This is a genomic window from Kribbella pratensis, assembly GCF_004365355.1.
Lineage (GTDB): Bacteria > Actinomycetota > Actinomycetes > Propionibacteriales > Kribbellaceae > Kribbella.
The window spans coordinates 1,555,236-1,611,424 of sequence record NZ_SODP01000001.1 but is presented as its reverse complement, the minus strand read 5'-3'; the positions used below and the strand labels follow the sequence as shown (position 1 = coordinate 1,611,424).

56 protein-coding genes (2 of these 56 cut by a window edge) are annotated in these 56,189 nt (G+C 68.8%); 21 read left to right on the top strand and 35 right to left on the bottom strand.

Annotated features, from left to right (window positions below):
- A protein-coding gene (gene solA, locus EV653_RS07550; protein ID WP_134099282.1) for an N-methyl-L-tryptophan oxidase crosses the window boundary here: on the bottom strand, positions 1-200 show its beginning. 901 nt of this gene lie to the left of the window's left edge; 200 of the gene's 1,101 nt are visible here — the first part of the coding sequence; it begins with the start codon at positions 198-200; its stop codon lies beyond the left edge, outside the window.
- Positions 201-251: 51 nt separating this feature from the next.
- On the opposite strand from solA, the gene EV653_RS07545 reads away from it, so the two are divergent.
- Positions 252-479 (top strand): ribbon-helix-helix protein, CopG family, encoded by a 228-nt coding sequence (locus tag EV653_RS07545; RefSeq protein ID WP_134099279.1) that lies wholly within the window; start codon positions 252-254, stop codon positions 477-479.
- Positions 479-1,570 (top strand): Clp protease N-terminal domain-containing protein, encoded by a 1,092-nt coding sequence (locus EV653_RS07540; RefSeq protein WP_134099276.1) that lies wholly within the window; start codon positions 479-481, stop codon positions 1,568-1,570. The genes EV653_RS07545 and EV653_RS07540 overlap by 1 nt, the downstream gene beginning before the upstream one ends.
- Positions 1,571-1,606: 36 nt before the next feature.
- Here the strand turns inward: EV653_RS07540 and EV653_RS07535 are convergent, their stop codons facing one another.
- From EV653_RS07535 to zapE, 3 genes are read right to left on the bottom strand one after another with little or no spacing between them, the layout of a single operon-like run.
- Positions 1,607-2,476, bottom strand: coding sequence for a polyphosphate kinase 2 family protein (locus EV653_RS07535; protein WP_134099273.1), 870 nt, complete (start codon positions 2,474-2,476; stop codon positions 1,607-1,609).
- A gap of 14 nt (positions 2,477-2,490) precedes the next feature.
- Entirely contained in the window at positions 2,491-3,147 is a 657-nt protein-coding gene (locus tag EV653_RS07530) for a hypothetical protein (protein WP_134099271.1), read from the bottom strand.
- A 25-nt stretch (positions 3,148-3,172) separates the two neighbouring features.
- Positions 3,173-4,183 (bottom strand): cell division protein ZapE, encoded by a 1,011-nt coding sequence (gene zapE / locus EV653_RS07525; protein WP_134099269.1) that lies wholly within the window; start codon positions 4,181-4,183, stop codon positions 3,173-3,175.
- A gap of 165 nt (positions 4,184-4,348) precedes the next feature.
- Between zapE and EV653_RS07520 the strand changes: the two genes are divergently transcribed.
- The 6 genes from EV653_RS07520 to EV653_RS07495 are packed head-to-tail and all read left to right on the top strand — an operon-like array spanning position 4,349 to position 10,522.
- Positions 4,349-5,662 carry an ABC transporter substrate-binding protein gene (locus tag EV653_RS07520; RefSeq protein WP_134099267.1) on the top strand — a complete coding sequence of 438 codons (1,314 nt, stop codon included), beginning with the start codon at positions 4,349-4,351 and terminating at the stop codon, positions 5,660-5,662.
- Between the two features lie 4 nt (positions 5,663-5,666).
- Entirely contained in the window at positions 5,667-6,629 is a 963-nt protein-coding gene (locus EV653_RS07515) for a carbohydrate ABC transporter permease (RefSeq protein WP_134099265.1), read from the top strand.
- Entirely contained in the window at positions 6,626-7,450 is an 825-nt protein-coding gene (locus tag EV653_RS07510) for a carbohydrate ABC transporter permease (RefSeq protein ID WP_134099263.1), read from the top strand. Before EV653_RS07515 ends, EV653_RS07510 begins: the two co-directional genes overlap by 4 nt.
- A gap of 26 nt (positions 7,451-7,476) precedes the next feature.
- Entirely contained in the window at positions 7,477-8,253 is a 777-nt protein-coding gene (locus tag EV653_RS07505; RefSeq protein WP_134099261.1) for a VOC family protein, read from the top strand.
- Positions 8,250-9,191, top strand: coding sequence for an aldo/keto reductase (locus EV653_RS07500; protein WP_134099259.1), 942 nt, complete (start codon positions 8,250-8,252; stop codon positions 9,189-9,191). Before EV653_RS07505 ends, EV653_RS07500 begins: the two co-directional genes overlap by 4 nt.
- Positions 9,188-10,522, top strand: a complete 1,335-nt coding sequence (locus EV653_RS07495) for a GH1 family beta-glucosidase (protein WP_134099257.1) — start codon at positions 9,188-9,190, stop codon at positions 10,520-10,522. Before EV653_RS07500 ends, EV653_RS07495 begins: the two co-directional genes overlap by 4 nt.
- A 223-nt stretch (positions 10,523-10,745) precedes the next feature.
- Here EV653_RS07495 and EV653_RS07485 read toward each other — a convergent pair whose 3' ends face one another.
- Complete coding sequence (locus tag EV653_RS07485; protein ID WP_134099255.1) at positions 10,746-11,966, bottom strand: ROK family transcriptional regulator; 1,221 nt, start codon at positions 11,964-11,966, stop codon at positions 10,746-10,748.
- A 92-nt stretch (positions 11,967-12,058) separates the two neighbouring features.
- Here EV653_RS07485 and EV653_RS07480 point away from each other — a divergent pair, with 92 nt between their 5' ends.
- Positions 12,059-13,027, top strand: coding sequence for a zinc-binding dehydrogenase (locus tag EV653_RS07480; RefSeq protein WP_238159617.1), 969 nt, complete (start codon positions 12,059-12,061; stop codon positions 13,025-13,027).
- Between the two features lie 162 nt (positions 13,028-13,189).
- Here EV653_RS07480 and EV653_RS07475 read toward each other — a convergent pair whose 3' ends face one another.
- Together EV653_RS07475 and EV653_RS07470 are read right to left on the bottom strand one after the other, a co-directional pair.
- Positions 13,190-13,384: a hypothetical protein gene (locus tag EV653_RS07475; RefSeq protein WP_134099252.1), complete on the bottom strand. Its 195-nt coding sequence runs from the start codon at positions 13,382-13,384 to the stop codon at positions 13,190-13,192.
- A gap of 96 nt (positions 13,385-13,480) precedes the next feature.
- Positions 13,481-14,272 carry a helix-turn-helix transcriptional regulator gene (locus EV653_RS07470; protein ID WP_166679312.1) on the bottom strand — a complete coding sequence of 264 codons (792 nt, stop codon included), beginning with the start codon at positions 14,270-14,272 and terminating at the stop codon, positions 13,481-13,483.
- A 106-nt stretch (positions 14,273-14,378) separates the two neighbouring features.
- Between EV653_RS07470 and EV653_RS07465 the strand changes: the two genes are divergently transcribed.
- Positions 14,379-15,131, top strand: a complete 753-nt coding sequence (locus EV653_RS07465) for a phytanoyl-CoA dioxygenase family protein (protein WP_134099248.1) — start codon at positions 14,379-14,381, stop codon at positions 15,129-15,131.
- Positions 15,132-15,137: 6 nt separating this feature from the next.
- Here the strand turns inward: EV653_RS07465 and EV653_RS07460 are convergent, their stop codons facing one another.
- The 8 genes from EV653_RS07460 to EV653_RS42015 are packed head-to-tail and all read right to left on the bottom strand — an operon-like array spanning position 15,138 to position 18,539.
- Positions 15,138-15,476 (bottom strand): hypothetical protein, encoded by a 339-nt coding sequence (locus EV653_RS07460; protein WP_134099246.1) that lies wholly within the window; start codon positions 15,474-15,476, stop codon positions 15,138-15,140.
- On the bottom strand, positions 15,466-16,116 hold the full coding sequence (locus tag EV653_RS07455) for a hypothetical protein (RefSeq protein ID WP_134099244.1): 651 nt from the start codon (positions 16,114-16,116) through the stop codon (positions 15,466-15,468). The genes EV653_RS07460 and EV653_RS07455 overlap by 11 nt, the downstream gene beginning before the upstream one ends.
- Positions 16,109-16,438, bottom strand: a complete 330-nt coding sequence (locus EV653_RS07450; protein WP_134099242.1) for a hypothetical protein — start codon at positions 16,436-16,438, stop codon at positions 16,109-16,111. The genes EV653_RS07455 and EV653_RS07450 overlap by 8 nt, the downstream gene beginning before the upstream one ends.
- Before the next feature lie 33 nt (positions 16,439-16,471).
- On the bottom strand, positions 16,472-16,717 hold the full coding sequence (locus EV653_RS07445) for a hypothetical protein (protein ID WP_134099240.1): 246 nt from the start codon (positions 16,715-16,717) through the stop codon (positions 16,472-16,474).
- Positions 16,718-16,749: 32 nt separating this feature from the next.
- Positions 16,750-17,085 carry a YnfA family protein gene (locus tag EV653_RS07440; RefSeq protein WP_134099237.1) on the bottom strand — a complete coding sequence of 112 codons (336 nt, stop codon included), beginning with the start codon at positions 17,083-17,085 and terminating at the stop codon, positions 16,750-16,752.
- Positions 17,082-17,495, bottom strand: coding sequence for a MerR family transcriptional regulator (locus EV653_RS07435; protein ID WP_134099235.1), 414 nt, complete (start codon positions 17,493-17,495; stop codon positions 17,082-17,084). Before EV653_RS07435 ends, EV653_RS07440 begins: the two co-directional genes overlap by 4 nt.
- Complete coding sequence (locus EV653_RS07430) at positions 17,492-17,791, bottom strand: hypothetical protein (RefSeq protein WP_134099233.1); 300 nt, start codon at positions 17,789-17,791, stop codon at positions 17,492-17,494. Before EV653_RS07430 ends, EV653_RS07435 begins: the two co-directional genes overlap by 4 nt.
- A gap of 43 nt (positions 17,792-17,834) precedes the next feature.
- A complete protein-coding gene (locus EV653_RS42015) occupies positions 17,835-18,539 on the bottom strand; it encodes a DUF1707 and FHA domain-containing protein (protein WP_238159616.1) in 705 nt (234 codons plus the stop codon).
- 85 nt (positions 18,540-18,624) lie between these two features.
- Here EV653_RS42015 and EV653_RS07420 point away from each other — a divergent pair, with 85 nt between their 5' ends.
- The 3 genes from EV653_RS07420 to EV653_RS07410 all read left to right on the top strand — a co-directional run bounded on the left by EV653_RS07420 (position 18,625) and on the right by EV653_RS07410 (position 21,084).
- Positions 18,625-19,701: an ATP-dependent DNA ligase gene (locus EV653_RS07420; protein WP_134099228.1), complete on the top strand. Its 1,077-nt coding sequence runs from the start codon at positions 18,625-18,627 to the stop codon at positions 19,699-19,701.
- Entirely contained in the window at positions 19,701-20,468 is a 768-nt protein-coding gene (gene uppS / locus EV653_RS07415; RefSeq protein WP_134099226.1) for a polyprenyl diphosphate synthase, read from the top strand. Before EV653_RS07420 ends, uppS begins: the two co-directional genes overlap by 1 nt.
- A gap of 64 nt (positions 20,469-20,532) precedes the next feature.
- Positions 20,533-21,084, top strand: coding sequence for a hypothetical protein (locus tag EV653_RS07410; protein ID WP_134099225.1), 552 nt, complete (start codon positions 20,533-20,535; stop codon positions 21,082-21,084).
- Here the strand turns inward: EV653_RS07410 and EV653_RS41015 are convergent.
- Together EV653_RS41015 and EV653_RS07405 are read right to left on the bottom strand one after the other, a co-directional pair.
- Positions 21,028-21,204 carry a hypothetical protein gene (locus tag EV653_RS41015; protein WP_166679310.1) on the bottom strand — a complete coding sequence of 59 codons (177 nt, stop codon included), beginning with the start codon at positions 21,202-21,204 and terminating at the stop codon, positions 21,028-21,030. The two genes, EV653_RS07410 and EV653_RS41015, sit on opposite strands and share 57 nt — an antisense overlap.
- Positions 21,204-23,105 carry an ABC transporter ATP-binding protein gene (locus EV653_RS07405; RefSeq protein ID WP_134099223.1) on the bottom strand — a complete coding sequence of 634 codons (1,902 nt, stop codon included), beginning with the start codon at positions 23,103-23,105 and terminating at the stop codon, positions 21,204-21,206. The genes EV653_RS41015 and EV653_RS07405 overlap by 1 nt, the downstream gene beginning before the upstream one ends.
- A 131-nt stretch (positions 23,106-23,236) precedes the next feature.
- Between EV653_RS07405 and EV653_RS41575 the strand changes: the two genes are divergently transcribed.
- The 3 genes from EV653_RS41575 to EV653_RS07395 are packed head-to-tail and all read left to right on the top strand — an operon-like array spanning position 23,237 to position 24,461.
- On the top strand, positions 23,237-23,677 hold the full coding sequence (locus tag EV653_RS41575) for an SRPBCC domain-containing protein (protein ID WP_202871499.1): 441 nt from the start codon (positions 23,237-23,239) through the stop codon (positions 23,675-23,677).
- Positions 23,674-24,006, top strand: coding sequence for an ArsR/SmtB family transcription factor (locus EV653_RS41570; RefSeq protein ID WP_238159615.1), 333 nt, complete (start codon positions 23,674-23,676; stop codon positions 24,004-24,006). Before EV653_RS41575 ends, EV653_RS41570 begins: the two co-directional genes overlap by 4 nt.
- A gap of 11 nt (positions 24,007-24,017) precedes the next feature.
- A complete protein-coding gene (locus tag EV653_RS07395) occupies positions 24,018-24,461 on the top strand; it encodes an SRPBCC family protein (RefSeq protein WP_134099218.1) in 444 nt (147 codons plus the stop codon).
- On the opposite strand, the gene EV653_RS07390 is transcribed toward EV653_RS07395, so the two are convergent.
- Entirely contained in the window at positions 24,458-25,231 is a 774-nt protein-coding gene (locus EV653_RS07390; protein ID WP_134099216.1) for an enoyl-CoA hydratase/isomerase family protein, read from the bottom strand. The two genes, EV653_RS07395 and EV653_RS07390, sit on opposite strands and share 4 nt — an antisense overlap.
- Before the next feature lie 25 nt (positions 25,232-25,256).
- On the bottom strand, positions 25,257-26,855 hold the full coding sequence (locus EV653_RS07385) for an ABC-F family ATP-binding cassette domain-containing protein (protein ID WP_134099214.1): 1,599 nt from the start codon (positions 26,853-26,855) through the stop codon (positions 25,257-25,259).
- A gap of 105 nt (positions 26,856-26,960) precedes the next feature.
- Between EV653_RS07385 and ypfJ the strand changes: the two genes are divergently transcribed.
- Positions 26,961-27,863 carry a KPN_02809 family neutral zinc metallopeptidase gene (ypfJ, locus tag EV653_RS07380; RefSeq protein ID WP_134099212.1) on the top strand — a complete coding sequence of 301 codons (903 nt, stop codon included), beginning with the start codon at positions 26,961-26,963 and terminating at the stop codon, positions 27,861-27,863.
- A 155-nt stretch (positions 27,864-28,018) separates the two neighbouring features.
- Here ypfJ and EV653_RS07375 read toward each other — a convergent pair whose 3' ends face one another.
- The 13 genes from EV653_RS07375 to EV653_RS07315 all read right to left on the bottom strand — a co-directional run bounded on the left by EV653_RS07375 (position 28,019) and on the right by EV653_RS07315 (position 40,002).
- Positions 28,019-31,036 carry a hypothetical protein gene (locus tag EV653_RS07375; RefSeq protein ID WP_134099210.1) on the bottom strand — a complete coding sequence of 1,006 codons (3,018 nt, stop codon included), beginning with the start codon at positions 31,034-31,036 and terminating at the stop codon, positions 28,019-28,021.
- Positions 31,037-31,057: 21 nt separating this feature from the next.
- Complete coding sequence (locus EV653_RS07370) at positions 31,058-32,020, bottom strand: hypothetical protein (RefSeq protein ID WP_134099208.1); 963 nt, start codon at positions 32,018-32,020, stop codon at positions 31,058-31,060.
- A gap of 112 nt (positions 32,021-32,132) precedes the next feature.
- Positions 32,133-32,789: a hypothetical protein gene (locus tag EV653_RS07365; RefSeq protein ID WP_238159614.1), complete on the bottom strand. Its 657-nt coding sequence runs from the start codon at positions 32,787-32,789 to the stop codon at positions 32,133-32,135.
- Positions 32,790-32,809: 20 nt separating this feature from the next.
- The gene (locus EV653_RS07360; RefSeq protein WP_202871498.1) at positions 32,810-33,598 is read right to left on the bottom strand and encodes a TadE/TadG family type IV pilus assembly protein; all 789 of its coding nucleotides are present in this window, start codon (positions 33,596-33,598) and stop codon (positions 32,810-32,812) included.
- Positions 33,585-34,043 carry a TadE/TadG family type IV pilus assembly protein gene (locus EV653_RS07355; RefSeq protein WP_134099206.1) on the bottom strand — a complete coding sequence of 153 codons (459 nt, stop codon included), beginning with the start codon at positions 34,041-34,043 and terminating at the stop codon, positions 33,585-33,587. The genes EV653_RS07360 and EV653_RS07355 overlap by 14 nt, the downstream gene beginning before the upstream one ends.
- 8 nt (positions 34,044-34,051) lie before the next feature.
- Positions 34,052-34,483 (bottom strand): TadE/TadG family type IV pilus assembly protein, encoded by a 432-nt coding sequence (locus tag EV653_RS07350; RefSeq protein WP_238159613.1) that lies wholly within the window; start codon positions 34,481-34,483, stop codon positions 34,052-34,054.
- Positions 34,484-34,494: 11 nt separating this feature from the next.
- The gene (locus EV653_RS07345) at positions 34,495-34,716 is read right to left on the bottom strand and encodes a hypothetical protein (RefSeq protein ID WP_134099204.1); all 222 of its coding nucleotides are present in this window, start codon (positions 34,714-34,716) and stop codon (positions 34,495-34,497) included.
- A gap of 100 nt (positions 34,717-34,816) precedes the next feature.
- On the bottom strand, positions 34,817-35,737 hold the full coding sequence (locus EV653_RS07340; RefSeq protein WP_134099202.1) for a type II secretion system F family protein: 921 nt from the start codon (positions 35,735-35,737) through the stop codon (positions 34,817-34,819).
- The gene (locus EV653_RS07335) at positions 35,734-36,639 is read right to left on the bottom strand and encodes a type II secretion system F family protein (RefSeq protein ID WP_134099200.1); all 906 of its coding nucleotides are present in this window, start codon (positions 36,637-36,639) and stop codon (positions 35,734-35,736) included. Before EV653_RS07335 ends, EV653_RS07340 begins: the two co-directional genes overlap by 4 nt.
- A gap of 4 nt (positions 36,640-36,643) precedes the next feature.
- On the bottom strand, positions 36,644-37,954 hold the full coding sequence (locus EV653_RS07330; RefSeq protein ID WP_134099198.1) for a CpaF family protein: 1,311 nt from the start codon (positions 37,952-37,954) through the stop codon (positions 36,644-36,646).
- Entirely contained in the window at positions 37,951-38,751 is an 801-nt protein-coding gene (locus tag EV653_RS07325) for a hypothetical protein (RefSeq protein WP_134099196.1), read from the bottom strand. The genes EV653_RS07330 and EV653_RS07325 overlap by 4 nt, the downstream gene beginning before the upstream one ends.
- Positions 38,751-39,488 (bottom strand): hypothetical protein, encoded by a 738-nt coding sequence (locus EV653_RS07320; protein ID WP_134099194.1) that lies wholly within the window; start codon positions 39,486-39,488, stop codon positions 38,751-38,753. The genes EV653_RS07325 and EV653_RS07320 overlap by 1 nt, the downstream gene beginning before the upstream one ends.
- A 52-nt stretch (positions 39,489-39,540) precedes the next feature.
- Positions 39,541-40,002 carry a hypothetical protein gene (locus tag EV653_RS07315; protein ID WP_134099192.1) on the bottom strand — a complete coding sequence of 154 codons (462 nt, stop codon included), beginning with the start codon at positions 40,000-40,002 and terminating at the stop codon, positions 39,541-39,543.
- Positions 40,003-40,149: 147 nt separating this feature from the next.
- Between EV653_RS07315 and EV653_RS07310 the strand changes: the two genes are divergently transcribed.
- The 4 genes from EV653_RS07310 to EV653_RS07295 all read left to right on the top strand — a co-directional run bounded on the left by EV653_RS07310 (position 40,150) and on the right by EV653_RS07295 (position 54,981).
- On the top strand, positions 40,150-47,298 hold the full coding sequence (locus tag EV653_RS07310) for a hypothetical protein (protein ID WP_134099189.1): 7,149 nt from the start codon (positions 40,150-40,152) through the stop codon (positions 47,296-47,298).
- A 33-nt stretch (positions 47,299-47,331) separates the two neighbouring features.
- Positions 47,332-47,862 (top strand): hypothetical protein, encoded by a 531-nt coding sequence (locus EV653_RS07305; RefSeq protein ID WP_134099187.1) that lies wholly within the window; start codon positions 47,332-47,334, stop codon positions 47,860-47,862.
- Positions 47,863-47,865: 3 nt separating this feature from the next.
- Positions 47,866-48,423, top strand: coding sequence for a hypothetical protein (locus EV653_RS07300; RefSeq protein WP_134099185.1), 558 nt, complete (start codon positions 47,866-47,868; stop codon positions 48,421-48,423).
- 129 nt (positions 48,424-48,552) lie between these two features.
- Positions 48,553-54,981 (top strand): hypothetical protein, encoded by a 6,429-nt coding sequence (locus EV653_RS07295; RefSeq protein WP_134099183.1) that lies wholly within the window; start codon positions 48,553-48,555, stop codon positions 54,979-54,981.
- Positions 54,982-54,985: 4 nt separating this feature from the next.
- Here the strand turns inward: EV653_RS07295 and EV653_RS07290 are convergent, their stop codons facing one another.
- The 3 genes in view from EV653_RS07290 to sufU are tightly spaced (at most 6 nt apart) and all read right to left on the bottom strand, a layout consistent with a single transcriptional unit that may run on beyond the window.
- Entirely contained in the window at positions 54,986-55,603 is a 618-nt protein-coding gene (locus EV653_RS07290) for an acVLRF1 family peptidyl-tRNA hydrolase (RefSeq protein ID WP_238159612.1), read from the bottom strand.
- A 6-nt stretch (positions 55,604-55,609) separates the two neighbouring features.
- Positions 55,610-56,008, bottom strand: coding sequence for a metal-sulfur cluster assembly factor (locus EV653_RS07285; RefSeq protein ID WP_134099181.1), 399 nt, complete (start codon positions 56,006-56,008; stop codon positions 55,610-55,612).
- Positions 56,001-56,189: the final stretch of a Fe-S cluster assembly sulfur transfer protein SufU gene (sufU, locus tag EV653_RS07280; RefSeq protein ID WP_134099179.1), read on the bottom strand. The gene runs 270 nt beyond the window's last position; only the last 189 of its 459 coding nucleotides appear in the window; its start codon lies beyond the right edge, outside the window; it ends in the stop codon at positions 56,001-56,003. The genes EV653_RS07285 and sufU overlap by 8 nt, the downstream gene beginning before the upstream one ends.

The window sequence follows — 56,189 nt, the reverse complement described above, 5'->3', positions numbered from 1 at the left end:
GACTTCCGCGCGATCTCGGACAGCCCCGGATGCTCCATACACGCAACCCGGAACAACCGCGTCGTCCCGTGCGACGAGCCGAACGGATGCCCGATCGCCTGCCGCTCGATCCCGACCACATTCACCCCGCGCGCCGCCAGCCGCCACAACGCCGCCGACCCGAACGCACCCAGCCCCACCACCACGACATCAGTTCGCATGGCTCCAACCTTTTCACAGCCGACGGACGATAGCGTGATATCTTGATATCTATGGCGAAGGACACGACCAAGAACATCCTGCTGCGACTCGACCCCGACCTGGCCGAGCGGCTGCAGACTGTGGCCTCTGTCGAGGGACGGTCGGTGTCCGATGTCGCGCGGGAGGCGATCGCGGCCCTGGTCGATCAGCGCCGGCAGGACACCCGGTTCAGTCGCCTGCTCGAAGAGAACCTCAGCCGGCACGAGGAGTCCCTGCGCCGGCTCCGGAGCGACGACTGATGCGTTACCTCGGTCCGTACGACGTGCTCGCGGTCGCGGCCCGGGTGCTGCGCTGCAGCTCGGCAGACGCCGTACTGCGGACCGACCTGAACGCGGTCGAGCGAGTGCTCGACAGCGTCCGGCTGACCAGCGGGTTGGCGGAATCGGCAGGCGTGATGCTCGCCGGACTGGTCCGGGCGCGGCCCTTTGACGCGGCCAATCGGGTGGTCGCCGTCGCGGTGGTGCTGCAGTTCGTCTCGCTGAACCGGGCGGAGTTGCAGCTGGAGCCGGTCGCCGACGTCGACGAGTTGCTCGATCGGATCGCGACCGGTGAGGCGAGCTATCGCGAGGCCGGGGCCTTCATCCGGAGCCGGCTCGAACACCAGCCGGTGAAGCCTGAGGACCTGCAAGACGACCTGCGGCTCGAGCTGCTGCTCAGCGAGGAGACGCTGACGTTCGATGTCGAGCAGGAATGGTGGAGGGGAGTTCGGATGTACGAGCAGTTCAGCGACCCGGCCAAGCGGGTCATCGTTCTCGCGCAGGAAGAGGCTCGCGGTTTCGACCACGCGTACGTCGGCACCGAGCACCTGCTGCTCGGGCTGATCACCGAGGGCCAGAGCATCGCCGCGCGGGTGCTGAACTCCGCCGGGATCACCGTGCCGGCAGTGAAGGAGCTGGTGGTGGAGATCATCGGCCGCGGCAACGGCGGCGCGAGTCAGACGTCGATCCCGTTCACCCCGCGCGCGAAGAGCACGTTCGAGCATGCGTGGGGCGAGTCGAAAGCGCGCGGCGCGGAGCAGGTCCGGCCGGAGCACCTACTGCTCGGCGTACTGAATGATCGCGACGGGGTCGGCGGCCAGATCATCACGAAGCTTGCCGCCGACCTCGATCAGGTCCGCCGCAAGCTCGAGGAGCGGATGAACTGGCGCGAGCGCTCCGAGTCGCTCGTCAGCGGCATGCTTGCCGAAGGCACGTCATGGACGACGTACGGACGACGCCACCACCTGATCCACGAGCTCAACGCGCTGCTCGACGAGAACGAGCGCCTGCACGAGCAGGTCGCCAAGCTCCGCGACCTTCTCCGCCGCCACGACATCGACCCGGACAGCTGACGGACTGTTGACGGACAGTTGACGGACAGCTGATGGTCAGGTTGCGGCCAGGCGCTTCTTCTCCGCCTCGATGTCGAAGTCCGCGACCGGCCACTGCGGGTTCAGCTCCCGCAGCGTCTCCAGGAGGATCGTGGTGACGGCCCAGTTGCGGTACCACTTCCGGTCGCTCGGGATGACGTACCAGGGCGCTTCGGGCGTGTTACAGCGCTCGATCGCCGCGTGGTAGGCGTCCATGTAGTCGGGCCAGAGCTTGCGCTCGTCGACGTCGCCGGGGTTGTACTTCCAGTGCTTGGTGGGGTCGTCGAGCCGTGCCTCGAGCCGCTCGCGCTGTTCCTCCCGCGAGATGTGCAGATAGCACTTGAGGATCGTCGTACCGTTCGCGGCGAGCTCGGCCTCGAAGTCGTTGATCTGGTCGTAGCGCCGCTCCCAGACGTTCGGCGGGACCAGGTTGCGCACCCGGGCGATCAGGACGTCCTCGTAGTGTGACCGGTCGAAGATCCCGATGATCCCCTCGCCGGGCAGCGCCTGTTTGATCCGCCACAGGAACCCGCGCCGCTTCTCGGCCGGCGTCGGCGCCTTGAACGACGTGATCTTCAGGCCCTGCGGATCCATCAGCCCCGCGCCGTGCCGGATCACCCCACCCTTGCCGGACGTGTCCATGCCCTGCAGCACCAGCAGCACGCTGCGATTGCCGCCCTTGTGCCCTTCGGCGAACAGCCGCTCCTGCCACTCCGACGCCTCGGCGCCGAGCCCCTCCAGCGCCACCTTGCCGTCGTCCTTGGAGCCGTCGAAGCCCGGCGTCGCACGGGTGTCGTACGTCGTCAGATCGACCGGCCCGGCCGGCGCCCGCAACTGTTCCCGCAGTCCCGCAGCAGCAGCCTTGTCGTCCTTCTTCTGCTTCGCCATCTCCACATCCTGCCTCATCCGCCCCGGACTTCAGCGGTTCTGCGCCGACGACGCCACAACACGATCTCGATCACGAGGACGGCCAGGCCACAGGCAAGTACTGCGACCGCGCCCCACACGAACCCGCCGAGCACGGCCAGGCAGTCTCCCTCTTCGGGGCACTCGGTCCTCGTGTAGTAGTCCGCTCCGGCCGCGATCGCTACCAGTGCCACGACGATCGTGCCGCACAAGTAGCCCGCCGTACGGACCAGCCACCTGCCCGGTCCGGCCTGGGCGGCAGTACCTGGTTCCGTCGCCGTTTCGCTCGCCGGCGCCGGTTGCACGCCGTTCGCGATCAGTACGAAGGCGACCAGGCCGATCGCGAGCTCCAGCAGGGCGAGCTCACCTTCACTCCGGGTGTAAATGAATCGGAATCCGTCGTTCGAGATGCTCCCCCAGACCAAGAGGCCGGTCAGGACGGCCAGGGCGATGCCCAGCCACAGCCGCGCCTTCGGGTCCGGCCAGGCGGCCACGACCGACACGAGCGCCGCGACGCACGCCAGCCCCCCGAGCAGCAAGATCCATCGCTCGGAGCCGAACCCCGACGTGTCGTCGAACTGGACGAAGCCACCGGCGAACAACAGCCCGAGCGCGACCACGAGCAGCAGAAGCGAGATCGTCCGACGACTCATCCCCTCAGGGAAGCACGCCGGAGGCTCAGGCAGCGCGAGCCAGCGCGATGAGTCGCGAGAGCGCCCGGAGGTACTTCTTGCGGTAGCCGCCTTTGAGCATCTCCGGGGAGAAGAGTTGGTCGAGGGGTACGCCGCCGGCCAGCAGCGGGAGGTCGCGGTCGTACATCCGGTCCGCGAGCACGACCAGACGGAGGGCGACGTTCTCGTCGGTCAGCGGGCGTAGGTCGGTGATCGCGACCGTCTCGATGCCGTCGAGGAGGGCGCCGTACTTGCTCGGGTGCAGCTCGGCGAGATGGCGATGAAGATCGACGAAATGGTCGCAGGAGGCATTGGGCCGGTCTCCGGCTTCCTGCTCGACCTTCTCGTCCGGCCAGGGGTCGGGCGCGACGGGGAGGCCGCGGTGGCGATAGTCCGGGCCGTCGATCCGGCGTACGTCGAAGTGGGCGGCCAGGGCCTGGATCTCGCGGAGGAAGTCGACTGCCTGGAACCGGCCCTCGCCGAGTTTGTCGGGGAGCGTGTTGGACGTGGCGGCGAACTCGACGCCGGCCTCGACCAGCTGACCGATCAGGCGGGAGATCAGCATCGTGTCGCCGGGGTCGTCGAGCTCGAACTCGTCGATGCAGATCAGCCGGTACGACGACAGTTTGTCGACCGCTGTGCGTAGGCCGAGGGCGCCGACGAGGTTGGTGAGCTCCACGAAGGTGCAGTACATCTTCGGGCCGGCGGACTCGTGCCAGAGCGAGGCCAGGAGGTGGGTCTTGCCGACGCCGAAACCGCCGTCCAGGTAGATACCTTGCTTGCCCGGGACGGCAGCCTTGCGGCGGAGTCTTGCCCAGACCGAGGGGGTTTGCCGGGGCAAGGACAGTTTGGCGGCGCGGTCCGTCAGCGCGGCCAGGGCCTCGGCCTGCGAGGGTTCGTCCGGGTCGGGGCGGTAGGTGGCGAAGCGCACGTCGGAGAACCTCGGCGGAGGGACGCACTCCGACAACAGCCGGTCCGAGCTCACCTCCGGCCACTGCTCGCTCAACCGGATCACCATGACCCAACCCTATGTGCGCCCCCACCCACCCGACTTTGAGCACCCACCAACCATCTGCGGGCCGCCGAAACGGTTGACCCGTGCACAAAGTCGAGGTGGCTGCGATCTTGACCGCTTTCTTACTTTCAGTTAGGAAGTTGGTAGGCGAACGACGAGGAGTCTCCGATGGGCGAACAGCACGTGCGGCGGCGGACAGTTCTCAAAGGGGCGGTGGGTGCGCTCGGCCTCGGGTCCGCGCTCGGATCCACACTGGCCGCCTGCGGTGGCAGTGACAGCGGCGGCGGCACCACCAGCGGCGGGAAGGCCGTGGTCCGGATGTGGTCGTGGTACAACGACCAGGAGGACCAGTTCCCGAAGCTGATCAGCGCGTTCGAGGCCGCGCACAGCAATATCAAGATCGAGAACCGGATCTTCGGCACCCCGGACCAATACCTGCCGGCCCTGCAGGCCGCGGTCGCCGGCGGGGACGTACCGGAGATCTTCGCGCCGCACACGCGCGCGCTGACCTACGGCACCGGCGGGATCTCGGCGGACCTCAAGCAGGAGCTCGGTGACGACTTCCTGAAGGACTTCTTCGACTCGGCCAACCAGGAGTACACCCTGGACGGCAAGCAGTATGCGGTCGGCTGGATGGCGCAGACGTTCGGCCTTTTCTACAACCCGGACCTGCTCAAGAAGGCCGGCGTCGAACAGGACGGCATCGAGACCTGGGACGACCTGATCGCGGCGTCACAGAAGATCAAGGCGATCGGCAAGTTCCCGGTGGCGCTGAGCTGCAACCCGACGACGAGCTCGCTCGACTTCTTCCTGCCGCTGATCACGCAGGTCGCCGACGACCCGACGTTCTACCTGAAGCTCGACCAGCTCAAGGACGGCGCGACGTACGAGGATCCGAAGGTGATCCAGGCGATCGAGCTGCAGCAGAAGATCGTCAAGGGCGGCGTCTTCCAGCCCGGTACGACGGGCACGAGCGGCGACCAGGCGCCGCAGATCTTCTACACCGGCAAGTCCGCGATGCTCTTCAACGGCAGCTGGACCCCGCAGGGCCTGACCAAGGACGCGACGCCCGCGTTCAACAAGCTCTACAAGGTGATGAAGACCCCGGCGATCGCGCCGGGCAAGCGGCACTGGACCGCGAACCAGGCCGGCGCCGGCTGGGCGGTCGCGGCGAACAGCAAGAACAAGGACGCCGCGCTGGAGTTCCTGAAGTTCATGTACTCCGCGGAGCAGTACTCCCCCACGATGAACGACTCGAACTCGATGCCGGCCACCAAGAGCGCAGCTGCCCGGATCGAGCTGCCGATCATGAAGCAGATGACGTCCTGGCTGCTCGACGGCGACGGGTGCCCGCACATCCCGTTCGGTCCCGGTTCGGTCGCGGCCGGCGATCCGCTCGCGAAGATCTTCGACGGCACCGGCGAGCCGGCCGCGGTCGCGAAGGCGATGCAGCAGGCGGTCCAGAACGCCAAGGGCGGCTGATCGGATGGCGACAACGCTCTCCCGGCACGACGTCGTACGACGATCCGCCGGGCGAACGTCGTACCGGTTCGGGTCGCCGTTGCGACGGTCGCAACGGATCGCCGGCTACGTGTTCATCGGGCCGACGTTCGCGTTGTTCCTGGCGTTCGTGCTCTGGCCGATCCTCTACACGGCCTACCTGAGCCTGACCTCGTGGGGCGGGTTCGGGTCGCCGCGGTTCGTGCACTTCGACAACTACAGCCGGATGCTGCACGACCCGGTGGCGCGTCGGGCGCTGATCGTCACGCTGGTGCTGACCGGCGTGACGACGGCGATCCTGACGTTCCTCGGCCTCGTCACCGCGGTGCTGGTGAACGTGATCTGGTCGAAGGTCGGCGTCGTCGTCCGGACCATCCTATTCATCCCGGGCATCGTGTCGTTCGTGGTGTCGGCGGTGCTGTGGAAGCTGATCTACGACCCGAACATCGGCACGCTCAACCGGTTGCTCGGGGCAATCGGTCTGGACAGCCTGCAGCATCCGTGGCTGGCCGACCACAAGACGGTGCTGCCGGCAATCGTCGTGGTGACGGTCTGGGGCGGGCTCGGATTCAACATGCTCATCTACTTCGCGGGCCTGCAGAGCATCGACCCGAACCTGTACGAGGCCGCCGCGATGGACGGCGCGAACACCGTGCAGCAATTCCGCCACATCACGGTGCCGAGTCTGCGGATCGTGACCGGTCTGATCGTCAGCCTCGGTCTGCTCAACGGGTTCAAGGCGTTCGACGTGATCTTCGTGATGACGGGCGGCGGGCCCAACCACGGCAGCGAAGTACTCGGCACGTACCTGTATTCGCTGGCGTTCGGGTCGACGTCCGGCTCGATCCCGCAGCTCGGGTACGCGAGCGCGTTCAGCGTGGTGACGATGGTGCTCTGCACGCTCGCGGTCATCGCCCAGCTCTGGCTGACGCGGAGGGCGGACCGATGAGGACCAAGTGGATCGGGAAGTCGTTCGCCACGTTCGTCCTGCTGCCGTTCTGCTTGTTGATGGCGTTCCCGTTCGTGTGGATGCTGCTGACGTCGCTGCGCGAGCAGAACACGATCTTCAACGGGCCGATCATCCCGCGGAAGTTCACCGGCGTCGCCTACAAGAATGCGTGGACGTCGATCGATTTCCCGCTGCATTTCTGGAACAGCGTCTGGATCACGTCGGTCACCGTGATCGGGGTGCTCATCTTCGCGACGCTCAGCGGCTACGCGTTCGCGAAGCTGGACTTTCCGTTCCGGAACACGCTCTTCGTCCTGCTGCTGACCACACTGATGATGCCGTCGACGGCGCTGATCATCCCGCTGTACCTCGAGCTCAAATCGCTCGGTCTGCTGGACAGCCAGGCCGGCCTGCTGGTGCTGTACATCTCCGGGTCGGCGCCGTTCGCGATGTTCCTGATGCGGGCGTTCTTCCAGACGCTGCCGGACGAACTGATCGAGGCGGCCCGGGTGGACGGCGGCAGCGAGCTGACCATCTTCCGGCGGGTGATCCTGCCGTTGACCCGCCCCGGCATCGCGACCGTGGTGATCTTCCAGTTCCTCTCCACCTGGAACGAGTTCCTGATCGCGAACACGGTACTGCGGAACACCGACGCCCTCCCGCTGCAGCCGGTGCTGTTCACCCTGATGGGCCAGTACTCCACGAACTGGCCGGCCCTCACCGCCGGCCTCACGCTGTCCGTCGTACCGGTCGTGATCGTCTACGTCCGGATGCAGCGGCAGTTCGTCGCCGGGATGATGCTCGGCGCGGTCAAGAACTGACTCACTCATCTGCCGAAAGAGGTCGTATGCCGATCAAGAACGTCGTGGTCAACTGCACCGATGTCGCCCGCTCGGTCGAGTTCTATACCAGGTTCCTCGAGCTGTCCGTTGCCGGCGAGGTGACGTCGGAGCGGGCGGTGCTGGACGCGGTCACCGCGACGGTCGAGTTACGGGCCGTGGGCAACGGCCGGGAGCAGAGCACCTGGTCGCCGGACGATCTGCAGAAGGGTTTCCGGCACATCGGTTTCAAGGTCGACCGGATCGACGAGCGGGCGGCCGTACTCAAGGACGCCGGGGTCGAGTTCAAGCTCGACCCGCTCGATGCTGAGGGCAACGTCCGGATCTGCTTCTTCTACGACCCGGACGGCACGCTGCTGGAGATGATCCAGGGCGACCTGCAGTACGCCGAGATCCTCGACGCGGACGGCGTCGCGCGCGAGCGGGCGCTCGGCGTACCGGCGCGGCCTCGGTTCGACCACGTCGCGGTGACGATCGAGGACCGGGAGGCCACCAGCGCGTACTACGACCGGAACTACGGCTTCTCGTTCATCGGCACGATCGAGCAACCCCACGACAAGCGCGGCTTCCACATCGGCTACCTGAAGGGCGGGGACACGGTCCTGGAGGTGTTCACGTACGAGGTGGACAAGAGCGCCCGCGCTCCGCAGCTCGACGTCGCCGGGTTCGCGTACGCCGAACTTGTCGGCGATCCGCCGGACCTGCCGGCCGAGACCGCCCCGGACGGAACCAAGGTCTACGTCGACAGCGACGGGTTCGCTTTCGCCGTAGGCTCCGAGGCATGACAGAGAACTGGCTGCGTCCTCTCGGTTCCACCGGCCTGACCGTGTCCGCCGTCTGCGCCGGCGGAAGCGGGCTCGGAAGCATGCCTGCGGTGTTCGGGTACGACGTGACGCGGCAGGAAGCGATCGACCTGGTACTGCGCGTGTTCGCCGGCCCGTTGACCTGGATCGACACCTCGAACGGGTACAGCGACGGCGAAAGCGAACTGCGCATCGGCCTGGCGATCAAGGAACACGGCGGTCTACCGGACGGGTTCCTGGTCGCGACCAAGGTCGACGCGCGGGACGGGGACTACTCGGGTGCGCGGGTGCGGGCGAGCGTCGCCGAGAGCAAGGAGCGGCTCGGACTGGACGAGCTGCCGCTGGTGTATCTGCATGACCCCGAGTTCCACGATTTCGACTCGATGCGGGACGCGGTCGACACGTTGATGCAACTACGGGCGGACGGCGAGATCGGGCACGTCGGGCTGGCGGGCGGGGACACTCGCGAGCTCTCCCGTTATCTGGATCTCGGCGGCTTCGAGGTGCTGCTCGTGCACAACCGGTGGAGCCTGGTGGATCACTCGGCTCTCGGTGTCTTCGAGCGGGCCCGCGCCGAGGGCATCGCCGTGGTGAACGCGGCGGTCTACGGCGGCGGGATCCTCGCGAATCCGGCAGGCGCGACGAAGTACGCCTATCGGGAGGCTGCACCGGCTGTCCTGGACGCGGTGGCTCAGATGGAGAAGGCGTGCCAGGAGTACGGCGCCGACCTCGCGACGGCGGCGCTGCGGCACTCGGTGGACGACCCGGGGATCGCCGGCACGGTCGTCGGGATCACCAAGCCGGCCCGGGTCGACGCGCTCGAGGCGGCGCTGGCCGTGGACCTCCCGAGTGAGTTGCTTAACCGGTTAGGTAGCCTACTTCCGGACAGGCAGTACTGGGTTGAGAAGGAGACGACGTGACGAGCGGATTCACGTGGGGCGCGGCGACCGCGTCGTACCAGGTCGAGGGCGCGGTCTCCACCGACGGGCGCGGCCCGAGCATCTGGGACACGTTCGCGCGCACCCCGGGCAAGATCGCGGACGGCACCAACGGTGACGTCGCCGACGACCACTACCACCGGTTCCGCGAGGACATCCGGATGCTGGCGGATCTCGGGCTGAACGCTTACCGGTTCTCGATCGCGTGGCCGCGGATCGTGCCCGGCGGATCGGGTGCCGCCAACGCGGCGGGGCTGGACTTCTACCGGCGGTTGGCCGAGGCGTGCCTGGAGAACGGCGTCACGCCGTACGCAACGCTCTATCACTGGGATCTGCCGCAGCCCCTGGAGGACGCCGGCGGCTGGCTCAACCGCGACACGGCCGAGCGGTTCCGCGACTATGCCGTCCTGGCGCATGACGGGCTGTCCGATGTCGTCAAGCACTGGATGACGCTGAACGAGCCGTGGTGCTCCGCGTTCCTCGGGTACGGGAACGGTGAGCACGCCCCGGGCCGGACCGAGGGCGCCGACGCCTTGAAGGCCGTGCACCACCTGCTGCTCGGGCACGGGCTGACGCTCAACGCGATCCGCTCCGAGGGTTCGTCGTACGGGATCGCGCTGAACCCGGCGCCGATCCACGCCGCGACCGACTCCCCCGCCGACCGCGACGCCGCGCGCCGGGTCGACGGCCTGCGGAACCGTCTCTTCCTGGAACCGTTGCTGTCGGGGCGCTACCCGTCGGACGTGCTGGAGGACACCGGGATGACTTCCTGGTTCGCCGAGCAGGAAGCGGATCTTCCGCTGATCGCGGCGCCACTGGACTTCATGGGTGTCAATTACTACTGCCCGACCACGGTCGCGGCACCGGACGGACCGATCTCGTCGCCAGTCGCGTCGACGCAGCCGGGCAGCGAGAATGTCGTTGCCGTGGACACCGGTCTCCCCCGCACGCAGATGGGCTGGCCGATCCAGGCGTCCGGGCTGCGCGACATCCTGGTCACGATCAACAAGCTCGCACCCGAGCTGCCGCTGTACGTGACGGAGAACGGCGCGGCGTACCCGGACTCGGTGACCGCCGACGGCGCCATCGAGGACGACGACCGGCTGGACTACATCAAGCAGCACATCGCCGTGTGCGAGGACCTGGTCGCCGAGGGCTTCCCGCTCAAGGGGTACTTCGTCTGGTCGCTCCTGGACAACTACGAGTGGTCTTGGGGCTACAGCCGGCGCTTCGGCATCGTGTACGTCGATTACGCGACCCAGGCCCGCACGGTGAAGAAGAGCGGGCACTGGCTCAAGGACCACCTCAGCTAGCCCGCCCCCGCCCAGTCCCCCCTCGTCCCGCGTCTGGTGGGTAAGCCAGCCACAACGTGGGTTGGCCAACCGGATTCCGGTTGGCCAACCCACACGGCGGTGGGTATACCCACCAAACGGGCCGGGGCGGGGCGGGTGGGGCCGGGCGGCGGGCCGGGGGCCGGGGCGGGCCGGGGGCCGGGGCGGGTCGGGCGCCGGGGCGGGGCGGGGTGGGGTGGGGGCGCTAGGAGCGGGTGTTCTGGTGTGGGGTTAGTTGGGTGTGGAGGACGAGTGAGGCGGCTCCCAGGGCCGCGGCGCTCGGGCCTAGTTTGGAGAGCTCGACACGGGTGGGATGCATCGCGCGGACGAAGGACAGGCGGTTGAGTTCCTGCGCCGCGATGCGGACGTAGATATCGCCGGCCTCGCTGAAACCGGGGCCGGCGAGGATGATCTGGTTGAGGTCGAGCAGGTTGGTGATCGACAGCAGCGCCTTGGCCAGGTACGTCGCGGACTCCTCGATCAGCTCGACACAGCGCGGGTCCCCGGCCGCGGCCAGGCGGGCGATCTTCGCGAAGTCGGCGCGGATGGACAGCCGGCGGCCGCGGAGGCCGAGCTTGTCCGCGAGCTGCTCATCCTGACCGGCGCGTGCGACCACCGCGGCGGGTGCTGCCAGGCTCTCCAGGCAGCCCTGGCCGCCACACCAGCACTGCGGACCTTTCACGTCGAGCACCATGTGGCCGATCTCGCCGACGTTGGACGACGAGCCGCGGTACACATCGCCGTTGGTGACCAGGCCGAGGCCGAACCCGGCGGCCATGTAGACGGTGGCGAAGTCGTTGACCGAGGGGATCTTGCCCGCCCAGAACTCGCCGATCGCGGCGCAGGTCGAGTCGTTCTCGACCACGATCGGATGGTCGATCGCGTCCTTGAGCGTGTCGCGGACCGCGAAGGGCTCCCAGGCGTACTTCTCCGAGTCCGTCCGCAGCAGCCGGGTGCCGCCGCGCCCCTGCCGCCCGGCCAGCGCGACCCCGACGCCGACCAGCGTCGACGGCTCGATCTCCGCCTTCACGATCAGGTCTTCGAGCTCGGCCGTGATCCGCTGCACGGCCGTCGCCGGCGCGTCCTTCCCGATCCCCCGCGACGACACCTGCTCGATCACACGCCCGCTCATGTCGGTGACGACGTACGTCGTGCTCGGCGTGTCGACCGCGATGCCGATCGCGTGCCGGGCGCGGGGATTGAACTGCAGCAGCGTGGCGCGCTTGCCGCCCGTGGGGTCGCCGTACCCGGTCTCGATGATCAGGCCGTCGGCGAGTAGTCGCTTGACCACGCGGGAGATCGACGCGCCGGTCAGCCCGGACCGGTCGGCGAGGTCGACGCGGGTGACCGTGCCGCTCGAGCGGATCAGGTCCAGGATCGCGCTGTGGGTCTCCTGCGCGGTCGCACCTCTCAGAATCTTCGCCACGTCACCCTCCCTCGGATCGCACTTTAGTACACAACGTAAGGAAGTGGCAGTGGTTGACCTCAATCATTGTTGAGGTTCTAGCGTTGCGGATCATGATGAAGGCGATCAGATTGCATGCGTTCGGTCCGGCGGAGAATCTGCTCTACGAGGAGGTTCCTGACCCGGTACCCGGGCCCGGGATGGTCCTGGTGGACGTCGAGGGGGCCGGGGTTCATCTTGTCGACACGATGATCCGGGCGGGCGCGACGGGCGGCAGCCCGATCCCGGTGCCGGAGTTGCCGACGATCCCGGGGCGGGAGGTCGCCGGCCGGGTGAGCGCGGTCGGGCCAGACGTTTCCTCCTCGTGGGTCGGCAAACGGGTCGTGGTCCATCTCGGCATGGTGCCAGGCGGGTACGCCGAACGCGCCGTGGCGAAGGTCGAGTCGCTGTACGAGATTCCTGATCATGTCGATGCGGCGCAAGCGGTCGCGGCGATCGGGACGGGTCGGACGACGGCCGGCATCCTTCGCCAGGCGCGGCTGACGGCGGACGACGTCGTACTGGTGACTGCCGCTGCGGGCGGGATCGGCAGCTATCTCGTCCAAGCGGCTCGGAACGTTGGGGCGACTGTCGTTGGGTTGGCGGGCGGTCCGGCGAAGGTGGAGCTGGTGCGGTCACTGGGCGCGCAGTACGCGATCGACTACCGGGATCCGGAGTGGGCCGCGGCGTTGAAGGGCGGGGTAGAGCTCACCGTGCTGCTGGATGGGGTCGGCGGGCCGAATGGTCAGAAGGCGTTCGAGTTGCTCGGGGTCGGCGGGCGGGCGTTCATGTTCGGCTGGTCGGGCGGCGGGCCGATCCAGTTCACCCACGAGGACCTGATGTCGCGAGGCCTGACCGCAGGCTGGGCCATCGGCGCCAAGCTCACCCGCCAACTCCGCGAACTCGAGGTGGCGGCGTTGGAGGAGACGATCTCAGGCCGCTGGAAGGCCCTCACCACAACCTTCCCCCTATCCGACGCCGCATCCGCCCACCACGCCCTCGAAAACCGCACCACCACAGGCAAGGTCGTCCTGATCCCCTAGGCGCCCTCGAACCGCACGCCGCACAGACCTGCGGAGTACGCCGCGCACCCAGGCACCCGCAGTACGCGGGGAACCCAGCCACACGCCCTCCAGCGGGCCGACCCACGGAGTACCCCCGCTCGGGCCGACCCCACGGAGGACGTCCGCTCCGCCGGGGTCGCACTACGCCGGCCCCACGGGCACACGCAGTACGCCGAACGCCCATCGAGGCACGCAGTACGTCCGCGCACCCATGGACGCACGCAGTACGCCGGCCGCGCACGACACAGCCACATGCCGTACGCCGCCCCGGGCCCATGCAGTACGCCGGAGCACCAGGCGCACGCAGTACGCCGGACACGCAGACACACGCTGCACGCCACGGGCACACGCAGTACGCCGCACCGCCAGGCACACGCAGTACACAGGCACATCTCGTGCGCCGCTCGCGGCGATCCCCAAGTCCGGGGGGGGTCAGGTACGCCGGTAGTCGCGGGGGACGACGCCGAAGTGCGCGCGGAATCGGCGTGAGAGGTGGAACTCGTCGGTGAAACCGAGGGTTCGGGCGATTTCGCGGTGGGTGAGGTCTGTCAGGCGTAAGAGCGTGGCCGCGGCCTGCAAGCGGCATACGTTCCGGAACGCGGCGGGCGTCTGGCCGACTTGCTTGGCGAATCTCCGGCGGAACGTGTCGTAGGTCAGGCCGGCCTCGGCGGCGATGGCGGCGAGGTCGGTGCTCGCGGTGAGGTCGTCGGCGAGGCGCGTCATGGCGTCCACAATCTCCATGCTGACGTCTTCCGTCGTGGTGTCCTCGACGTCGACGAGCCAGGCGGCAAGTGCCATCAGTTGATGTTCGGCGGCGCGGCGGGTCGTGGGCGGCGCGCGCTCTACGGTGCGGAGGGCTTCGACCGAGGGTTGCGGGGTCGGGTAGCGCGGGCCGGAGCCGGTCAGGTGCGGGAGCGCGTCGAAGATCGGGCCGGTGAAGACGGCGAACAGCTCGATCCACCGCTCTCCCGGATCCGTGTGGTACGTGTGTGGGAACCCCGGCGGCACGAGCGTGTGCGCACCCGCGGTGATCCGCTCCGCGCGACCGCCCGCGTCGCGATAGTTGCCCTCGCCATCGATCAGCACCGGCAGCACGTAGGCGTCCATCACCCGGAGCGCGGACGACACGATCGGCTCGGAGTCGATCACCTCGCCGGCGAGCACCAACTGCCCGAGCCTGGTCACCGGACCTTCGGCGATCGTGACGATCGTGCGCTCACTCACGCCGCGACGGTACGCCAAAATGTTCATGTCCGGGTCGCGGCGAGACATTCTTTGCCGGGTGCGGTCGACCTAGCGTTTCGGTAAGCCGATTTCACCGGAGGACGCCATGAACGACCTGGTCACGCCCGAGCACCTGGCCCAGTTCCGCGACGAGGGGTACTTCGTGCTGGAACGGGTGCTCACCGACGAGCAGCTCGAGCTGTTGCGCGGCGGAGCGCAGTACTCGATCGACAAACTCGACGCCGCGATGGACGAGGCCGGTACCGATTCGCTCGGGATCAACCACCGTGGCAAGCGGTACTTCAGCAGCATGATCTACCAGGACCGGCCGGAGCTGCGGCAGTTCCTGTTCAGCGACATGATGGCGGAGATCTGCCGGGCGACGTTGGGCGATGACGCCTGGCTGTTCTGGGAGCAGTACGTGATCAAGGCCGGCGATCCGGACACCGCCTTCGCGTGGCATCAGGATTCCGGCTATGTGCACGAGGACCACGCGCCGTACCTCACCTGCTGGATCGCCCTCGACGACGTCACCGAGGAGAACGGCTCGGTCTACCTACTTCCGTACTCACGCTCGGGCATCAAGTCCTACATCAAGCACATCCGGGACCCAGAACTGAACGACATGGTCTGCTACTTCGGCAGCGACCCCGGCATCCCGATGACCGCCCCCGCCGGCTCCATCGTCGTCTTCTCGAGCGTCGTCATCCACCGCAGCGGCCCCAACCGAACAGACCGCCACCGCCGCGTCTACCTGGCCCAATACTCCAAAGAAATCATCCCCTCCAAAGACGGCACTGGCCCCCACGGCTCCTTCGACCCCTTCCTCAAAGCCGGCCAAAACATCGCCGCCCGCTGACCTTCGTCAGTCCTCGAAGAAGATCGGCTCGCCGGCTACCCCGCTGAACCCAACCAACCCGTGCACCTTCGCGAGGTCCAGCACCTCGCCGAAGGTGTCGCGCAGCCGCCCGTAGGAAAGCGTGAGCACGACGTACTTCTCGGCGTCCTCCGGATTCTCCGCGAGGTCGAAATCGCCTGGCTGCAGCTCGTCCTTCACATCCGGAAACCGCCGCAGCAGCTCCTGACGAAACCGCAGTACATCACCACTGGCCGACAGCCCGTCGGTGATCCCCTCACAAACCTTGTCGTAAATCTCCTCAGGATCGCCCGGGACCGCCTTCCAGAAGGCGAAGTCACTGCTCATTCTTCCTCCGTTGAAGTGTGTTGCCGAGGGTCGTCGAGGCTGCCGTGAGGGTGGCGCGGTCGGGTGCGGTTGCACTGCCCTTGGTGAAAGGTTTCCAGTCGGGGAAGAAGGTTCCGTGCGGCCACTCGACGGGCTGCGTCCGGCTGAAGGCAGCGTAGAACTTGTCAAACACCGCGGTTGGAAGTTCCGCCGACAGGAACGGGAGGCTGCTGATCGAGATACCTGCCCGGAGTGCGCTGGGAGTCGGCAGCGTTTCCTCTACTGCGATGGAGCCGTACAGGGCACCAGTGCGGGCGGTGAGCTCCCGCAGTACGTCGGTCGCCCATCCGGCCAGTTTGTACGCCGCCTTCCGGTCCTTCGCCGTCCACAACGCCTCCGGCCACCCCAACTCCCGAGCTGACAGCGAGATCGCCACCGGATGCGTCTCCCCCTCCGCCGCGAACAGCCGCTCCACAATCACCGTGCCCAGCCCCTTGCGGTGATACCCGACCTTCTTGGCAGGCCATTCCTCCGCGACACCCGTCAGCACGCACCCGAACTCCCCCGCGACATCACAAGCCCGCCCGAAGACCAACTCCTCGTCGTCCGCCGACCAGACCGCGATCATCAAGTGCGGCGGCTTCGGGTAAAGGTCAGTCACCTTGGAGCTGCAATTCGGTGGACGGGTCCGTCAGACAGCGCTCGGCGAGCTTGGAGACGGCGGTCAGGAGCAAACGCTCTTCGTCGCCGGTGGCGAGCTCGTGTTCGGCCTTCAGCTCCTCCAGGAACTGGGGCACTTCTGATGAGCTCAGAATCAGATCGCCGTACGGATCGACCCGCCGCAGCATCGGCAGCTTGCTTCGCCCGCAGATCCTGGCGAACAGGTCGCGCGTGTCCGGCACGACGTCTAACTGAGTCAACCGGCGGCGTCTCGAACTCGTGCCACGCTGGTCGACGGCATTCAGCACCACATCAACCCCCACGACGTTCCCCCTGTGCCCGGATTCGTACGGCGATCATCGCTCGAACTCCGTGAGCCAACTCCATTCGCCGTGGGCCTCAGCTCGGAGGCGGGTGAGGCTGACTTGCAGGCATCTGTCGAGCGAGGACTCCTCCGCGCGGACCAAAGCATCACCCAGCGGCGGACCGGACAGCAGGACCGTCCACGACCGCCCGTGCTCAGCTAGCCGCTCGTGGTCGATCTTGAGCATCGCCGTGATCCCCGCCTCGGCCAGTTGAATCCAGAGTTGCTCGAGGTCCATCGGTGATGTCTCCCAGGAGCTTGCGGCATGGGTCATGAGCTGCGAGGGGCGTACATGATTACTGCTACGCCGACGAGGCAGATTGCGGCTCCTGCTAGGTCGTAGCGGTCGGGTTTGAAGCGGTCGACCAGGACGCCCCAGGTGAGGGAGCCGGCTACGAAGATGCCGCCGTAGGCTGCCAGGATTCGGCCGAAGTTGGGGTCGGGCTGGAAGGTTGCCACGAAGCCGTAGGCGCCTAGGGCAACTATTCCGGCGGCGATCCAGACGATGCCGCGGTGTTCGCGCCAGCCTTGCCAGATCAGCCAGGCGCCGCCGATCTCGGCGATCGCCGCCAGGACGAAGAGCAGGATGGAGCGTAGGACTGTCACGCCTGGCCGATCTCCGGGAACGGGAGCGGGCAGTCCGGATCGCCGGCGCAGGTTTGGAGGTCGGTGCAGCCGGCGGTGATGCCGGCGCGGAGGGTCTCGGCGATGACCGTCAGGTCGGCGATCTTGGCTTCCACGTCGGTCAGTTTCTCGCGGGCTCGGGCCTGCAGCCCGGCTCCCTCGCCGAGGGCGTGTCGGTGCCGCGCGGTGTCGAGCAGCTCGGACACCTCGGTCAGCGTGAATCCCAGCCGCTGCGCCGCCTTGATCACGCGCAACGTCGTGACCGCCTCCGCTGGGTACATCCGATGCCCACCAAGACTCCGCGCCGGTTCGTCCAGCAGGCCGCGACGTTCGTAGTACCGCAGTGTCTGCAGGTTGACGCCGGCCGCGGCGGCCAGCTCGCTCGATCTCACAACAGTCCGTCGAGTACGGCGGTCTGCGCCGGCGGCACCGTGATCTGTAGCCGCAGTTGGTCGGCGTCCGAGCTCAGGGTGAAGGTGAAGAACGAGCAGCACTCGGTCTCGCGGGCGGTGAGGTCCTCGACCGTCGCGCGGGATTCGGGATCGAGGGTGAGCTCCAGGGTCTGTGCGTCCATGCGGTCGGAACCGCGGAGGTGTTCGGCGAACAGCTGGTCGAACTCCGCGACACGGAACGGCCGTTCGGCGGTCGGAAGGGTGCAGGCGTCGGAGGCCCAGGTCAGATCGTCCATGAGATCGACGGTAAACCTGTACCCAAGTACCGGATGCAAGCCCTCAGCCGGTCCACGTCAGCACGTACGTGACCGCGCCGAAGCCGACTCTGTCGCCGGGCCGGACCCGGACGGTAGTGGTGATCCGGAGACCGTTGACGGTCGTTCCGTTCATCGAGCCGAGATCGCGGAGCAGCCACCCTTCGTCGACGTGCCGGAGTTCAGCGTGGTGACGCGACACGGACTCGTCAGCCATCCGCAGCGTCGCGCCCGGACCGCGCCCGATCCGTACAGTCGGCGAGCCAGGAGCCGGCAGCGCAAGTCCGGGAAGCGGTACGGCGACGGCCGGCCTCACCAAGCTCAACCGCGGAAGACCGTCGAGCCAGGAGGCAACCACCCCGACCGGGTCAAAACGTCGGGCTGGGCGGGCTCGCTCAGGAAGCGCGGCGGCGGCGCTGCGTGCGCTCGAGGGACCGTGCTGGTGCGCTCCGGTGCGAGCGTTCGGGGAGACCGCGGTCTCCACCTTCAGGCGGGGCAGGTGGGCGCGGACGGCGCGGGTCCACGTGCGGTGACGAGGTTCCGTGCGTGGGAGGTCGCGGATGGCGTCGGCGAGCTCGCCGCGGCTCTGCGCGCCGAGTACGAAATTCATCCGCCGGATGAACGTGTCATGGGACAGGCGGCCCGACCCGGCGCCGTCCCGCAGTACGGCGAGGGCGCGGTCGCGCTCGGCGTCCGACGGACGCGTCCCCTCCACCGGTACCGAGGTCATACACCGCATTGTCCGTGGGAGCCAGGTTCACTGTCCACCAGCGGCGTTGCTGGTGAGTGTCGGTGGCGTGGGACAGAATGCAGGAATGCGACTGCCTGTCATGCCGCCGGTCAAACCGATGCTCGCCAAGCCGGTGAAGGAGATCCCGCGTGGCGAGATGAGCTACGAGCCCAAGTGGGACGGGTTCCGGTCGATCATCTTCCGCGACGGCGACGAGGTGGAGATCGGCAGCCGGAACGAGAAGCCGATGACGCGGTACTTTCCCGAGCTGGTCGAGGCGGTGAAGGCGAATCTCCCCGAGCGCTGCGCGATCGACGGCGAGATCATCGTGATCGGCGAGTCCGGCGACCGGCTCGATTTCGAGATGCTGCAGCAGCGCATCCACCCGGCGGCGAGCCGCGTGAACATGCTGTCCGAGAAGACGCCGGCGCGGTTCGTCGCGTTCGATCTACTCGCGCTCGGTGACGACGATTACATGGAGCGACCGTTCGCCGAACGCCGTACGGCGCTGATCGACGCGCTCGCCGGCGTGAAGGCGCCGATCCACGTCACCCCCGCGACCGCCGACCACGACACGGCCGCGCAGTGGTTCGAGCAGTTCGAGGGCGCCGGGCTCGACGGGCTGATCGCGAAGCCGCTCGACGGCACCTACATCCCGGACAAGCGGACGATGTTCAAGATCAAGCCGGAGCGTACGGCGGACTGCGTCGTCGCGGGCTACCGCGTGCACAAGAGCGGCGAGGACCGGATCGGCTCGCTGCTCCTCGGGCTGTACAACGAGGACGGCACGCTTGCGAGCGTCGGGGTGATCGGCGCGTTCCCGCTCGAGCGGCGCAAGGAGCTGTTCCAGGAGATGCAGCCGCTCGTGACGACCTTCGACGAGCACCCGTGGGCGTGGGCGAAGCAGGAGGAAGGCGTCCGTACGCCGCGCAACGCCGAAGGGAGCCGCTGGCAGGCCGGCAAGGACCTGTCCTTCGTGCCGCTGCGGCCGGAGCTCGTCGTCGAGGTTCGGTACGACCACATGGAAGGCATCCGCTTCCGGCACACCGCCCAGTTCGTCCGCTGGCGCCCGGACCGTACGCCGGAGTCCTGTACGTACGAGCAGCTGGAGGAGCCGGTGAAGTTCGACCTGGCCGACGTGCTCTCCAGCGCGCAACGCTGATGATGCGCAGCCTCTACCGCCTCTACAGCGCCCGCCTCCGGCGCCAGCTCGCTGGGTTGCCGAAGCCGCAGCACGTTGCGATCGTGATGGACGGCAACCGCCGCTGGGCGCGTGGCGCGGGGTACGACGACGTGCGAATCGGCCACCGCTTCGGCGCCAAGCACCTCGAGCAGTTCCTGCAGTGGAGCGCGTACGCCGGCATCCGGTGTGTGACTGCCTGGGTCGCGTCGGCCGACAACCTGCGCAAGCGGGACTCCGGCGAGGTCGACTACCTGATGGAGCTGACCGAGACCGTCCTCGCGGATCACGTCCGGCGAGACCACCGCTGGCGGTTGCACATCGCGGGCCAGCTGGACTTGTTGCCCGACTCAACGACTCGTGCGCTGAAGGAAGCCGTCGAGCTCAGTCGAGATCGCGGCGACGCGGGCGACCTGATGATTGCCATCGGCTACAGCGGCAGGCTCGAGCTCGTCGACGCAGTGCGGTCGATGCTCGACGAGGCCGCCGTCGACGGACGCACACTGGCCGATGTCGCAGACAGGTTGAGCGAGGACGAGATCGGGCGGCACCTCTACGTCCCCGGGCTCCCTGATCCGGATCTGGTGATCCGGACGAGTGGCGAGCTGCGGATGTCGGACTTCCTTCTGTGGCAGGCAACTCGCTCCGAGATCGAGTTCTGCGACCTCTACTGGCCCGCGTTCCGCGAGGTAGATCTCCTCCGGGCGCTCAGGACCTACGGCCGCCGGAGACTGCAACGATCCAGTTGAATACTTTCGGACCGGTTCGGGGCACTATAGGGGCATACCGACTGGTAAGCATCGGAGGTTTGCGATGTACGACGTCGTACTGCTCGTCGAACAGGAACTGTCCGAGCCCGACGCGAAACGCGTCGTCGAACTGCACAACGATATGCCGGAACCGGTGACGTACCACGTGCTCGTGCCGTGCCACAACGCCGAGGCGGGCGTCGAGGCCTCGATCAGCGCGCTCGGGACCGCGGACCTCTACGGGCCGGGACTGGCCGGCCAGCGGGAGGACCTCGCCGAGGCGCAGAAGGCGATCGACACCGAGGCGAAGGGCTGCAGCGGACGCAGCGTCCAGCGGCTCCGCGACCTCGGGCAGCACGCCGAAGGCGGGATCTCGCACGAGCGGCCGATCGACGCCCTGATCGCGACCGTGAAGCAGGCCCGGGGACAAGAGGTCATCATCCTGACCCGCCCGCACATCGTGGCGGAGTTCTTCCACCTGGACTGGACCACCTCGGCGCGCCGGCATCTCGGCGTACCCGTCCTGCATCTGCTCGAGCACGACACGCAGAAGGCTGCGTCAGTGCGACAGCAGGGCCGCGTAGGTGACGCCGCCGGCGAGACTCGCGATCAGTAATGACAGCGTCGTCCTGACCGCCCGCTCACCCGTGCGGCCGTAGTGGCGGCCGTCCTCGGAGTGGTACGCGAGCTTGAAACCCGCGTACCCCGCTGCGAGAACGAGCGCCAGCTTGATCATCAGACACCTGCCGCCGTACCGGATACTGCACCGGTTTCTGCGAATTGCGTGTGGTAGAGATCAGCGTACTCGCCACCCGCCGCGAGCAACTGCTCGTGCGTACCGCGCTCGACGATGTTGCCGTGGTCAACGACCAGGATCAGGTCGGCCTCCCGCACGGTCGACAGCCGGTGCGCGATGACCAGCGACGTACGCCCTTCCAGCGCTGTGTCGAGCGCCCGCTGGACCGCGACCTCGGACTCGGAGTCCAGGTGGGCGGTCGCTTCGTCGAGTACGACGATCTTCGGGGCCTTCAGCAACAACCGGGCGATCGCGAGTCGCTGCCGCTCGCCGCCGGACAGCCGGTGGCCACGATCGCCGACGACCGTGTCGAGTCCGTCCGGAAGGCTGGAGACGAGATCCCAGATCTGCGCCGCGGTCAGCGCGGCGACCATCTCGTCCTCGGTGGCGTCCGGCTTGGCGTACAGCAGGTTGGCGCGGATCGTGTCGTGGAACATGTGGGCATCCTGCGTGACGTACCCGATCGTGTCGTGCAACGAGTGCAGCGTGACCTCGCGAACGTCCTTGCCGCCGACGCGGACCGCTCCCCCGCTCACGTCGTACAAACGGGCCACCAGGTTGGTGATCGTGGTCTTGCCTGCGCCGGACGGGCCGACGAGCGCGACCATCTGGCCGGGGCGGATGGCAAAGCTGATGTCTTCGAGGACCTGGGCCGAGACACGCTTGTCCAGTACGGCGACAGCCTCGAGGCTGGCCAATGACACCTGCTCCGCGGTCGGATAAGCGAACGCCACGTGCTCGAACTCGACACTCGCCGCATCATCGGGCAGGTCGACAGCGTCGGGCGCGTCCTTGATCATCGGCTCGAGATCGAGCACCTCGAAGACCCGCTCGAACGAGATCAGCGCGGTCATCACGTCGACCCGGATATTGGAGAGCGCGGTCAGCGGCCCGTAGAGCCGGCCGAGCAGCGCGACGAGTGCGAGCAGTGTCCCGACAGTCAGGGTCTGCCGTACGGCGAGGTTGCCGCCCACGCCGTAAACCAAGGCCGTCGCCAACGCGGCGACCAAGGTCAGCGCCGTGAAGAACACCCGACCGAGCATCGCGATCCGGATGCCCAGGTCGCGGACGCGGCCGGCGCGTTCGCCGAAGTCCTCGGTCTCCAGGTGCGGCTTGCCGAACAGCGTGACGAGCAGCGCGCCGCCGACGCTGAACCGCTCCGTCATCGCGGTGGACATCTCGGCGTTCAGGTTCATCTGTTCCCGTGTCATCGCGGCGAGCCGACGGCCCAGGACCCGCGCCGGGATCAGGAAGATCGGCAGCATCAGAATCGCGACCACGGTCAACTGCCAACTCAGCGCGAGCATCGCGCCGACCACCAGGATCAGGCTGATCACATTCGAGACGACGCCGGACAGCGTGGAGGTGAAGGCCTGCTGGGCGCCGATCACGTCGTTGTTGAGTCGGGAGACCAGCGCACCGGTCTGCGTGCGGGTGAAGAACGCGATCGGCATCCGCTGGACGTGCGAGAACACCCTCGTCCGCAGGTCGAAGATCAGGCCCTCCCCGATCCGCGCCGAGAACCAGCGCTGGATCAGCCCGAGCAGGGCCTCGAACACGGCGAGTACGGCGACCACCAGGGCCAGCGCGGTCACCAAGGGGGCGTTGCCCTTCGAGATCCCGTCGTCGACGATCTTCTTGAACAGCAGCGGCGACGCGATCACCAGCACCGCGGACACGATCACCAGCAGCAGGAACGCCGCGATGTGCCAGCGGTACGGCTTCGCGAACCGCGCGATCCGCGGCAGCGTGCCCTTCGCCAGCTTCTGCCCGGCCACCGACGCGTCCTGCCGGCGCCAGCCCATCGCGCCCATGCCGGGCCGCATCATCGGTGACGACATTCAGTTCCCTCCCTGTGGATAGATCTTCCAACACTTCCCGCCGCTCGCGACTTCCCGCAACTTTTGGTTGCGCGTCCGCGGCTTCTCGTCTACAGTCATGTGCAACAAAAGGTTGCGAAAGGATGAGGGCGATGACCAGGAGCATCGAGCGGGAGATTCGGGTGGAGGCTACCCCGGAGGTGGTTTACGAGGTGGTCAGCTCGCCGGAGCACCTGTGCGCGTGGTGGCCGGACGAGGTGGACCTCGACCCGAAGCCCGGCGCGACCGGCACGATCACCTTCCGGCAGCACGACGGCGCCATGGTCCAGCCGCTGACGGTCGTCGAGGCCGACCCGCCGCGGCGCTTCTCCTTCCGCTGGGCCTACACCGACGAGCCCGCCACCGCGGAGAACTCGGTGCTGGTCACGTTCGACCTGATCCCGGCCGACGGCGGCACGCTGCTCCGGTTCGCCGAGACCGGGTACGACGAAGCCGGCAAGTCCGACGAGCTGCTCGCCGACCACACCAGCGGCTGGGACTACTTCATCCCGCGCATCCCGCCGTACGCCGAGGGGTTGGCGAACCGGCTGTGATCGACGACGAGCTCTGGTCGGCGATCGGTGACCCCACCCGGCGACGGATGCTCGACCTGCTGCTCGCCGACGGCGGCGGTACGTCGACCAGCCTCAGCGACCAGCTGCCCGTCACGCGCCAGGCGGTTGCCAAGCACCTCGTCGTACTCGAGCGGGCCGGGCTGGTGCATTCCGCACCGTCCGGACGCGAACGTCGCTACACCGTGGACGAGTCGCAGCTCGCCCGCGCGATCAACCAGCTGACCGACGTCACCGACGCCTGGGACCGGCGGCTGCAGCGCATCAGGCGGATCGCCGAGGCGATCCAGAAAACCCGAGACAACAACTGAAAGGCACTGTCATGTACGACATCCTGCACCGCGTCGGAATCATCGCGTCCCCGGAGGACGTGTTCGCAGCGCTGACCACTATCGACGGTCTGGCCGGCTGGTGGACCGAGGACACCAAAGGCGAGGTCGACGACGTCATCGAGTTCCGCTTCGCCACCGCCGGCGGAGACGGCTTCGACATGAAGGTCCTCGAAACCACACCCGGCAAGCTCGTTCGCTGGGAGGTCGTTGGTGGCCCCGACGAATGGATCGGCACCCACGTCAGCTTCGAGCTCTCGCAGACCGACGAGTACACGATCGTGCTCTTCAAGCAGGAGGGATGGCGCGAGCCCGTCGAGTTCATGTACCACTGCAGCACCAAGTGGGCCACGTTCCTGATGAGCCTCAAGCAGTACGTCGAGACCGGCAAGGGCGAGTCCGCGCCACACGACGTACTCGTCAGCAACTGGCACTAACCCTGAAGGGCGGCGAGGAGCTCTTTGAGGCGACGTTCCTGAGCTTCCCGCTCCGCCTTGAGCTGGTCTTCGTACGAGCGGTCCGCGGCACCGAGGAGCAACGCCTTGGTCTCGCGGATCGCGCCGGGCAGCGGGCCGAGCAGCGCGTCGGACAGATCCTTCACGGTCGCTTCCAGCTCCTCCGCCGGTACGACGATGTTGGCCAGCCCGAGCTCCTTGGCCTCCGCCGCCTCGACCCACCGACTGGTCGCGCAGATCTCGAGCGCCCGCGCGTAGCCGACCAGCTGGACAAGCGGCTGCGTGCCGCCGAGGTCGGGGACCAGGCCGAGCGACGGCTCGCGCATGCTGAAGCGGGCGTCCGGGGTGACCACTCGCAGATCGCACGCCAGCGCGAGCTGGAACCCCGCGCCGACCGCGTGGCCCTGGACAGCGGCGATGCTGATGATCTCAGGGCGACGCAACCACGAGAACCCGGCCTGGAAGCCGGCGATCAGCTCGTACACCTCGGCGGTCGGCTTCGCGCCGAGGGTGAGCAGCGGCTCCTGGCCGAGATCGTTCTCCCCCATGATCAGGCGGCGGTCGAGGCCGGCCGAGAACGACGGCCCCTCCCCCGACACCACGACAACGCGCACCTCGGGCGGCAACGACGTACCGAAGTCGGCCAGGGCACTCCACATCGCCGGGGTCTGCGCGTTGCGCACCTCCGGCCGGTCCAGCACCACACGCGCAACCGGGCCGTCCACCGAGAACCGCAGTCCGAGATCCGTCATGCCACCGGATATTACTCCGGAGTAATCAGGCGAGCGAGACCAGGTCGGCGTAGTCATTCGACCAGAGGTCCTCGACGCCGTCCGGGAGCAGTACGACGCGCTCCGGCTCGAGGGCCTCGACGGCGCCCTCGTCGTGGGTGACGAGGACGATCGCGCCCGTGTACGAGCGGATCGCGTTCAGCACCTCGGCCCGGGAGGCCGGGTCGAGGTTGTTGGTCGGCTCGTCGAGGAGCAGTACGTTCGCCGCCGAGACGACCAGGGTCGCCAGGGCGAGCCGGGTCTTCTCACCGCCGGACAGCACGCTGGCCGGCTTGTCCGAGTCGTCGCCGGTGAACAGGAACGAGCCGAGCACGCTGCGGGCCTGCGTCTCGTTCAGGTCCGGGGCGGCGGACTTCATATTCTCGAGCACGGTCCGGTTGACGTCGAGGGTCTCGTGCTCCTGGGCGTAGTACCCGAGCTTGAGGCCGTGGCCGTCGATGATCTCGCCGGTGTCGGCCTTCTCGATCCCGCCGAGGATCCGCAGCAAGGTGGTCTTGCCGGCGCCGTTCAGCCCGAGGACGACGACACGCGAACCCTTGTCGATCGCGAGGTCGACGTCGGTGAAGATCTCCAGCGAGCCGTACGACTTCGACAGCTCGCGGGCCATCAGCGGTGTCTTGCCGCACGGCGCCGGGGTCGGGAACGCGATCTTCGCGACGCGGTCCGCCTGGCGCTCGTCCTCGAGCGAGGACATCATCCGCTCGGCGCGGCGCAGCATCTGCTGGGCGGCGGCCGCCTTCGTGGCCTTGGCGCGCATCTTGTTCGCCTGGTCGACCAGCTGGGTGGCCTTCTTCTCCGTGTTCGCGCGCTCGCGCTTGCGACGCCGTTCGTCGGTCTCGCGCTGGGTCAGATACGCCTTCCAGCCGACGTTGTAGACGTCGATCTCGGCGCGGTTCGCATCCAGGTGGAAGACGCGGTTGACGGTCTCCTCGAGCAGGTTCACGTCGTGGCTGATCATGATCACGCCACCGGCGTACGACTTGAGGAAGTCGCGCAGCCAGATGATCGAGTCGGCGTCCAGGTGGTTGGTCGGCTCGTCCAGCAGCAGCGTCTCGGCCTGGGCGAACAGGATCCGCGCCAGCTCGACGCGGCGGCGCTGACCACCGGACAGGGTCGCCAGCGGCTGGCCGAGGACGCGGTCCGGCAGGCCGAGGTTGGCCGCGATCCGGGCCGCCTCGGACTCCGCGGCGTATCCGCCGGCGGCGTGCAGGTCGGCCTCGGCGCGCTCGTACCGGCGCATGCCCTTGGCGCGGGTCTTCTCGTCGGCGCTGGCCATCGACTTCTCCGCGCTGCGCAGGCGTCGTACGACGTCGTCCAGCCCGCGCGCGGCCAGGATCCGGTCCCGGGCCAGTACTTCGAGGTCGCCGGTGCGCGGGTCCTGCGGCAGGTAGCCGATCTCGCCGGACTTGGACACCGAACCGCTGGCCGGCAGGCCTTCGCCGGCCAGGATCTTGGTCAGGGTCGTCTTGCCGGCGCCGTTGCGGCCGACCAGCCCGACCTTGTCGCCGGGACCGACCCGGAACGAAGCAGGCGCCAGCAGCTGCCGGGCACCGACGCGAACCTCGAGATTGGAGACAGTGATCATCGGGGTTCGCAGGCGTCCTTACGCTGGGCTACGGGCTGACGAGGCGGGCCACGGCGGTGTCGCGGCACGCCGAAATCCCCCGCTCTCAGGTCTAGTGTATGTGGCGTGAAATTCAATCCGGATGCGGATCTCGACACCAGTGGCGTCGAGGACACCCGCGGTAGTGGCGGTGGACGCGGAGGCGGCCTGCCCGGCGGGGTGATCCCGGTCGGGGGCGGCATCGGCGGCATCATCCTGCTGGTCGTGATCCTCTTGCTGACGGGCGGCCTGCCAGGCGGAGGTGGCAGCGACCAACCCGCCGCGCAGAACACCGCACCCGGCAACCTGAGCTCCTGCAAGAAGGGCACCGACCTGCAGTCGAACTCGAACTGCCGGTTCGTCTTCTACCAGAACTCGATCGAGAGCTTCTGGGCCGCGGAGCTGCCCCGGCGCGGGAAGAAGTACACCCGGGCGCCGATGCGGGTCTTCGACGGCTCGGTGAACACCGGCTGCGGCCCGGCGACCAGCGCCGTCGGCCCGTTCTACTGCCCGCCCGACATGCGCGTGTACCTGGACCTCGGGTTCTTCGAGACGCTGCAGACGGACCTCGGCGCCCGCGGCGGCGAGTTCGCCGAGGCGTACGTCATCGCGCACGAGTACGGTCACCACATCCAGAACCTGTACGGCATCCTCGACCGGATCAAGACCCGCAACGGGCCGTCCTCGGACTCGGTCCGCTCCGAACTCCAGGCCGACTGTCTCGCCGGCATCTGGACCAACCACGCCACCACAGTCCCGAACAAGAGCGGCCAGCCGCTCATCACCGAACTCTCCGAGGACGACATCGCCCGCGGCCTCGACGCCGCCGCCTCCGTCGGCGATGACCGCATCCAGCAGAAGACCCAGGGCCAGGTAACCCCCGAGTCCTTCAGCCACGGCACCGCAGCCCAACGCATGAAGTGGTTCCAGAAGGGCATGGACTCCGGCGACATGACCGCCTGCGACACCTGGTCGGCCAACCCGCTCTGACCATCGACCGTACGACGACCGTCCGCCCCGCGCGCTGCTGCTCCCCGTTTCAGGGGTCAACCCCGGAGTTGGTGGGTTTGGCCCCGAGAATCCGAGGGGCCAACCCACAAACTGACGGGTTGACCCCTGAGATGGGACCGCAGCACACAGCTGGGTCAGGCGACCTGGGCGGGGCGGTGGTAGCCGGGGAGGAGTTCGTCGACGAGGGCGTCGGTTTCGGCTTCCGGGCCCCGGGGGGCGCCGTGTTTGGTGAGGGCGGCGTACATCTGGCCGGCGACGTTGGTGACGTCGGCCGTCGTACCGAAGTGGGATGCCAGGCGGAGCGTGGCTCGCCACAGTTCCTCCGAGGCCGGCGAGAAGCTCAGGCCGGTCTGGAGGGCCGTGCGGGCCAGGTTGCCGTCGTTGTGGCTGAGGGACGCCTCGGCAAGCCGCAGTGCGGCGTCGACGACGGCCTCGGCCATCCGGCGCTCGATCCCGGACGCGGCGAGCCACGAGTAGCGGCCGCCGGGCAGGTTCGACCAGGCAGGACCGTGAACCAGGCTCAGCGCCGTCGACAGCGGACCACGCGGGTCGTCCACCATCGTCGCCTGCTTCGCCAGGGTCCGGAACACGTCCCAGTCGACCCGGACCACGCTGCGGTTCAGCATCCAGCGGCCCGACTCGTCGGCGTACATCGCGTCCACCCCGACCCAGCGGCGGGTGTGCTCCAACGCGGCGTCACGCAGCTCCTCGCTGATCCCGCGCGGCCAGATCGCACCCGCGAGCACGTTCGGGTGTACGCCGTAGTCCTGGCTCGCGAGGAACGCGATGATCTCCGTCGACAGCGAGACGCGGCCCTCGTCGATGACCCCGCGGGCGTCGACCTCGACCGAGCCGAGCAGGTCGACCTCGACCGGAGCCGGCTGGCTGAGATCGGTGGTCGAGAACTCGTACGCCGGCATGTCCTGCTCCGCGCGCCGCTTGTCGCGCGCATCCACCTCGGCCGCGTCGAACAGCGCGACCAGGTCGGCGAACTGCTCCGGGTTGACGCTGTGCGCGTCGACCTCGAGGCCGAGCAGCCGGCAGACGGCCTGGTTCTTCTCGTCCACGACGAACCGCCATGGCGAGTTGATCACGTCGCCGACGACGACGACCGCGATGCTGCGCTGGGTGTCAGCGGCCAGCCGGTTCAGCTGGTCCTGCTCCTCCGGCGACGGGGGCGCGGACACGAAGATGATCTCCGAGCCCCACAACGCCGCGTCCGGGTGCGTCATCCGGGCGTCCGCGACCGAGTCGACGTTCCGCCGCTGGCACGCCTGCACCTGCGCCTCGGTACGCCGGGCAACCTCGCCCATCGCGTCGTCGAGACGGATCCAGTAGCTCAGCCGCGACGGCGCCAGCGACGACAGGTCATCGCCGAACCCAACCATGCTGATGTGGGCGCCCTCGGACCACAGGTTGGTCGCCAGCTCGACGGCGAGCGAGCCGACCACGTCGCGGGACGCGTTGGTCACGCCGCCGAACGAGACGATCCCGTTCGCGGTGTCGAGGTCGATCAGCACCGTGGCGCCGTCGGCGTTCTGGCCGACTGTAACCAGCGTCGGGTACGGCGCGGGCGCGTTGACCTCGCCGCTCGGACCGTACGCCCGGCGCAACGTCCAACGGGTGCCTTCGGCAATCGCCTGCCACGGGCCGGGCGGCTCGGGCTGAGCCTCGTACGGGTCGAGCACCAGCGTCAGCGCGCGGTCGGTGACCAGCGCGGCGACCACCTTCGGCATCGGCCGCTGCAGCTGCGTCATGTCCGCGCCGAGCTTGCGCAGCGCGTTGTCCACGAACTGCGCGGTCGGGACATCCGACGCGAGCCGCAGGCTTACCTCGGTCTGACGGTGACCCGCGGCCTTCGGGCCTGGACCCTGCGCCCAGCCGCGGCGCCGCTTCAGCGCCAGCGCCAGGCCGGCCGCGAGCAACGCCGCACCGAAGCCGTAGATACCGGCCTGCTGCAGGTTGATGCCGCCGTCGTCGGTCGCCACGGGCGTTGCCTCGGGCACCTGGATACCGCCGCCGGCGGGCTCGCCGTGCCCAGACTTGCCAGGCTGCCCGGTCCCGGGAACGTGCGGCTCGACGGAGACGCTCGGCTCCCCCGGCTTGACGTTCTTCGCGCCCGGGTCGCTCTGGCTGGTGCCGATGACGATCGACGAACCCGGCTCGATGCCCTGCTCGGAGTACCGGGTCGGGTTGCTGGTCTTCGTCTCTGTCTTGCCGCCGGCCTTGGTTTCGGTCTTCGCCGTGACCGTGGGCTTGGCGGCCGTGCGCGTCTCCGTGGTGGTCTTCGTGCTGACCATGGTCTTGCCGGTGCGGTCGTCGATACTGACGCGGACCGTGTGCACGCCCGGACCCTTGGCGTCGCTCGGCAGCCGCACCTGCCAACCCGGCATGATCAGATCGGGGTTGGTCAGCCGGCGGCCGTCGGGCTGAAGCTTGTTCTTGTTGAGGTCGTAGATCTCCTTGTACCGCCGGCCCTCGCCCAGGTACCGCTCCGCGATGTCCCACAGGCAGTCGTAGTTGCGCCCCTGCGGCGGGCGGACCTCGGTGTACTTGATGACCTGACCCTGATGGTCGTGGTTCGTCCGTACGCCGGTCGTCGTCTTCTGGTTGCCCGCGAGGATCTTGCTGGCCGCCTCGGTCTGACGGAACTGCGACGTCGAGCTCTGCTCGCTGCCGTGCCGTGCGGACACCGAGATCGGAGCGGCCGGGCCGGAGGTGGTGACGGCGCTCGCGACCGGCAGGCTGACGCCTGCGCCGGCGGCGATCAGTACGACGGTGCCGATCAGCCGGCGGGCGATCGTCTGCGAACCGCCGCCGAACGGGATGTGTGGAGACAGGCCGTGGCCGCGGATCTCGGCGACCGCTTCCGCGATCAGGCAGATGACGAAGTGCAGCCAGGCGACCCAGATGACGAACGCGATGATGCCGAGGACGGTGCGGATGCTCAGCTCGTCGAACAGCATGCTGCTGGTCGGCATCTTGTCCGGCCACGGAGTCCCGAAGAACCGCAGCAAGATGTACGGCACACCGCCGACGATCGCCAGAATCGCGAGCAGCGCGACGAACCCCTTCACCCGGTCCGCGCCCGGACTCCCCTCCCGCCGCTGCGGCAACCGCGCCGCACGCACCGGCTCATTCGTCCTTACCATCGCTCCTCCATACCCCCACCATCAACCACCAATAGCCTCAACTTCCTGCACAGGAAGCCGCTGCACCGCTGTGACGTTCGCCTTACCGATCGGGTCCCAGCCGCCTGCATCCTTACCGACCCAGTACGACACCTCCCACGTGATCGTCAGCTTCACCGTGTACATGCCGTCGGGCTGGTTCGCACTGGATCGCAGATACGTGTGCTTGCACGTGTTGATCTGGTGGAACGGGTCCTGAGTTTCGTCGTACCCGGACGGATCGTCCGCCGGCGTCACGCCCATCGGACACCTGAACGGCTTGGTCCCGTCACCGGGATCGACCGTCATTTCGACGACCAGGCCGCGCATGCTCAAGTTGTGTGTCGGGTTGATGTACCCGCTGTACGCCCCGGGGTCCTTGTTCGGGTCGGCCTCGACCTTCGAACTCTCGGCCGTCAGCGAGAAGAAGGCAGGCACATTGACCCGAGGCGTGAACGTTGGCATGACCACCAGCGCCGGGGGTGGATAACTGCTCCTGAACTCGTGCCAGAAGGGCGCCATGTAGTCCGGGAACGGGCACTGCGCCTCCTCCTCCGGGCTGACCGGAACATAGGCGCGCTCCAGGTGTGCCGCATCGCCACCGTCGTACGTGTCGAGTTTGTAGTCGGTGATCGTGATCCGCATCACCCACTTCTTGCCGTCCGGAGCCTTCGGGAGCCGGATGCCGCCCGGGATGTCGAAATCACGGCACGGGATGAACGGCTTGCCGCCCAGGCGCTCCCGCCACGTGGGTGGGGGTGGTGGCGGCGGGACGATATGGCTATTCGGCACGTAGGCCGGGCCGTTGCTGCAGTAGGCACCGAAACCGATCGAGTTGACGTACATGCTGCAGACCGAGGTACCGGTCTGGATCGTCTCGGCGGACGCCGTGGTGACCGGTCCAGCCATGAGTAGTGCGAGGACGGCGCTCAGGACCAGCAGTCCGCGGCCCACTCGGTTCTGCATCCTCACTCCCCAGATTCGACGGCTCTTCGGCAGGTTATCTTCGACCAGGTGCATCATGCCCGTTGCTCAGTGCCCCGTCACCTATTCGGAATGTGAATTCACGAGTTCTGATCTAGGCCGGATAGTGCACCCGGGCACAGTTCACGCCTTTCGGTGTAGCCAACCGGTACGGCAGCCAGCCGATGCCGGTCTGGATCATCTCGATGACCTCCGCGGATCCTTTGGGCGTGACCACGGTCCAGCGCTTCCCCTTCGGATCCCAGTACTGCGTGGTCTGCGATCGGCAGGTCTGCACCGCGACGGTTCCGTCCGCCGTGCGCTTCGCGCCAACGATGACCACGCTGCCCGGGGGCTTCATGATCCAGCCGTTGCGCTGGGCGTCGTAGATGCCTTGTGACACGTCCGAGTAGAAGAACGACGGGAACTTCTTCCGCAGGACCGTGTCGTCTTTCGACACCAGCGCCTGGAAGTACAGCGGGTAGCTGGTCACGAGGCCTTGGACGGCGGGGTTCGAGGCGAAGTTCCCGGCCTTGATGATGATTTGTGCCTTGGGCGCCGTGGTCGGCTTGGCGGTGGTCGCGGGCTGCGTCGGCGCGCTCGAAGGCTCGGACGGCTCGGCGGACGGGGTGTCTGAGGACGTCGTCGAGTCCGAGCCGCCGGCCGGGACCGGGAGCGTGCCGTCGTCGGAGTTCTTGCCGCAGGCACTCAACAGCAGAACGCCGGCCAGAACGACGCTCAGAACGACGGGCGGGAGGGTGAACCTACGCACGGGAGGCAATCCTTTGATCTCTAGCCGCCGGGCGGCTTCGTCGACGACGGCGGCTCCGAACTCGATGGCGGGCCGGACGGATCGCCGGACGGCGGCGGCGAGGAGTTGGTGTCCGGTGGCGGCGTGACGTTCGGGGAGCAGGTGGCCGGGAACGGCAAGGGCGACAGGGTCCAGATCGGGGTCGGTGAGCCGATGGTCCAGGTCGGGCAGGGCAGGTCGATCGTCGGCGGGTTGGCGACGGAGGTCGGCGCGCCGGGGCCGTCGGTGGTCGGGTTCACCGAGATCGGCGGGATCGTCGGGCTGTCGTCGGCCTTCTCGATGCCTTGCTCGGCGTGCGCCTGACCGGTGCCGCTCGCCTTCAACGACGTCTTGCCGATCAGGCCGAGGAACGTGGTCTTGTTGGCGATGTCGACCTGGATGTCGACCTCTTTGTCCGTCAGCGTGGTCGGACCGCAGGAGGTGACGGCCGGGTCGTTGTTGCGCACCTGCGCGCAGAACCCGGAGATCGCGGCGGCTGCCTTCGTGGTGTCGATCTTCGCCTCGGCGACGTTCAGCTGGATCGCCGCGGCGCCGACGCGAGCGGCCTCCTGGGCGTACCCGACGGCGCGGGACCGTGCGCCGAGCTGACGCCCGCCGTCGATCACCAGGCCGGCCAGCGTGAAGATCATCACCGCGAGGATCGCGACCGCGGGACTCAGCGCGCCCCGCGAGAACAGCCGGTGGTTGCCGGGGGCATCGATCCGGAAGAACTCGACGAGCCGGGACCGGTGGCGGTGCCGGTCGTGCTGCTGGTCGTCAGGAGCCGTCACCGCGCACCCCCCGGTACGGGTCGAGGGACGAGGTGAAGCGCTTGGTGATCGTGGTGTCGCCGCCGAGCCCGAGCAACCCCAGGTCGCGGTAGTTGATCGTACAAGTGACCTCGACCGACAACGGCGACCCGGCAACGAACCCGGTGGTGATCGAGCCGGACGCGGAATCCTTGCAGGACTTGATCGCCTGGCCCATCGTCGTACTCACGGCCTCGTCCACCCGGGTCTGGGCCTCGGGCAACGACCGCGCCTGGCTGGCGCTGCGGGCGCCGTCCCGCGCCGCGCTCTCCAGCAGCGACGACGTCTGGAAGTACCGCCCGCAGGCGAGCAGGAACATGAACAGCAGGAGCAGCACCGGCGCAAGGATGACCATCTCCAGCGCCATTGTGCCGCGCTGACCGTGCTGCCCGTGCTGCCCGCGCTGTCCGCGCGTCCCCAGTTTCATCCTCACGCTCACTTGTCGGCTTGGAACTGTTCGATCTGGCCGGTGGCGGTCCGGCTCACCTTCAGCTTCAGCCCGGGGACCAGCGAGACGGTGTCCCCGGTGACGGTGAACGAGACGGAGCCTTCCGGGCTGTTGTACGCCGGGAACGGGACCTCGGTGTGCTGCAACGTCGTACCGCCGAGCTGTGCTGCGTAGGACTGGATGTCCGACCGCACCTTCTCCCCCACCGCAGTGGTGTAGACGGTCGGCTGGACCAGCCGGAGCCTGGACACACCCTCTTCCGCGGCGTTCAGCGCGACGGAACGCCCGTACAGCCACAGCGCCGTCTGGATGGACAGGAAGATCAGCGTCAGGATCGCCGGCGCGAGGATCGCCAGCTCGAGTGTGCTGACTCCTCGCTCCGACCGTCTGCGCCGCAACTTCAGCCCGCCCGAACGCATACCTGCGACCGTCAGCTGCCCGTGTCGATGTCGGCGGTGTGCTTGCTGATGACGCGCTTCACCACGACGCCGATCGCCAGTGCTGCGACGACGAGGATCCCCGAGATGATCGCCCACTCGAGTGCGGAGGCGCCCAACTCGGTGTGCCCCTGTCGCGCCTGGGCCCGCTGGGCCTGCGCCCGTGCGAGCGCGTAGCGGGCCATGGTCCGCCAGAACATCAACTCCGAGGTCATCCGATTGCCTTCCAGATCGTGAGGCCGAAGGAGGCCTCAGTATGCCCTGTACGACGGGCTACGCCGCGCCGCGGATCCCGTGCCCTGGTCACTGTTTTCCCTAACTTCCGAGGATGGCCACTCCGGCCGGGAAGGCCAGGAACAGGAAGAATGCCGAGATCATGACCAGCTGCGCAACCAGCATCGACTGAGAGCGCTCACCCGCCTTACCTTCCACGTCCGCCAACTCCTTACGCCGCAGCGATGCCGCCCGGGCGAGCAGCGACGAGCGGATCTTCGCGCCTTCGTCGCCGGCCAGTGCCAGCGCCGAGGCGAGGTCTCGCAGCTCCTCCACACCGAGGTCCTCGCCCAGCAGCGCCATCGCGTCCCAGGGCGTGATCCCGATCAGTCGCGCGTTCGCGAGCGCCTGCCGGATCCGGGCCATCGCCCAGTGCTCGCCGATCGTCGACGCGGTCATCAGCGCCTCGGGCAGGCCGCGGCCGCCGGCCAGGTTCATCGCGACCAGGTCGAGGAAGCTGCCGACCACATGCCGGAAGTCGCGCCGCCGCTTCTCCGCCTCCTGCCGCAAGGCCAGGTCGGGCAGGAAGAACGCCAGCACCACGAAGGCCAGCGTCACGATCGCCGGCGCCGCGCCCGGGGCGGCGAACCCGATGGCGGAGAACAGGAACAGCACGATCGGGATCAGGATCAGCGCGCCGAGTGCGAAGAACACCTTGGTGGCAAGCATTGCCGCGAACGGCTGGTTCATCACCGCGAGGTCACGGCGGAGCTTGCCGAACGCCCAGCCCCGCGCGTTCGCCTCGGCCTCGAGCCGCCGGCCCAGCGTCTCCCGGGCCCGGTCGACGCCGCCGAGCACCCGCTCGCCGGCCGCGCTCGCCGTTGCGCCGCTCGTGTACCCGCCGCGCCCGGCGTCGATCCGCGCGATCGTCGACAGCACGTTGGTCCGCGGCTTGATGAAGATCCGGATCGCGACGTACACGCCGAGGCCGGCCAGGCCGCCGGTGATGAAGGCCCAGGTCATCCGCTCACCGTCTCCATCCGGTCGTCACCGGGCCGGCTCAGCCGGCCGTCGGTGCTCATGCCGACCAGGAACCGCTCCGGCACCTCGATCTTCGCCAGCCGCCGCAGCCACAGCAGGCCGAGCGCGTACAGCCCGATGACCACGGTCAGCACGGCCTGGCCGATGAAGCTGCGGTACGGCGCCATGTACGTCGGGTTGAACAGGATCAGACCGGCCGCCATGATCAGCGTGATCGCGACGACCACCTGCACGCTGCGCCGGGTGGATCGCCGTTCCGCCGCGACCTTCCGCCGTACGTCGAGCTCCTCGCGGGCCGAGTCCGCCAGCGCGCTCAGCACCTCCCGCAGACCGGGTCCGCGGAGCCGTGCGTTGAGCACCAGGGCAGCGACGATCAGGTCGGCGGACGGGTCGTTCAGGTCGTCGGCGAACCGCATAAGGGCCGAAGGCAACGGTTCGCGGATGCGCAACCGGTCGACGAGCAGGTTCAGACTGGGCTTGATCGCCGGTGCCGCGTTGACCGCGGTTGCCGGGATCGCCTGCTCCAGACCGACCGCGCCGGCGATCGTGTCGCGCAGGGCCTCGGTCCACGTGGCCAGGGCGTCCAGCCGATCGATCGCGCGACGTTCCTCACCGGTGCCGCCGAAGAAGCGGTCCGCCATACCGGCCAGCAGACCGAGCGCGATCGCGAGCACCAGCCAGCGGGTCACCACCAGCACGACCAGGCCTACTGCGATGCCGGCGCCGAGGCGGATCAGGTTGCGGCGGCTGCCGGCGCCGCGGTTGCGGAACAGCGACGGCGTCTCGTCCTTCGGCTCGGTGCCCCGGATCGCGACGATCAGCAGCAGTACCGCACCGCCGACCACCGCCCCGCACAGCAGCGCAAGCAGAGTCTGGTTGCTCACGGCCTCACGCCCACGTTCCGTGCACGAGCGGCTGGTACCCGAAGTGCTCGAGCTCGTCCATGCACGCGATCGGAGCGTGCGCAGCGGCCCGACCGTCCGGTCCCGGTGCGAACACCTCGCCGGACAGCACCCGGCCGTCCCACCCGGTCACCTCGCGGATGCTCTCGATGTATCGGCTGAGGCCGCCGCCGCGGGTGTAGTCGTTGTGCTTGCGGACGAACACGACGAAGTCGAGCGCACCGGCGATCAGCATCTGGGTGGCGTCCATCGGCAGCCGCTCCATCGCCTGGATCGCGTAGGTGCTGATCCGGTTGAACACCTCCATCGAGCTGTTCGAGTGGATGGTCGACAGCGAGCCGTCGTTACCCTGGCTCATCGCGTTCAGCATCGTCACGATCTCGTCGCCCAGCACCTCACCCACGATGACCCTCGAGGGGTTCATGCGCAGCGAGCGGCGGACCAGATCGGCCATCGTGACCTCGCCGACGCCCTCGGAGTTCGGCAGCCGTTCCTCGAACGCGACCACGTTCGGATGCAGGTCCTTGAACTCCCCCAGGCCGAGCTCGAGCGAGCGCTCGACCGTGATCAGGCGCTCGTGCGGCGGGATCTCGTTGGCCAGCGCGCGCAGCAGCGTGGTCTTCCCGGAGTTCGTCGCGCCCGCGATCATGATGTTCTTCCGCGCCGCGACCGCGGCCCGCAGGAACGAGGCGATGTCGTCGGTCATCGTCCCGTTCTGCACCAGGTCGCGCAGGAACACCTTGCCGAGCCGGGCGCGCCGGATCGAGACCGCCGGCCGCGACGTCACGCCCATCACCGCGGACAACCGGGAGCCGTCAGGCAGCCGCAGATCCAGCTGGGGGTTGGCCGAGTCGAACGGGCGGCTGGTCAGACCCGCGTGGGCGGCGAGCACCTGGATCAGCTCGACCAGCTCGTCGTCGCTCTCGGCCACCGGGCCGGGCGTCTCCTCGCGACCGTCGCCGTACTGCACGAAGACCTGGTCGCAGCCGTTGATGTCGATGTTCTCGACCTCGGGGTCGTCGATCAGCGGCTGCAGCCGGCCGACGCCGAACAGCGCGGAGTGGATCGCGCCGGCGATCTGCGCGTCGTCGTCCGGGGTCGGCGGCGTCCGGCCCTCGGCCAGCTCGTACCGCGCATGGTCCTCGAGCACCTGCACGATCAGCGACCGCGCGTACTCCCGCTCGTCCTCCGCACTCATCGGAGGTACGCCGTTCACCTGGTCGCGGCGGCGCTGCTCGTTCAGCCGCTCCGCAACCTGCACCCGCAGCTTGCGCACCAGCTCCTGGTCAGCGCTCATCGATAGTCACCCGGCGGGAACGCCGCGTTGGCCATGTCGAAGTCCTGCGGCGGCGGTGCGGACACCAGCGATGCCATCTCCGCGGTGATGTCGGTCGCGGACCGGATCAGCAGGGTCTTGTCGAGACGACCATGGCCACGTCCGTCGAAGAACGCCGCACCGGCCGGGTCGTACGCCAGGTGCCAGCGGTGCCGCACCGGTACGGACATCGCGTCCAGCACGGTCCAGACCTGCTTGACGCCGTCGCGCCGCTTCGGGTCGGCCACAACGACCACTCCGAGCTGTGCGTCGACGTGGTGCACCAGAGTGGACAGCCGCTCGCGCAAGTGCGCGACCGACGAGCCGGTCGCCGTACAGACCAGTACGACGAGCCGCGCGGACTGGATGACCGGCAGCTGCGGCGAGGACGCACCGATCCGCCCGCAGTCAGCCAGGACGTCGCTGTTCTGCATCTGGTTGAACGAGATGCCGAGCGGATGCCACAAGCCACCCATGCCGCCGACCTGCTCCGGAGACCGAACACCGAGCAGTACGTCGAGACCGCCGTCGAGCTGCTGGCTGTGCGCAAGGATCACCTCGTCGCCCAGGCCCTTCCGGCTCGCGGCGGCCAGGCTGACGAGGCCGCGGTCGGAGTTGAGCGCCGAACCGCCCGGTCCGGTCATCCGGATCGCCACGTCGCTGCCGGCCGGGTCGCACTCGGCCAGCAGCACCTGCCGCGGCCAGAGCGCACCGATGACCAGACTCGCGGTGGTGACGCCGGGTGAACCCTTCGCGCTCGCGAATGCCACCAATGCCATCAGTTCGCCCCGCCGTTGCGCTCCACGTCCGTCTTGGTCCCCGGGGCCAGCTTCGCCAGCATCAGCGACTTGGATGCCGCCGCCGCGCCGACCGTGGTGATCTGGTCGGACGGGACCAGCACGGTCACGTTCAGCGAGCTGTTCGCGCTGGTCTTCGAGTCCGTGATGGCGCCCGCGCTCGAGGTCACCATCGCCGCCTTGACCAGCGTGACCGCCGACGTCCCGTCCTGGTTGGCCGTGGGGACCCGGGTGATCGAGACGATGTCGCCGACGTCGAGCCCGTCCGACGGCGCGCGCCCGGCCTCCAGGCTGATGCCGACCAGAGCGGCGCCGGACGGGATCGGCTGCTGCCCGTCCTTGGTGAAGTTCTCCGGCGTGACGAACTGGTCCTTGTACAGCCAGGTGGTGGTGTAGCGGCCGAGGTACTTGCTCGCCTGGGACCACGGGATCAGACCACCGGTCGCACCGGCCAGGTCGCCGCGGGACAGATCCTTCGCCTCGAGCTTGTGCCCGGGCGGGAGGCTGTCGGCGGAGATCGCCACGAAGTCGGACCGGTTGCCGCTGTTCAGCGCGATCAACGCCGACCCGGCGGCACCGAGCAGGATCAGGATCACAGCGAGCGCGGCCAGCGCCGGACGCCGCTCCCGGCTGCTCGGGAGGCGGTTCGGGCCACCCGCCGATCGGCCCGCGGCCCGGGCGCCTTGGGAAGGGGTTCGCGTGGAGGACGAGAGACTCACGCGCCTACCGTAATGGCAGCGAGGTACCACTCGGGCCGGCAGGCCGGTGCCGTTACCGGGCCGCGACCCGCCTGCGTTCGAAGGTGGTCAGCAGCTCGTTGAAGGCACCCGGACCGCCGTACAATTGGTCTAGATAGGTGTAAAGCGCGCGCAGCGCCTTGCCGAGGTCCTGCTGCCATCCGCTCTGCTGCTCCAGCCAGGTCGTCAGCTCCCGCCCCTCGACGAGCGTGACCGCCGCGTTGACCGGCTGGACCAGCCGGTCGCTGTCCGGATCCCCGACGCCGCTGGGCCCGCGGACCTCCCGGACCGCGTCCGCGAGTGCCTGCCGCTCGGCTCCGGTGTAGACGTAGTCGAAACCGAACTTCCCGTGCAGCTGATCGAGGTACGCACACAGCGCGGTGAACAGTTCGATGCCGTCGTACTCCGGGCCGTCGCCGGCGACGTGCCTCAGCCGGGCGACCATGCTGCGCGCCTCGGAGACGCTCCACTGCGATGTACCCAGCCGCTCGACCATGGATTCGATCCTAGGTCGGCGGTCAGGCGTAAATCGTTAACAGTTCGGGTGATTCGAGTTGCTGGCGGGTAACCGATTGTTTGCTAGATTCCGGAACTAGGACGTCCTAGTGACAACTGGTGAGCACTTGGACACCCGACGGGAGGGGTGAGTCGGCTGAGCACACCCATTTCGTCCGCCGCCGATCCGACGACTCGCGCCCGCTGGGCAGTAGGAACCGCGCTCGGGATTCTTCACCCGTCCGCCGTTCCGCTGCGTAACGGCAGGGTCTGGCTGACCGGTCGCGACGACATGGTCCCGGCGCACGTGATGCGGGCCCTGGAAGCGCAACTCGCTCGCCGGGCCGCGGACCGTGCCGCCGACGACCGTCTGCTGGCCGAGGCCATCTGCGTGCTCGGTGCCGAGGTCGCCCGCGCCCGGGGTCAGGTGCCGGCTCGCGGCGCGGTCGGAGCGCTCGACCAGTACCTGCGTGGTCCGGGGCTGGATCAGTCCCGCCGTGCCGAGGCCGAGGCGCTGCTCCGATACGCGCTGATCAGTGCCGCTCCGGATGACCCGGAGGCCGCAGCCAGGCTGAACCGCCTGCGCGGATCGACGCGACCCGTCGCGCTGTCGACGATCGTGTCGGCCTCGGCGACGATCAGCCGCGATGCCCTCGTTGTCGGCGTGAACGGGCCGGTGAACGGGCCGCCGAACCGCTCGGCCGGCCGGCGACATCGCGCTCCGGTCGGCAGCAACCACAGACGTGCCGAAGGTCGGCGGGTCTGGACCTCGCAAGTTCACGGCACGGGCCTGGTGACCGGTGCCGGCGGACGACCGAGTGGCCAGACCGATCTGACCGGGTCCGGTGCGCTGACGGCTCTTGCCGCGATGAACCAGGTGGATCTGGCCGCCTCGGTCACCGACCAGCCGGTCATCGACCTGCAGAGGCAGCAGGCGATCCTGCGGACGACGGTCACCGACGTACCGCAGCACGTCCGGGTCGAGATCGGGAAGACCACGCTCGGCGCGATGGCGCAGGGCATCATCCGGTCCGGTACGGCGGACGATCCGCACGTCCTGCAGATCTCGCCGCGGCTCGCCGACGAGCAGCTGCGTCACGTGTGGACCCATCAGCTTTCCCTGATGACACAGGAGATTGCGGCCGCGCAGGCGGACCGGCCGCGCGGCGTCCTCCGCCGGCTGAAGTCGGTCTTCGGCCACGAGCGACGCGACCGCCGGCTCCACGCCGACCATGCGGCGTACCAGGTGATGGTGCGGGACTGGCAGCAGGCACGCGCCGAGACACTGGCCAACGGCGCTCCGAGCGGGCCGCGCAGCCTGTCGGAGCTGGAACGCGACCTCAACGGCCTGGCCAGGACCATCCGGCGCCACGGCGGCCTCGAGCCCGTTCTGCCCTGGTCTGCCGAGGCGATCGCAGGACCCGATGCAACGGCGTTCGGCGTCGCCGCAGCACGCGCGAACGAGCGGCCTGCACCGCACTCGGTCGCGCACCTCCGCGAAGAGGTCCTCACTCAGATCCAGTCGCTCGAGGACTCGGTCACCGAGCTCCAGTCGCAGTCGGCCACCAAGGCGGAGACTGCCCGGGCCGCCGCAGAGTTGGCCGAGGAGACCAGGCGCAAGGCCGACACGGAGGAACAGGGCCTGGACGCCGGCGCCGCCGAGCGCGCCCGGATACTGCGGGTCACGGCGACGGCCGCTGAGAACAAGTCCACCCGGCACAAAGAGATCCGCGACGCCTACGGCGATGCCGCAGCCGAAGCGCAGAAGGCTCTGAGGGCGTACCGGACACTGCTCGACGGGATCGACTCGGGCGGGTCGCAAGGCCAGCTCCTCGCGCTGGCCGACGCGGCGCGCAGTCAGGTCAGCAAGTACGAGCAGAGCTGCCACGCCGCGCTGCCGGTCGCGGATGTGTTGATGACCGGCACGCCCGAGGGTGCTCCGGTCGCGCTGCCCGTCGACGTGATCAACGAGGAACTGGCCGCGAGCGGCGCGTCCCGTCAGCTGCCCCGGACCGGGCCGCTGCCGCTGGAGAGCGCGGAGTACCGCCTGCTGCTCTCGCCGGACGGCATGGTGTTCCCGGTCCCCGGTGACGGGGACGGCAGCATCTCGGAGATGCCCGAGGTCCGGGTCCGGATGCGCGCACGCAACCTCCGGGAGATCACCCGCCGCGACTTCGAGATGGCCGAGCAGATGTCGGGCACGCTCGGCGAAGGCGGCATCAGTGCAGGCACCACCGCTACGCACTCCGGCAGCACCACCGTCGGATTGAACCTGCAGCCGATCGTTGCCATGGCCGCACCGGGTACGCCGCTGCACGCGGCCGCCCAGCTGACCAAGCCGAAGCTCGAGATGACCCACGGCCACACTCTCGCCGACAACGCCGGCGAGACCGGGCACCATCAGCTCGGCTGGGTGGGTCTGCATCGTGGCGAGTCGCTTCTGGTGGAGTGGGACGGCGTCCTCGAGGTGGAGGTACGCAACTCCCCCACCGAGCCCTGGTCACCGGTCCGGAGCATCGACGTCGGTCCTCAGCAGACCTGGGTCGCCAGTCCGTACACCGTGAAGCCGGCGTCCAAGACGGTCACGCTCGCGGAGCTCGGCCACGCCCAGGACGTCACCGGCGAGTTCCCGCGCTTCACGATGGACAACGTCGACGGTCTGCGTGGCGTCGCGACGGACGTCATCAGGCAGGCACAGGAGCGGTACGGCGACCTGGACGAGGTCACGGCCAGCCACATCACCGGCCTGATCGTGGCGGACACTCCACGGCTGATCCACGACATGAGCCGTCCGGGCGGTCTCACCCGGAGCTTCCGGGCCGCCGACAACAATCAATACGAGCTCACCTGGGAAGTCACACCCGACTGGAGCGCTGCCGAGCTGGTCGGCGAGTTCAGCTCCGAGATGGGGATGGAGAAGGTTCCGGTCGGCTTCCTCGGCGGCAACGCGAGCCAGACGTACGGCGCGTCCCTCACCGGCACCGGATCCCTGTCGTTCCCCGGCGTGCCGGACGCGGCCCACCCGCTGGCCGCGGCGACGGTCCTGAACGATGTCGGCGGTTCCGGCGTGAACCTCTCGCCGAGCGTCTCGGCCGGGCGGAACGTGTCCCGGCAGGGCGGCCAGAACATCAGCAACACGACGATCTCGCCCGTCGTCCACCGTTTCATGGGGACCCAGGGCATCAAGGTCCCGCTCCGGACGACCGCGACGCTGCGCCGGGTCGGCGACACGAAACCACCGATCGTCGTCGAGAGTCCTTGTACGGCGCACATGCGGGTGGCCGAGAACGACCTGCTCCGGGCCGGGGGCCGCGCGGACGCGAGGGCGATCCGGCGGGACGAGCACGACGCGATCCGGACCGACCAGGACGGCCGGGTGCTGCTGCGCAACGATCCGGAGCCGCCGACCGGTCCCCAAACGGCGCCGCCGTGGATGGGCCGCGGACCGAACCAGATCCGCGGCGTCGGCCAGGGGCTGGTCCAGAACGTCGTCGGCGCGGACGATGCCTGTCATGACGCGCTGATGGGGCTCCAGGCGGAAGGCCTGGTGCCGGAGCTCGACGAGCACGACCGACCGCGCGGAGACCGGCCCGCGACCAGGTCCCAGCTCGCCAACTACGAGCGCGTCGTCCAGGCGATCAACGCGGCACGGCTCGCCGCAGGGATGAACGAGGCCTGCCAGGGCGGCCTGATCGTCGTACTCGAGGACCAGGGCTTCGCCGGCACACCGCGCTGGCGCCCGTACCGGTTGACCGTCGGCCAGGAGTACGACGAGAAGACCGGGACCTTCGTCTCCGAGGGCCGCGGCACGAGCACGAACGAGAACGAGGTGCCGCTCGGCATCAGCTCGGTCGCCTCCAGCCGGACCATCGGACGGAGCAGCTCGGTCCCGGTGTCCGCCGGGATCGAGGGCGGGATCGCACCGGCGAAGGGCATCCGCGGCTGGGCCGCCAAGCTCGGGGTGAAGGCCAGCCGGTCCGCGTTCATGCGGAACATGAGCTGGACGGCGGGACTCCGGATCAACCGGGTCACGCTGAGCGAGAGCACCGAGCCGCTCGACCGGGTCAGGCAGAGGATCCGGATCAGGTTCGCGGAGATCACCGACAAGGGCGATGCCGCGCCGCTGGCCGATGTCCTCGGCAGCATGGAACTCGCCTACGACAGCTCCCTGGCCCGGGCTGCTACGCCGGTGTTCGCACAGGATCCGCAGGCCCCGTCCGCAGAGGCCGTCCAGCAGGCGATTCCCGTCGCCGTCGACGCGGGCAATGCGGCTGACGCGCTGGTCGACGCGATCCCGGCGATCCGTGCCGACTCCACCGCGCTGCCCGCGCTGCACGCGGCGCTGGCTCCGAGCAGCCTGATCGCGAACCGCGACTGGATGAACGGGACGTACAAGCCGACGTTCATGGTGGTGCAGGCCCCGGGCAATCCGGTCCACGCGTTCCGGGACGGCACGATCCTGCCGCAGCAGTACCAGGTGCAGATCCGCGGCGAGGCGCTCAGCCTCACCCATGTCGCGATGACCCAGCAGAACAGCGTCGACATCAACTTCACGATGAGCGACGTCGGGTACACGTCGGGGACGTCCACCTCCGGCGGCGTCAGCGGCAGAGCCGGCGGCGGTCCGGTAGCCGCCGACGGATCGGCGTTCTCCGGAGGCGCGTCGCTCGGCCGGACCGGCGGTACTGCGCAGTCGACCACGGTCAGCGAGACGTCGGGCGAAGAGCGTCTGCTGATCAATGCCGGCACGCACCATCAGTTCCTCGAGCAGTACCGGATGTTCGCGGACATCGTGCACAACGGACAGGTCGTCAAGACCGTGCCGCTGCCGGATGCGACCGTCCAGAAGCTGATGGCCGAGCGGCGGGCATTGGAGCTCTACGCGTCCAGCAAGCTCGACCTGCCGCTGAGTGTGGTGAGCGATGCGGCCGAGCGGTACCTGAACGACAAGCTGCCGCTCAGTCCGCGCGTCCGGGGCGGCTTCGTCCGGCGCTACACGCTGGAGAAGCAGGGCGTCACCACTGGTCTGGCGGCGACGCACACAACCGAGCGCTTCGCTGCGAAGCTCCGCGCGGAAGGCCTCGCCGCAGCAGACCAGTACCGAACCGAGGACGAGAAGCTCACCGCGAGCATCGATCAGTCCGACGAGCTCGCCAGGACCGGCCGCACCATGCACGCCACCGGGGCCTACAAGGACAGCCTGGGCGCGGCCGAGGTCGAGAAGCTGGTGGTGATCTCGGGCCAGGTAACCCGGCCGGTCGACCTGGAGCCACAGGTCGCGGCCCAGGTCGACGAGGTCGAACCCGGCCTGCGGAACGCGAGTCCGGTGCTGCAGGCCGGGCTGGACATCGCCTTGAAACCGGAGAACCTCAGCGGGCAGCTGGACGACATGCTCGGCCCGGCCGGGCTGGAGATTCCGCTCGAGGCGCCGCTCGACGGCCGGGAGCATCCCGACGTCATCGTGGTCGTGGTGCGGGCGCACTTCGAGGGCGATGTGACTGTCCGCGCGGTGCTGACCGACAAGGACGGGAAGCTCCTCACCGACGAGCACGGCCGGCCGAAGCTGGCGCCGGAAGAGTCCGGTGGAGCCGAGCAGATGTACGACTACGAGGGCCGCGACCGGTCCGTGAGCAGGACCCGGTCGATCACCGTCGGCGCCGACGGTGGAGTGCCCGGACGCGGCGGTGTCAATCCGACCAGCGGCCTGTCGACCGACCTGACCACGACCGACACCCTGGGCGACGGTCACCAGAACACCAACATCCGTCGGCACGGCGACTTCGTCCGGAATCTCGCGGAGCGGAAGGTGGTCTTCACCACCGAGGTGGTCCGGCTGCACAACGCCGGCGCGGCGGCGATGACCAGCACCAGCGCGAAGCTGCGACGGCTCGATCCGGACGTCCAGGTCACCCGGTCCGCGCCGCGCGAGCTGACCGCGACGCTCTACACGATGATGCCGGAAGGCGAGCTGAAGGACGGCCCGGCGCCGCAGACCGCGGAGCTGGCCGAGGAGCGACCCGACCACCGCACGGTGCGGCTCCCGGAGGGCGCGATGCCGCTCCGGTCGGTGCCGTTCGGGCGGGGTGAGAAGAAGCAGGACCAGCTGTTCGACAACCTGACCGCCGTACTGCGGCAGCGGCAGTTCCTCGGGCGGCGTGGTCTGGCCGAGTTCCGGCACCTGATCCGGTCGACGCTCAAGCCGAGCGCGCTGAAGGCGAAGGTCGGGCGGCTGCTGGACGGCGGGATCGACCTGGTGCCGATGGCGCAGCCGGGCAACGGGAAGACGATGATCAACGTCACCGTCAACGCCACCCCGGTCGGCTGGGAGCTGGACGGTGACCCCTCGCCGGGTCAGGAGGGCCACGTCTGGCGTAGCCAGCGGGTGGCGCGCTCCGGCAGCTCCCGCAACCGTCGTACGCCGGTGACCGCGACCGGCGGGCTGGACGGCGGCATCGTGTCGGTCAGCGGCTCGATGGGCGAGCAGGTCAAGGAGCAGACCGGGGACGCGAACGGCACCCGGCTCGAGCTCAGCCGGTTCCTCGAAGGCCAGATGGTCACGGTCCGGATCCCGGTCGTGTACGACGCCACGATCCGCACCAGCACCGACAACGGCCGCGGTGAGCAGGTCACGAAGAAGACCACCCACGTGCCGAATCTGGCGAACGGCCAGATGTTCGTGCGGATGCTGGCTCACCGCTACCTCGAGGGCCTGCGGCAGCTGGAGCAGGGCGCCGAGCTGGATTCCGTTCTGGCGAATTCCCGGCTGCAGGCCGTGCCGGAGAAGCTGGGACGCCCGGACCTCGTGGCGACCGAGTACGCCGACGGAAAGACCGAAGGCGTGCACCAGCCGTACCGGCCTCTGCTGGCGGCGATCGACCGGGCACAGGCGACGCAGAAGCCGGTGGTGCTGCTGGTCAAGGAGGCCGACGGCACAGAGCGGAAGTACCAGGCGCTGCCCGGCGATCCCGCCCGCAACAGGCCGCCGACGTTGCTCGGCGTGAACGACGGTGGTTTCGCCTCCGCGTTCGCGACGCTGAATCCCCAGCTGGCCCGGATGGCCGAGGGCCGGGTCGACCTGCGCGAGCTCTACAACACGTCGTCGCCGGACGGCAGCTTCAGCGGCAAGGTCGCGGCCGAGCTGGAGAAGTCCGGCGTACCGCGGGATGTGCTGAAAGCGCTCGACTACACCACCGCCGCGCGCACGATGACGCCTACTGCCGCGCCGACCGCGCACCATCCGCCGGGCGGCCGAACGATTGCACCGACCGGTCACGGACAGACGATGAGCGGACCTTGAAGGCGATGATTTCCGGCGATCGAGAGGGGCGGTATGGCATTCGCGGTGGCGCGGACCTGGGACGAGGCGCAGCTGTATCTGGAGCTGCATCCCTGCCCGGACTGCGGGTCGATCGACGCGCCGTGGGAGCAGGCGCTGATCGAGGTCGACGGTGAGCTGACCTCCAGCTACGCCGCGATCTGTCCAGGCTGTAACGCGCACCGCGAGTACCTGTTCGGTCTGCCGGGTCGGGAGACGCCGCTGCGCGGCTGGCCCACGTTCGGCGGACCGGAGCCGTCGGAGGTGCTGGATGCGGGCCAATGGCTCGACGTCGCCGACACCGCTGCTTCGGAAGTCCCCCCGGATCCCGCGGAGGCCGGTAAGGTGCTGGCCGTCGCGCGCGCAGCCGTGGACGAGGTGATCAAGTTCGTGCCGCCCGGTGCGGACGCCGTACCGCAGGACGGGTTCTGGACGCGGGAAGGTCGCGCGGTCCGCGATGCGGAGCCGGGACGGTTCCGGCTCGAGCGGTTGCTGTTGGCGCGTGACACGTACGACGAGCTTGGCCGAGAGCTAGGAGCGAGATAACCGATGCTGACCGCTAGGACCCTGACCGAGGCCCAGATCTACGTGAGCCTGGTGACCGCGGCCGACCCGGAGGCCCCCGCGGTCGTGCCGGCCCGGCCCGAGCCCGGAGTCAACGTCACCGAAGGCCCGGACGCGTGGGTCTTCGCCTCGCAGGCCGGCGAGATCACCATCCCGTACGCCTCCGAGCGCGCGGCCACCGCGGTCGGCGCGCGGTTCGGTCTGGGCAAGTCGCAGCTGATCGACGCGGCGCAGTGGGCGATCGTCGCCGCGTCGTTCGCCCGCCGGGCGCTGGACGCCGACATGGCCTACACCGGCGCGCCGGACCAGGACCGCACCATCGTCGAGCTGAACTGGGAGTTCGCCGCCGACGCGGTCAGCGAGGCGATCAAGTTCCTGCCCGATGACGCGGACGAGGTCCCGGACGCGGACATCTGGTCGGAGTACGGCGCGGCGGCGAAGGCCCGGCACCCGCATCTGGTCAGCCGCGCGAAGCTGACCGACGACCTGGAGTACTACCGCGGCACGCTGGAGGATTTCCGCGCGCTGTACAAGCGATCCTGATGTGACGAAGGCCACCGGCAGAAAGTTACTCTACTGCTGAGAAACATGGCGAAAACCTGAACATCAGGTTGCTAATGTCCCCGCTCACAGCTGGTGAAAGTACCGGCACGTTGAACGGGGAGTGCTGGGTTGACGTCTGCCGCGATCACCGAGGACGACCCGCAGGGCCGTGCGCGCCAGGCCCTTGGGGTCGCGTTCGGTATCGCGGCTCCGGAGGCGATCGCCCTTCGTGACGGCACCTTCCGGCTACGGCACTCCCGCGAACGGTTCGCCCGGAAGATGTTGCGGCGGCTCGAACGCAGGCTGGCCCGCCGCGCCGGCGACATCGCCGACGACCGGCTCGTCGCCGAGGCGGTGGCGCTCGTCGGCGCCGAGGTCGACCGCGTTCGCGGCGGATCCCGCGCGGACGGCGCGACGCGGGCGCTGGACACACTTCTCGACCTGCCCGGCCTGCCCGAGTCCCAGCGGGCAGAGACGCAAGCGCTGCTCCAGGACGTCCTCGACGGCAACCAACTCACTACCGACGCCGACCTGCGCCGCCTGACCAACGTCCGCGCCCGCCGCCACTCCCCCGGCCGCCCCCTCGCGACCGACCTCATCGCCGAGTCGCAGTCCCTGACCCGCGACGCCGAACGTCTCCTGCGACCGCCCGCGCCACCCGTCGAACCACCTGCCGCCACTCCAGGCACGCCGCCGCGGGGATTGTCCGGATGGGTACGCCGGCTTGTGCAGGAGAGTCGTAGCGCGGCCGACGGGTCCCGCGAGGTGCGTGATCGCCGGGCCGAAGCGCAGTACGAGGAGTTTCGGCAGCTCAGCCGCGAGTGGCGAGAGCGGTCCGGTAGTCGTCCGGTCGAGGACATCGAACGCGACCTGGAGACCCTGTCGCGGGCGATCCGGCGTGGCGGGCATCCGGCACCGCGGCTTCCGTCGGCCGGTGTTCACGTGGTGGTCCCGGACGTCCAGCACGGACCGGACGACAGCTTCCGGGCGCACGTACGCCGGCAGATCGCCGACCTCGAGTCCGCGGCCACGGATCAGGCCCACCGTGCCGATGTACGCACCCGCAGCGCGGAGACCGCCGGTGACCAGGCCGCGGAACTGTTCGCGGCGGCCGACCGACAAGCCGCGAGCCAGGATGCGTCTGCCTACGAGCGCGCCCGCCGGATCCGCACCCAGGGCGTACGCCGTCTGCGCGTCGCCGAACGCCACGCCCAGATCGCGCAGTACTGCACCGCTGCCGCCGACCAAGCGCGAGTGGCTGCCGACGCGTACCGAACCCTGCTGGAGTCAGACGACCTGCCACAGGCTGCGCAGGCGGCTGCCGAACAGGTGCAGGCCTACCAGAAGGCGTCGGCGGCGACGCTTCCTGCGGAAGGCGTGCTGCACAACGGGCTTCCGTCCGGTCGGCTGCCGCATCTGACCAGGCTGTGCCGGGAGCTCAACCAGGCCCTGGCCGACCGGAAGTCGCCGTACAGCTTCACACCGGATGTTTTGCATCGGACGCTGCGGGCGGAGAGTCGGCGGATCCTCTCGCCGGACGGCTTCGTGCTGACGATCGGCAACGAGCCCCGCGCGGACATCGACGGACTCATCCAGTTCCACCTGAAGCTCGACCCCGGTGAGCTGCAGGAGGTCCTGGACAGTCCGCTCACCATTGACGAGGCCCAAGTCGGGCAGGTGGTGCAGGGCGGGTACAACGTCGCCACCTCTGCGATGCAGACCTCCGGTGCGACGATTGGTGCCGATCTGCGTGTCATGACCGAGGCGCTGCCGGACACCAGCAAGCTCAAAGCGGTCGCGAAGGTCGTCTCTCCCGGAGTCGAGTCAGCGACGGGGCGCGGCCTCACAGTCAGCGGCGGAGCCACGGAGTACGCGCAGAGCGGTGCGGTCGAGGCGCTGCGAGGCGAGATCCTGCGGTACCGGTCGGCGCAGCCGCGCTGGAGCTGGCGGATCCGCGAGTCGGCGGCCGGTGAATGGTCGCCCGTGCAGGTCGTCGACTCCGGAGCGGAGCACGACACAGCGACGCTCGACCTCGGATACATCCACACCTACACAGTGCCGCCGCCGGCTGACCAGACCGATCTCGAGACGCTGGGCCTGTCGGCGGAACGCAGTACGGCGATGCCTGAGCACATGGCGACCCGGGTCGACGGGCTCAACGACCTGTGCGACCGGACAGTGGCGGAGCTGCGTCGACGCCTCGGATCGCTGGACCGCGTCGGCCACGACCGGATCCGCAGCCTGGTCGCCGAGGATGCGATGACCCGGCTGGACGAGACGACCCGGCTCGGCGGTGTCTGGCGACTGATCACGAACGGCGGCCGCCCGGTCGCCTGGGCGCAGTTGGAGACGGTCGCCGAGCTGGAGACCGCAGAGCTGGTCAGCGACAGCTCCCCCGATCACAAACTCGAGATCTGGCGAGTCGGCAACTCCGGCACGTCCGGTGCCCAGGGCTTCAGCAACTCCCGCACGCTGAGCGCGACAGCGACTACCGCTTTGTCCGACGTCGGCTCGTCGACCGTCGACGTCGCGCCGGGGGTCCGCGCCGGCCGGAACACCGGCCAGGAGGACACCGCGTCCACCGCGGATCTCGGCAGTCGTTGGAGCACCCAACGAGTAGCGCCGACCGTCGGCGTGAAGCTGCGGCTGCGGCACAAGGTCACCGTGCACCGCCTCGATCGCGAGGAGTCGTTCAGCACCGAAGGTCAGGGTGACGCGTACCTGCGGATGGCGGAACGCGACGCCTTCCGGTACGGCCTGCCGGTGCCTGCCGCAGCGCTTGTCCGCGAAGACGGCCGCCTGCGCCGCGGCACCGACGGCCGGGTGCTGCTGCGCGGAGACCCGCACCCGACCGATATCCCGCTCCGCCTTCCGGTGTGGCTCGGCAACGGACCAGGTCAACTGCGCGGCGCGGGTCCGGCGATGATCCGGGAGCTGACCGGAGCCGACGAGGCTCTGCAGGGCTTCCTCGCCCACCTGTCCCGACAGTCGATGGTTCCGCCGCTGTCCGATGGCCACCCGCTGCCCCATGGCCTCGCCGGTGAGGATCCGGCCGTCGTGCTCAGCCGGACGGAGAACTGGGAGCGTGCCTGCCAGCAGCTCGCCAGGCATCGCCTGGAGACCGGGTACGACCACGCGGCGCAGGACCGGCTGACCTTCCAGCTCACCGAGCACCGCACGGGCCACCCACCTCGGGTCCGGTCCTACCGCATCGCCATCGAGCAGCACTTCGACCGCGCGACGCCGATCGGTGTCGCGGACGACGACATGGTCGTCAACGTGGACATCGGCGTGAGTACGTCGGGTCGGTCCAGCACCCAGTCGCGGAGCCTGCCGTGGTCGGCGAGCCTCGGGGTCAGCAACGCTCCGGCGGATGGGCAGTCAGGGAGTACGCCGCAGGCGCGCGCGTCGGTCGGCCGGTCGTCGATGGGCCGATCCCTCACCTCGTCGTCGAGCCGGGGAGCGTACCGGATGACGGTGTCCGAGTCGAGCGCGCAGGTTGCGGTGTTCGACGTACCGCACACGATCACGATCAGCGAGATCACCGATGACGGCGAGTCCGTGCCGATCGTGACGTCGGAAGGCAGTGCCCGGGTCTGTCTCGACAGCGAATTCTGCGCCGGGCCTGAACAGCCGGCACCCGCCGTACGCGATCGGGTCGATCCGGGTTTGTTGCAGACCGCAACGGTCCAGCACGTCGATGCGCGTGATCCGATCGGGCGGCTGGTCGAGGCCGTGCCGGAACTCGGGCGGGGTGACAGCTCCGCGCTGCACCACCTCAGTGCCTTCCTCGCGCCGCGCAACCTCATCTCGCGGCCGGAGCTGCTCACCACGGAGTACCGCACCGGCCTGGCCGTCAGCCCGGCGCCGTCCGATGCACTCGAGGCTGTACGCCGCCGCGGCCTGAGCCCGCGCCGCACCGCGCTCAGCGTCACCACCCGCGTGGAGAACCTCAGGTACGTCGGCAGCGGGCACCCGATCCTCGCCGAGCTCAACGTGACGCTGGCGAGCACCGGCAGTACGTCGGGTGTCTCCACCGGCGCGACCGCCGGCGTCAGCGCCGGCACCGGCTCGGTATCGGCTGATGGGAATGCACGCAGCGGGTCGGTCGGGCTGAACCGGTCTACCACCGTCTCCTCGTCCGGCTCGGAGACAACGACCAGCGGCATCGAGCGGACGCTGATGCGGGACGGGCAGCACTACCAATTCTGGGGAGACCTGGTTCTGGAAGCGCAGCTCCGCTCCGGCAGCACAGCGGTCCGCGCGATCCCGCTGGAGACAGGTGCCGTCGTACTCACGCTTCCTGAGGGCGATGCGCTCCGGGCGTACGGGCGGAACGAACTGGACCTCCCGCTGCATCAGGTGTCGGACGCCGTCGAGCGCTTGCTCGACGGCAACCTCGAGCTCCCCCGCCGTACGACGACCGCGTTGCTGCGTCGGTACCGCATCGAGAAGGCCGGAGCCGACGGGCTGGCGGCAACGCACACGGACGAGCGGCTGGCGAACAAGTTGCGCGAGGCAACGGGTCTCGCTGCGCCGCACACCACCGGACTGGACGCCGCGCTGGCGGAGGCGGAGGTGCTGGCACGGCTGCGGGTCGAGGTGCCGATGCCGCGCAACTACGAGCAGATGCTGGGTGCGGCCCAGGTCGACCGATCGTCACTGCAGGACCAGGACGGCAACGACAGCGACCCCTTCCGCGAGGTGTGCGCCACCGTTGCGGAGCATTCGCCGCAGGCGCTGGACGACGCCGTACTGACCAGTGCGCTACGCGGTGATCTGAGCGGTACGCGATGGCGTAACCAGCTGGACGAGATGCTCGACCCGCGGGGGTTCGTCCGGGAGTTGCCGATCCGCGACGGTGCCGGCACTCGCAACCTGCGGGTCCGGGTGAAGGTGCGGTTCGTCGGCCCGGTGACCACCGAGGCGGGCGGCACGGAAGGGCAGAGCGGCAACGGGTATGGCCTGCAGCAGCTGTGGAGTCTGCGGGATCGCACCCGGAGCGTGACGGAAGGTACGTCGTACAGCGGTCAGGTCGGCGTCTCGGCCACCGAAGGGGCGTCTGCGACCATCGGCGCCGGCGCGGAGCTCGCTACGTCCACCACCTCGTCGAGCAGCGAGCTCAACACCCGCATCAGCACCGGGCTGTCGCTGTCCACGGTTCGGATCGAGCGGGACTACCAGGTCGTCATCGAGGTCGAGGACTCGGCAGAGCCGGGCGGCCGGCCGAGAGCCGTGACTCGACGAGAAGCCTCCGGGCGGATCAGCCTGTCGGTGCCGGCGTCCGTACTCCACTCGGCCCCTGCACAGGACGGTCCGGAGGTCGCCGACCATCGGGCCGTCAGGCTGCCGGACAACTACCTCGTCGACGGCACGCTCCCCCATCAGCCCGATGCGCCGGCCGAGAACGCCCTGTTCGATGCGGTGGTCGCACGTCTCAGCCGGCCGGACTTGTTGCGGAGCGACGGTGTCCGCATGCACCAGACGACGCTGGAGTCGTTGCTCGGCGCCGCGAACCGTGCGGTCGCCTTCCAGGAGATGGCCGGACCTTCGGGGCACGAACTCGTCCCGCTGGCGATCCCCGGGCAGACCTCGCGGGTCGTGGCCGTCCGGATCCGCGCGGAGGTCTCCGGTCTGGAGCTGATCTCGGATCCCGACGAGGACTCGACCACCCAACTCGGCGAGAACTCCCGCGAGCTGCGCGTCAGCCAGCTGACCGCGCGCAGCAACCGTCTGCTGCCCGGCTCTCGGTCGATCGGCGGCACGCTGCCCGGCGGCGCGGTCACGGTCGGTCTGAATTCCGGCCGTCGGGTCGGCGAGCAGGACACCGGAACGGTCGGCGCGCGGCACGAGACCGGCGTCTACGAATCCGGGCAGGTCGTCACCGTCAAGGTCAGCGTCGACTACCACCTCGACTTCGAGCGCCGCCGGATCGATCGCCACCATCGCCCGAAGGTGGAGCGCTCCGACTCGGTGCACCGGGCCGCGTCCGGCGAGGCCTACCTGACGATGTTCCGCCACGAGTACGACGCGATGCGCGCCCGGATGGAGGCCGGCGAACCCGCCCTTGACGGCTGGGATCCGACGGCGCAGCCGAAGCCTGCCCGGGTCCGAACCGTCTCGATGCGAGTGGACGCCGATGACCAGCACCCGTACCAGCCGTTGGTCGACGCACTCGGCCGGGCCCGCCGCGACGGTGTCAACGTACGACTGACGATCCGCGACCAGGGCGGCAAGCGTCAGGTGTACGTCGCCGGGCCGGACGGCACACTGACGAGCCGCAGCGACAGCGCGTTCGCGGAGGCGTTCGCCACGCTGCACCCACGACTCGCACTGCTTGCGGAGGGAGTGGTCGATCTCCGCGAACTCCACGCGTCGACGTCAGGCCGGTTCACTGGAGCCGTCGTCGACGCCCTGCAGCAGAACGGCATTCCCGCGTCGGCGCTGGTCGAGACGGACTCGCGGATGCGCCGTACGCCGGCCGCTCACGACCCCGACGGGCCGCCCGCGCGCCGGATGCACGCCTCCAACCCCGGGACCGGAATGACCATCGAGTGAAGGCCTACTCCGGCTGATCCACGTCGATCCGGATCGCCAGCGCGTCGACACCGGCCTGCTCGAGCACCTTCTGCTTCGGATCCGGTACGCCGAGGAACGGCGGCCGCACGATCCCCGGCAGGTCCTTCAAGCGCGGATCCTCGAGCACGGTGTCGACAGCCCGCCGGTCTCCCCCGCACACGAGGACATCGAGCTTCGCCGGCGCGAGGATCCGTACGGCGACCTCCGTCGCGGCCGCGAACGCCTCGCGGGCCTGGTTGTCCCGCCGGCGCGCGTAGCGCTGCTGCGACCAGCCGCCGGCCTTCGTCGTGCCCTGCACGTGCCGCGAGCCGACCTTCGAGTCAAGAAGCTTGCCCCCGGCAAAGACTCCGGCGCCGTATCCGCCGCGGCGGACGAGCAGGACGCCGAGGCGCCGCTCGGTCAGCACATGTGCGACGAGCCCCTCACGGGACAAGACCGTGAGGGGCTCGAAGGGCACGGTGACGACGGCGGTTGAGCCGTCCTCGGCGGACAACGTGACGCTGGTCGGCGTCACGTCGTACCGCACCGCGCCGTGGCGCTCACCGAAGCCGTCCAGCCACCTGTCCAGTCGGCTCGGCGCTACCGAGATCGTCCGGGTCACACCGGATCAGACATTGAAGCCGAGCGCCCGCAGCTGGTCGCGGCCGTCGTCGGTGATCTTCTCCGGGCCCCACGGCGGCATCCAGACCCAGTTGATCCGGAAGTCGTTGACGAGGCCGTCCAGTGCCATCCGGGTCTGGTCCTCGATCACGTCGGTCAGCGGGCAGGCCGCGGACGTCAGCGTCATGTCGATGATCGCCGTGCTGGTGTCGTCGACGGTGATGCCGTAGATCAGGCCCAGGTCGACCACGTTGATGCCGAGCTCGGGGTCGACGACATCCTTGAGTGCCTCGGTGACGTCCTCGACCTTGGCCGGCGTGCTGCCTGGCTGGGCTGCCTGGGCCGCGGCGGCCGCTTCGAGGTCGACCTCGGGCAGCTCGATCTTCTCGTCGGTCTGGTCAGGCATTCTTCACTCCTTCGTTGGCTGCGAGGGCCTGCGCCGTGGCATCGCGCCACGCCGACCAGCCCAGCAGTGCACACTTCACCCGGGCCGGGAACTGCGCGACGCCGGCGAACGCGACACCGTCCTCCAGTACCTCTTCGTCCGGCTCCACATTCCCCCGGCCCTGCATCAGCTCGAGGAACTT

What these genes read in the sequence shown, in the direction of transcription:
- EV653_RS07545 (WP_134099279.1), top strand. Translation starts at nt 252, where the DNA reads ATGGCGAAGGACACGACCAAGAACATCCTGCTGCGACTCGACCCCGAC.
- EV653_RS07540 (WP_134099276.1), top strand. Translation starts at nt 479, where the DNA reads ATGCGTTACCTCGGTCCGTACGACGTGCTCGCGGTCGCGGCCCGGGTG.
- EV653_RS07535 (WP_134099273.1), bottom strand. Translation starts at nt 2,476, where the DNA reads ATGGCGAAGCAGAAGAAGGACGACAAGGCTGCTGCTGCGGGACTGCGG.
- EV653_RS07530 (WP_134099271.1), bottom strand. Translation starts at nt 3,147, where the DNA reads ATGAGTCGTCGGACGATCTCGCTTCTGCTGCTCGTGGTCGCGCTCGGG.
- zapE (WP_134099269.1), bottom strand. Translation starts at nt 4,183, where the DNA reads ATGGTGATCCGGTTGAGCGAGCAGTGGCCGGAGGTGAGCTCGGACCGG.
- EV653_RS07520 (WP_134099267.1), top strand. Translation starts at nt 4,349, where the DNA reads ATGGGCGAACAGCACGTGCGGCGGCGGACAGTTCTCAAAGGGGCGGTG.
- EV653_RS07515 (WP_134099265.1), top strand. Translation starts at nt 5,667, where the DNA reads ATGGCGACAACGCTCTCCCGGCACGACGTCGTACGACGATCCGCCGGG.
- EV653_RS07510 (WP_134099263.1), top strand. Translation starts at nt 6,626, where the DNA reads ATGAGGACCAAGTGGATCGGGAAGTCGTTCGCCACGTTCGTCCTGCTG.
- EV653_RS07505 (WP_134099261.1), top strand. Translation starts at nt 7,477, where the DNA reads ATGCCGATCAAGAACGTCGTGGTCAACTGCACCGATGTCGCCCGCTCG.
- EV653_RS07500 (WP_134099259.1), top strand. Translation starts at nt 8,250, where the DNA reads ATGACAGAGAACTGGCTGCGTCCTCTCGGTTCCACCGGCCTGACCGTG.
- EV653_RS07480 (WP_238159617.1), top strand. Translation starts at nt 12,059, where the DNA reads ATGATGAAGGCGATCAGATTGCATGCGTTCGGTCCGGCGGAGAATCTG.
- EV653_RS07465 (WP_134099248.1), top strand. Translation starts at nt 14,379, where the DNA reads ATGAACGACCTGGTCACGCCCGAGCACCTGGCCCAGTTCCGCGACGAG.
- EV653_RS07460 (WP_134099246.1), bottom strand. Translation starts at nt 15,476, where the DNA reads ATGAGCAGTGACTTCGCCTTCTGGAAGGCGGTCCCGGGCGATCCTGAG.
- EV653_RS07445 (WP_134099240.1), bottom strand. Translation starts at nt 16,717, where the DNA reads ATGGACCTCGAGCAACTCTGGATTCAACTGGCCGAGGCGGGGATCACG.
- EV653_RS07430 (WP_134099233.1), bottom strand. Translation starts at nt 17,791, where the DNA reads ATGGACGATCTGACCTGGGCCTCCGACGCCTGCACCCTTCCGACCGCC.
- EV653_RS42015 (WP_238159616.1), bottom strand. Translation starts at nt 18,539, where the DNA reads ATGACCTCGGTACCGGTGGAGGGGACGCGTCCGTCGGACGCCGAGCGC.
- EV653_RS07420 (WP_134099228.1), top strand. Translation starts at nt 18,625, where the DNA reads ATGCGACTGCCTGTCATGCCGCCGGTCAAACCGATGCTCGCCAAGCCG.
- uppS (WP_134099226.1), top strand. Translation starts at nt 19,701, where the DNA reads ATGATGCGCAGCCTCTACCGCCTCTACAGCGCCCGCCTCCGGCGCCAG.
- EV653_RS07410 (WP_134099225.1), top strand. Translation starts at nt 20,533, where the DNA reads ATGTACGACGTCGTACTGCTCGTCGAACAGGAACTGTCCGAGCCCGAC.
- EV653_RS41015 (WP_166679310.1), bottom strand. Translation starts at nt 21,204, where the DNA reads ATGATCAAGCTGGCGCTCGTTCTCGCAGCGGGGTACGCGGGTTTCAAG.
- EV653_RS07405 (WP_134099223.1), bottom strand. Translation starts at nt 23,105, where the DNA reads ATGTCGTCACCGATGATGCGGCCCGGCATGGGCGCGATGGGCTGGCGC.
- EV653_RS41575 (WP_202871499.1), top strand. Translation starts at nt 23,237, where the DNA reads ATGACCAGGAGCATCGAGCGGGAGATTCGGGTGGAGGCTACCCCGGAG.
- EV653_RS07395 (WP_134099218.1), top strand. Translation starts at nt 24,018, where the DNA reads ATGTACGACATCCTGCACCGCGTCGGAATCATCGCGTCCCCGGAGGAC.
- EV653_RS07390 (WP_134099216.1), bottom strand. Translation starts at nt 25,231, where the DNA reads ATGACGGATCTCGGACTGCGGTTCTCGGTGGACGGCCCGGTTGCGCGT.
- EV653_RS07385 (WP_134099214.1), bottom strand. Translation starts at nt 26,855, where the DNA reads ATGATCACTGTCTCCAATCTCGAGGTTCGCGTCGGTGCCCGGCAGCTG.
- EV653_RS07375 (WP_134099210.1), bottom strand. Translation starts at nt 31,036, where the DNA reads ATGGTAAGGACGAATGAGCCGGTGCGTGCGGCGCGGTTGCCGCAGCGG.
- EV653_RS07370 (WP_134099208.1), bottom strand. Translation starts at nt 32,020, where the DNA reads ATGCAGAACCGAGTGGGCCGCGGACTGCTGGTCCTGAGCGCCGTCCTC.
- EV653_RS07355 (WP_134099206.1), bottom strand. Translation starts at nt 34,043, where the DNA reads ATGAAACTGGGGACGCGCGGACAGCGCGGGCAGCACGGGCAGCACGGT.
- EV653_RS07350 (WP_238159613.1), bottom strand. Translation starts at nt 34,483, where the DNA reads ATGCGTTCGGGCGGGCTGAAGTTGCGGCGCAGACGGTCGGAGCGAGGA.
- EV653_RS07345 (WP_134099204.1), bottom strand. Translation starts at nt 34,716, where the DNA reads ATGACCTCGGAGTTGATGTTCTGGCGGACCATGGCCCGCTACGCGCTC.
- EV653_RS07340 (WP_134099202.1), bottom strand. Translation starts at nt 35,737, where the DNA reads ATGACCTGGGCCTTCATCACCGGCGGCCTGGCCGGCCTCGGCGTGTAC.
- EV653_RS07330 (WP_134099198.1), bottom strand. Translation starts at nt 37,954, where the DNA reads ATGAGCGCTGACCAGGAGCTGGTGCGCAAGCTGCGGGTGCAGGTTGCG.
- EV653_RS07325 (WP_134099196.1), bottom strand. Translation starts at nt 38,751, where the DNA reads ATGGCATTGGTGGCATTCGCGAGCGCGAAGGGTTCACCCGGCGTCACC.
- EV653_RS07315 (WP_134099192.1), bottom strand. Translation starts at nt 40,002, where the DNA reads ATGGTCGAGCGGCTGGGTACATCGCAGTGGAGCGTCTCCGAGGCGCGC.
- EV653_RS07305 (WP_134099187.1), top strand. Translation starts at nt 47,332, where the DNA reads ATGGCATTCGCGGTGGCGCGGACCTGGGACGAGGCGCAGCTGTATCTG.
- EV653_RS07300 (WP_134099185.1), top strand. Translation starts at nt 47,866, where the DNA reads ATGCTGACCGCTAGGACCCTGACCGAGGCCCAGATCTACGTGAGCCTG.
- EV653_RS07285 (WP_134099181.1), bottom strand. Translation starts at nt 56,008, where the DNA reads ATGCCTGACCAGACCGACGAGAAGATCGAGCTGCCCGAGGTCGACCTC.